The organism is Enterobacter sp. ku-bf2, from assembly GCF_001742765.1.
In the GTDB taxonomy this organism is placed as follows: domain Bacteria; phylum Pseudomonadota; class Gammaproteobacteria; order Enterobacterales; family Enterobacteriaceae; genus Enterobacter; species Enterobacter quasiroggenkampii.
Genome location: NZ_MDVW01000021.1, coordinates 57,672 through 115,342, shown reverse-complemented (window position 1 = coordinate 115,342; position 57,671 = coordinate 57,672). Strand labels below are relative to the sequence as shown.

The window sequence follows — 57,671 nt, the reverse complement described above, 5'->3', positions numbered from 1 at the left end:
CGCCCAGTTCCTCTACATTCTGGTGGCCGCCTGCCTGTTCTCAAACTACCCACGTGATACCCGTCTGGATTACGTGAAGCGTTTCTACGATGCGGTATCGACGTTCAAGATTTCTCTGCCGACGCCAATCATGTCTGGCGTGCGCACCCCTACCCGTCAGTTCAGCTCCTGCGTGCTGATCGAGTGTGGTGACAGCCTGGATTCCATCAACGCCACCTCCAGCGCCATTGTGAAATACGTTTCCCAGCGCGCCGGTATCGGCATCAACGCCGGCCGCATTCGTGCGCTGGGCAGCCCGATTCGCGGCGGTGAAGCGTTCCACACCGGCTGTATCCCGTTCTATAAGCACTTCCAGACGGCAGTAAAATCCTGCTCTCAGGGCGGCGTACGCGGCGGTGCTGCGACCCTGTTCTACCCAATGTGGCACCTGGAAGTGGAAAGCCTGCTGGTTCTGAAAAACAACCGTGGTGTCGAAGGCAACCGCGTGCGTCACATGGACTACGGCGTGCAGATCAACAAGCTGATGTACACCCGTCTGCTGAAGGGCGAAGACATTACCCTGTTCAGCCCGTCCGACGTCCCGGGCCTGTACGACGCGTTCTTCGCCGATCAGGACGAGTTCGAGCGTCTGTACACCAAATACGAAAAAGACGACAGCATCCGCAAGCAGCGCGTGAAGGCGGTCGATCTGTTCTCCCTGATGATGCAGGAACGTGCCTCTACCGGCCGTATCTACATCCAGAACGTTGACCACTGCAACACCCACAGCCCGTTTGATCCGGTCGTTGCGCCGGTGCGCCAGTCTAACCTGTGCCTGGAGATCGCCCTGCCGACCAAACCGCTGGAAGATGTGAACGACGAAAACGGTGAAATTGCGCTGTGTACGCTGTCCGCATTCAACCTGGGCGCAATTAAGAGCCTGGACGAGCTGGAAGAGCTGGCCGTGCTGGCAGTTCGTGCCCTCGACGCTCTGCTGGACTACCAGGATTACCCAATCCCGGCAGCGAAACGCGGTGCGATGGGCCGCCGTACCCTGGGTATCGGTGTGATCAACTTCGCCTACTGGCTGGCGAAAAACGGCAAGCGTTACTCCGACGGCAGCGCTAACAACCTGACGCACCAGACGTTCGAAGCCATTCAGTACTACCTGATGAAAGCGTCCAACGAGCTGGCGAAAGAGCAAGGCGCGTGCCCGTGGTTCAACGAAACCACCTACGCGAAAGGCATTCTGCCAATCGACACCTACAAGAAAGACCTGGATGCGATCGTCAGCGAGCCGCTGCATCTCGACTGGGAAGGCCTGCGCGAGTCCATTAAAACGCACGGCCTGCGTAACTCCACGCTCTCTGCCCTGATGCCGTCTGAGACCTCTTCGCAGATCTCTAACGCCACCAACGGCATTGAGCCACCGCGCGGCCACGTCAGCATCAAAGCCTCGAAAGACGGCGTGCTGCGTCAGGTGGTGCCGGATTACGAGACGCTGGGTGACAACTACGAGCTGCTGTGGGAAATGCCAAACAACGACGGTTACCTGCAGCTGGTGGGTATCATGCAGAAGTTTATCGACCAGTCGATCTCTGCCAATACCAACTATGACCCGACGCGCTTCCCGTCCGGCAAAGTTCCGATGCAGCAACTGCTGAAAGATCTGCTCACCGCCTACAAATTTGGCGTGAAAACGCTGTACTATCACAACACCCGTGATGGTGCGGAAGACGCGCAGGACGACCTGGTTCCGTCAATTCAGGACGATGGCTGCGAAAGCGGCGCATGTAAGATCTAAGCACTTCGCCGGGTGGCGCTACGCTTACCCGGCCTACGGTTTTGTAGGCCCGGCAAACGCAGTGCCGCCGGGCAATAAAATCTCAACAGGACTCACCGCAATGGCATATACCACCTTTTCACAGACGAAAAACGACCAGCTCAAAGAGCCGATGTTCTTCGGCCAGCCGGTCAACGTGGCACGCTACGATCAGCAAAAATATGACATCTTCGAAAAGCTGATTGAAAAGCAACTCTCCTTCTTCTGGCGTCCGGAAGAAGTGGACGTCTCCCGCGACCGTATTGACTACCAGTCTCTGCCGGATCACGAAAAACATATCTTCATCAGCAACCTGAAGTACCAGACGCTGCTGGACTCCATTCAGGGCCGTAGCCCGAACGTGGCGCTGCTGCCGCTGATCTCGATTCCAGAGCTGGAAACCTGGGTGGAAACCTGGGCGTTCTCCGAGACGATCCACTCCCGCTCTTATACCCACATTATCCGCAACATCGTGAACGATCCGGCGGTGGTGTTTGACGATATCGTCACCAACGAGCAGATCCAGAAGCGCGCGGAAGGCATTGCTCATTACTACGACGAGCTGATCGAGATGACCAGCTACTGGCATCTGCTGGGTGAAGGCACCCACCACGTGGATGGCAAAACCATCACCGTAAACCTGCGTGCGCTGAAAAAGCAGCTGTACCTGTGCCTGATGAGCGTCAACGCGCTGGAAGCGATCCGCTTCTACGTGAGCTTCGCCTGCTCCTTCGCCTTTGCCGAGCGCAAGCTGATGGAAGGCAACGCCAAGATCATCCGTCTGATTGCCCGTGATGAAGCCCTGCACCTGACCGGTACCCAGCACATGCTGAACCTGCTGCGCAGCGGCACGGACGATCCTGAGATGGCGGCCATCGCCGAAGAGTGCAAGCAGGAGTGCTACGACCTGTTCGTGCTGGCGGCCCAGCAGGAGAAAGAGTGGGCAGACTACCTGTTCCGTGACGGCTCCATGATTGGCCTGAACAAAGACATCCTGTGCCAGTACGTGGAGTACATCACCAACATCCGCATGCAGGCTGTCGGTCTCGACCTGCCGTTCCAGACGCGCTCTAACCCTATCCCGTGGATCAACACCTGGCTGGTGTCCGATAACGTGCAGGTCGCGCCGCAGGAAGTGGAAGTGAGTTCTTATCTGGTCGGTCAGATTGATTCTGAAGTCAACACCGACGACCTGAGCGATTTCCAGCTCTGATGACGCGCGTCACGCTGAGCCTTTCGGGTACAGAAGTGCTGTGCCAGGAAGAGCACCCTTCCCTGCTGGTGGCGCTTGAAGCGCATCAGGTGGAGGTCGAGTACCAGTGTCGTGAAGGCTATTGCGGCTCGTGCCGCTGCCGTCTGGTCGCCGGCCAGGTGGACTGGCTGACCGAACCGCTGGCCTTTATCAACGAAGGGGAAATTTTGCCCTGCTGCTGCCGGGCAAAAGGCGATATCGAGATCGAGATGTGAATGTGTCGGGTGGCGCTTTGCTTACCCGACCTACAAAACCGCAGTTCGTAGGCCGGGTAAGGCGCAGCCGCCACCCGGCAATTTCAGCGTTAATCCTTCAAAAAGCTCACCGCTTTATCCGGGAAATCCGTAAACAGTCCGTCCACGCCCGCCTGCTTATACAACACCTCATAAAGCTGATTCACATCCGTGGCATACGGCGGCAGCTGGTCTGCACGCACGGTGTACGGATGCACTTGCATCTTGCTGGCATGCGCCTCTTTCACCATCGCCGTCAGCTTCACGTGGCCCGGCGTTGAGCCTTCCGCCACGAGCATATGGTAATCAGGCCCAATGCCGTCGGCGTACTGCGCAATCTGCTTCATCGCGCCCGGCTTAAACATCCAGTCGTAGTTGTAGTTCACCCACGTCCCGTCCGGCTGCTTCTCCTGGGTTTCATTCCAGTCAGTGTAGGCAATCAGCTGCACCAGGTTGAGGTTCATGCCCATCTTCGGCTCCAGCTCGGTTTTGATGCGCTTCAGCTCTGCGGCATCAAAACACTGCAGGTAGACCTTGTCCTTCTTGCTGGTGTAGCCGTACTGTTTCAGCACCTCCAGCGTCTTCGCGGCAATGTCCTTCCCTTCCTGATGGTGGAACCACGGCGCTTTGATTTCCGGATAGATGCCGATGTTTTTACCGGTTGAGTGGTTCAGCCCCTGAACAAACTCAATCTCTTCCTGGAAGGTATGGATCCGGAAGTCAGATTTGCCCATCGGGAAACGTCCCGGATAGACCTGCACCTTCTTGCCGTTTTCAATCTCGAAGCCTTCGGTAAACTTCAGAGAGCGGATCTCCGCCAGCGTGAAGTCAATGGCGTAGAAGCGGCCATCTTTGCGGGCGCGGTCCGGGAAGCGCTCCGCCACGTCCGTCACGCGGTCAAGATAGTGATCGTGCAGGACGACCAGCTGGTCGTCCTTCGTCATCACCAGATCCTGCTCCAGATAATCCGCGCCCTGCGCATAGGCCATCGCTTTCGCCGGCAGCGTATGCTCCGGCAGATAGCCGCTCGCGCCGCGGTGGGCAATAACGATTTTATCCGCCGCCAGCGCGGAGCCGGTCATCAGGCCCGCCAGCAGCAGGCCTGTCGCTAACTGAGTTAATTTCATCGCAAAGCTCCTTATTGACGACGTGCCAGCACTTCAGCGTGGTGACGTTTTTCCCCGATCATCACAACAATCAGCAGGAGTACCGCCAGCACGCTACCGCCGATCATCACCATAAAGCCGCCGTCCCAGCCGAAGAAGTCAACGGTGTAGCCCACAATGGCGCTCGCCGCGACCGAACCGCCGAGGTAGCCGAACAGGCCGGTAAAGCCCGCCGCCGTGCCCGCCGCTTTTTTCGGCGCCAGCTCCAGGGCATGCAGACCGATCAGCATCACCGGGCCGTAAATCAGGAAGCCGATGACGATCATGCAGGCCATATCTACTGATGGGTTGCCCGGCGGGTTGAGCCAGTAAACGACCGTCGCGATGGTCACCAGCGTCATAAAGAACACGCCCGTCGCACCGCGGTTACCTTTAAACACTTTGTCCGACATCCAGCCGCAAAGCAGCGTGCCCGGGATCCCGGCGTATTCATACAGGAAGTACGCCCAGGAGGATTTATCCAGCGCGAAGTGCTTCACCTCTTTCAGGTAGGTTGGCGACCAGTCGAGGATGCCGTAGCGCAGCAGGTAAACGAACACGTTCGCGACCGCGATGTACCACAGCAGCTTGTTCGGCAGCACGTACTTCATGAAGATCTGTTTTGCGGTCAGCTCTTCTTCATGCTCCTTGCTGTAATCATCCGGATAGTCGTTTTTGTACTCTTCAATCGGCGGCAGGCCGCAGGACTGCGGCGTATCGCGCATCAGGGCGAAGGCAATAATCGCCACCAGAATGGCGCCAAAGGCAGGCATGTAGAGCGCCGCGTGCCAGTCGTTGAACCAGGCCATCCCCAGCAGGAACAGCAGAGGCGGAATACCGCCGCCCACGTTATGGGCGCAGTTCCACACCGACACGATGCCGCCGCGCTCTTTCTGCGACCACCAGTGCACCATGGTACGCCCGCACGGTGGCCACCCCATCCCCTGGAACCAGCCGCAGAGGAACAGCAGCACGAACATGATGGCAATGCTGGAGGTTGCCCACGGCACAAAGCCCATGAACAGCATGACCGCGGCCGCCAGGATCAGACCGGCAGGCAGGAACACGCGCGGATTCGAGCGATCCGATACGGAGCCCATGATGAATTTGGAAAAACCGTAGGCGATGGATATCCCCGACAGCGCGAACCCCAGATCGCCGCGGGAAAAGCCCTGCTCCACCAGATACGGCATGGCGAGCGCGAAGTTTTTACGTACAAGGTAGTACGCCGCGTACCCGAAGAAGATCCCCAGGAAGATTTGCCAACGCAGACGGCGATAGAGCGGATCTATTTCTGCCTCTGGCAGACGCGCCCTGTGGGGCGCAGGTTTGAAGATACTGAGCATAACAGCCTCCGTGGCCTTGAAATGAATGAGCAGGCGGCTCGCACCTGAATTCCAGAGGCGGGGATGTTAAGAAATCACGGTGATTGTTACTGTGAATCAACGCACAGATTGTTACAGAAATATGACAGAATGCGCAAAAAAGCGCATGAAATCACGTTTCACTTTCGAATTACGCGCGTTTATGTTCGAAATCAAACAAACCACAAAATTAATATGGCTAAATGATAAAAAACGAACATAGAGGGTAAACAATGACCAGTCACGATCCTCGTTATAGTGATGTGATAATCATTGGTGGTGGCGCAACCGGCGCCGGGATCGCGCGCGATTGCGCCCTTCGCGGCTTAAGCGTCACGCTTCTGGAACGCCATGATATCGCCACGGGAGCAACCGGGCGTAACCACGGCCTGCTGCACAGCGGCGCCCGGTATGCGGTCACCGACGCGGAATCCGCACGCGAATGTATTGCTGAAAACCAGATCCTCAAGCGTATCGCCCGACACTGCATTGAGCCGACCGACGGCCTCTTTATTACCCTTCCCGAAGATGACCTCGCCTTTCAGGACACCTTTATTACCGCCTGCGGCGCCGCGGGCATTCAGGCTGAAGCGATGGATCCGGCGCTGGCGCGGCGGCTGGAACCGTCGGTTAACCCGGCGCTTATCGGCGCGGTGAAAGTCCCTGACGGCACCGTCGATCCGTTCCGCCTGACCGCCGCCAACATGCTGGACGCCCGGGAGCATGGCGCACATATCCTCACCGGGCACGAAGTGACCGGCCTTATCCGCGAAGGCCATCGCATCTGCGGCGTGCGGCTTTTTAATACGCAATACAATGAGCACAGCGAGCTGTATGCCACCGTGGTGGTCAACGCGGCGGGGATCTGGGGGCAGCGGATTGCGGAATACGCTGACCTGTCGGTGCGCATGTTCCCGGCGAAAGGCTCGCTGCTGATCCTCGACCACCGCATTAATAACCATGTGATCAACCGCTGCCGCAAACCGTCTGACGCCGATATCCTCGTGCCGGGAGATACCATTTCGTTAATCGGGACGACCTCAACCCACGTGGACTACAGCGAAATTGACTACAACCGCGTCACCGCTGAAGAGGTGGATATCCTGCTGCGCGAAGGGGAAAAACTGGCGCCGGTGATGGCGCAGACGCGCATTCTGCGCGCCTACGCGGGCGTGCGTCCGCTGGTCGCCAGCGACAACGATCCGAGCGGACGTAACGTCAGCCGGGGCATCGTGCTGCTCGATCACGCCGCGCGCGACGGCATGGACGGGTTTATCACCATCACCGGCGGCAAGCTGATGACCTATCGCCTGATGGCCGAGTGGGCAACCGATGCCGTCTGCCGCAAGCTGGGGAATACCAGGCCGTGCGTGACGGCAGAGCAGCCGCTGCCGGGATCGCGCCAGTCCACCGAAAAAACGCTGCAAAAAATCATCTCTCTGCCCGCGCCGCTGCGCGGGTCCGCGGTATACCGCCACGGCGACAGAACGCCACCGTGGCTCGGTGAAGGACGAGTAAGCCGCAGTCTCGTGTGCGAGTGCGAAGCCGTCACCGCCGGTGAGGTGCAGTACGCGGTGGAGAACCTGACGGTCACCAGCCTGCTCGATCTTCGCCGCCGCACCCGCGTCGGAATGGGCACCTGCCAGGGCGAACTGTGCGCCTGTCGCGCCGCCGGGCTGTTGCAGCGTTTTCACACCACCACCGCTACCCAGTCGCTCGATCAGCTCAGCGCGTTTTTAAACGAGCGCTGGAAAGGTATTCAGCCTGTCGCCTGGGGCGATGCCCTGCGTGAAAGTGAATTTACCCGCTGGGTCTACCAGGGGCTTTGCGGTCTTGAGAAGGAGCAACGCGATGAAATTTGATACCGTGATTGTCGGCGGCGGGCTGGCGGGCCTGCTCTGCGGCATTAAGCTCACGAAGCAGGGGCTGCGCTGCGCGATTATCACCCGGGGGCAGAGCGCCCTGCACTTCTCGTCGGGCTCGCTGGATCTGGTGGACGAAGCGTACCGCGATAAGCTGCCACCCGAGCATCCGTATCACCTGATTGGCGCGCAGCATATTGACCGCTTTGCGCTGGAGACCGAAGCGCTGCTGGCAGACTGCGGCGCACGTCTGCAGGGCAGCGCCCGGCTCAATCACCAGCGCGTCACGCCGCTCGGCACCCTGCGTTCCGCGTGGCTCAGCCCGGAGGAGGTGCCCGTTGCCCCCATTCGCGCGGAACGCGTGCGGGTGGTAGGGATTAGCGGCTTTCTGGATTTCCAGCCCCATCTCGCGGCGGCGTCGCTCTGTCGCCAGGGCGTTAACGCCGAAACGGCAGAGATAGAGCTGCCTGAGCTTGATGTCCTGCGCGATAACCCGAGCGAGTTTCGCGCGGTGAATATCGCCCGTTTTCTGGATAACGAAGAGAAATGGCCGTTGCTGTATGACGCCCTCAGGCCGCTTAGCAACAACTGTGACGCCCTGCTGATGCCCGCCTGCTTCGGTTTACGCGACAACCGGCTCTGGCGCTGGCTCTCGGATCGTCTGCCCTGCTCGCTCGGCCTGCTGCCCACGCTGCCCCCGTCCGTGCCCGGTATCCGCCTGCACACCCAGCTCCAGCGCCAGTTTGTTGCCCAGGGCGGCGTGTGGATGGCGGGGGATGAGGTGAAGAAAATTACCCTGGTGGACGGCGCGGTAAGCGAAATCTGGACGCGAAACCACGAGGATATTCCGCTTCGCGCCCGCTATACGGTGCTGGCAAGCGGCAGTTTCTTCAGCAACGGGCTGCTGAGCAGCCGGGAAGGCATTCGGGAAGCCATTATGGGGCTGGATGTTCGCCAGCGAGCCTCCCGCGCGGACTGGTATCAGAGTGATTTCTTCTCGCCGCAGCCCTGGCAGCAGTTCGGCGTGATTGTCGATAACCACCTGCATCCGCAGCTTTCCGGTAAGCCCGTCAGAACTCTTTTTGCTATCGGTTCGCTGCTGGGCGGATACGATCCCATCGCCCAGGGATGCGGTGGCGGCGTCTGCGCCGTCACGGCGCTGTATGTGGCAGAGCAGATTAGCCAGCGCACGGAGGCTGAACAATGAACGACACCCGTTTTGAAAGCTGCATCAAATGCACGGTGTGTACCACCGTCTGCCCGGTCAGCGGCGTGAACCCACGCTATCCCGGGCCTAAACAGGCCGGACCGGACGGCGAGCGCCTGCGCCTGAAGGACGGCAAGCTGTACGATGAAGCCCTGAAATACTGCATCAACTGCAAACGCTGCGAAGTCGCCTGCCCGTCGGATGTGAAAATCGGCGATATTATCCAGCGCGCCCGGGCGCGCTACAGTACGCAAAAGCCGTCGCTGCGGGACGCGATTCTGAGCCACACCGATCTGATGGGCAGCGTCTCTACGCCGTTTGCCCCGCTGGTGAATGCCGCGACCGCTCTCAAACCGGTGCGCCAGCTGCTGGATGCCACGCTGAAAATAGACCATCACCGCAGCCTGCCGAAATATTCTCACGGCACCTTCCGCCGCTGGTATAAATCCGTGGCGGCGAAGCAGGCGCAGTACGCCGAGCAGGTGGCCTTTTTCCACGGCTGCTATGTGAATTACAACCATCCGCAGCTGGGTAAAGATCTGCTGAAGGTGCTGAACGCCATGGGAACCGGCGTACAGCTGCTTAGCAAGGAGAAGTGCTGCGGCGTACCGCTGATTGCTAATGGGTTTACCGATAAAGCGCGCAGGCAGGCTCAAAGCAATGTCACCTTCCTGCATGAAGCCATCGTCGACAAAGGCATACCGGTGCTGGCGACCTCGTCCACCTGTACCTTCACCCTGCGCGATGAGTATCCGCATCTGCTGGACGTGGACAACACCGGCCTGCGAGAGCACATCGAGCTGGCAACGCGCTTCCTGTGGCGTAAGCTGGACAGCGGGCAGACGTTGCCGCTGGGGAAATTGCCGCTGAAAGTGGTGTATCACACGCCGTGTCATATGGAGAAGATGGGCTGGTCGCTCTATACGCTGGAGCTGCTGCGGTTAATCCCGGGGCTGGAGCTGACGGTGCTGGACTCGCGCTGCTGCGGGATTGCGGGAACCTACGGCTTTAAGCGTGAAAACTACGAAACGTCGCAGGCGATCGGCGCTCCGCTGTTCCGTCAAATTGAGGAGAGCGGCGCGGATATCGTGGTGACGGACTGCGAAACCTGCAAGTGGCAGATTGAGATGTCCACCAGCAAGCGCTGCGAGCATCCGATTACGCTGCTGGCAAAGGCGCTCGGGTGAACATGGCCGGGGCGAAAGGCCCCGGCACAGGCGTTACTCCACGAACAGCGACTCAACCACGTTAATCCAGCCGTGCTCGCTGGTCACCTCTTTGCCATTCAGCCAGCGGCGCAGCATGTTCAGCGCCATCATGGCGCACACCTCCTGACGCACCGCCAGGCTGTGGCGGGTAATGCTCATTTTTACCCGCAGGGCGTGGGTGCCCTCGGGCGTCGCCAGCGCGAAGTTGAGATGTTCTTCATCCAGCCCGCCGACAAACAGCGCCAGACCGGCAAAATGCTTCACCCTTCTCTCGGACGCCCAGCGGGCGGTCTGCGCCAGGGTCTCCTGCTGGAACGGCACCACTTCGCTCGCCAGCAGCGGCGCGTTGACGCGCGACAGCTGAAGTGCCAGCAGGCCACCGGTGAACTGCTCGCTTAAGGTCACGCTCAGTTGACGCGCCTGCAGCTGCTTCGCAATCTGCGCGGGCAACCCTTCCGTACCTTCAAAGATCAGGCTTTCGCCCGCCACGCGCTGCACCTCGGGCCACAACGCCAGCATCGCCTCTTTCTGTTCGGCCGGGCCTGTCAGCTTAAGTTCAATGATCGGCATGGAGGAGCGATAGCCCATGGACACGCCCGGCGGCAGCGGAAGGTGATCGAGGCTCTGGGCCAGATCGCTTTCCGAGCGACCAAAGGTGGTCAGACGCAGGCACAGCGGCGGTTCCGGCAGGGTAAAACGATCGCGAAGGCGCGGCAGGATCTGCTGCTCGACCATCACTTTAAATTCTGAGGGCACGCCCGGCGTGAAGAACATCAGACAGCGGTTCAGCTGCATGGCAAACCCACACGCGGTACCGACCGGGTTATCGACCAGTTCAGCACTGGCGGGAATTTCAGCCTGTTTGCGGTTGCTGGGGGCCATGACGCGGCCACGTTCGGAGAAAAAACGCTCCATCTGCGAGAGCCACGCCTCATGCAGCACCAGTCCTTCGCCTTTTGCGGTCGCGGCGGCCAGGGCGCTGAGATCGTCACTGGTGGGACCGAGCCCGCCGTTCACAATCAGCACGTCGCACTGTTCACTGCGCTCGCGCAGAACAGCGACCAGTGACTCAAGATTGTCGCCCACCGTATTGCGGCGCGTTAACGGTAATCCTTGCTCAAAGAAAAGATCGGCCAGCCAGGCAGCATTGGTATCAATAATTTGTCCATGCAGCACTTCGTCGCCGGTGGATAACATCTCCACGTTAATCATTGTGTTCTCCCGCTTATTTGGTCAAAACACTATAGCGCAAACGCGGGGTGGAGCAGAGAGAAACTGGCGCGACAGCATGCCGCGCCGGAGAGATTAGAAGCCTGCGCTGACGCCCACGTACGGGCCGTCGGCCAGCGCGTTATCGCGGTTACCGTCTTTGCCGGCCAGGTTCAGATAGCGATAGCCTGCTTCGATGGTGATTGGACGCATGATGGTCCAGCGTGCGCCAGCGTTGGCCTCTTCATAGCTGTCGATACCGCTTGAGAGGGAATCTGGAGAGTAGTAGTACTCACCAAACAGCCCAAAGCTGTCGCCAATTTTCCACTGCAGACCGCCGCCCACTGCCGCCGCATACCCTTCATCACCGTCGTTTGGGTTGGTGTAGATACCTTTACCGCCGACGGTCGCCAGGAACGGGCCAAGAGGAACGTTGAGACCCAGGCCGAGGCTGGCAGCGTCGCCGTCGTCATCGTTATGCGTCCAGCCGCCGGTCATCGCCAGACCGGATGTCTCGGTACCCATGCCAAAGCCCAGGTGGGTATAATCCTGACCCGCCGAGCCGTTAATGCTAATGGCGTTCGCCGCCGCAGATACAACCATCAGGCCGAAGCCCAGTAATGCCACTTTTTTCATTGTCGTGATCCCGCACAATTTTTATAGAGAAGTCCCAAAACCGCGAGATTTTAACCTGGGTCTTCCGGGGATCAAGCACTCTGCGTGCGGCCGGTCAGTAGATTGTAACTATTTGAAACGGCTATTATCCCTTCAGCGTTGCGTTGACCCACTCCTGCAGCGCGCGGCGCGAAACTTTAATGCCGCCATTTTTGAGTTCGGTCGGCAGCAGCAGCCAGCGGACGGGTTGCTCAAAACGCGCCACCTTGTCCCTGACCCAGTCGGGTAAGCAGGCGATATTCGTTCCCGGCTCGCACTCCACGACCGCCACCGGACGTTGCCCGAATTCAGCGTCGTCCAGCGGAACGATAAACACCTGGTTAACCTGCGGGTGCGTGGCGATAACGCGCTCCAGCGATTCCGGCTGGATCCCTTCTCCACCGCTAAAAAAGAGGTTGTCCATGCGGCCAAGGATCGTCAGACGGCCGTCATGCCATTCGCCGCGATCGCGTGTGGCGAACCATCCCTGCGCGTTGGTCAGCGGAATCAGTTCGCCATCCCGCCAGTAGCCTGAGGCAATGCTTTGCGCCCTGATCCAGACTTCACCGTTAACGACCTGCACCTCTCTGCCCGGCAGCGCACAGCCCACGTCCGGCTCGCCGTCCGCCTCTTTCGCACAGACGGTAGAGGCAAACTCGGTCAGACCGTAGCCGCAGAAGGTGCGTATATCCTGCTCTCGCGCCTGTTCGGTCAATTCAACAGGGATGGCCGCCCCGCCAAGCAGCACCGCTTTCAGTGCGACAGGCTGGTGGGCATTCAGCAGACGCCAGAGCTGGGTTGGCACCAGCGAGGCGTGGGTGCAGCCGCACAGCGCCTGCTCCAGAGGCTGTTTCTCGCGTACGGTTAACCGCGCGCCGGCCTGCAGCCAGCGCCATAAGATCCCCTGGCCGGAAACGTGAAACAGCGGCAGCGAAAGCAGCCAGTCGTCGTCTTCACCGTAGGGCATCAACGCCAAAACGCCGCGCGCGCTGGCAAGGTGGGCCTCGCAGGTATGGACCGCCGCTTTCGGCAGCCCGGTGGAGCCGGAGGTCAGCGTCATGGAGGCCAGCCGCGCCGGTTGCCACGCAGCGCAATACGCATCGGCGGTCTCGTGCATGCGCAGGGCAGGAAGAGCGTCGTAGCTGCCGTCCAGCACCAGCGCAAAGCGCAGCGTCATCTGCGGGAGCAGCACGTCCAGCAGCGGGCGCGGCAGTTGCGGATTAACGGGAAGAATACGCGCCCCGCACTGGAGCAGCGCCAGCCACGCCAGCAGGGTTTGCGGATGATTATGGGCCTGCAGCAGCACGCCGCAGCCCTCTTCCACGCCCTGCCGGTGAAAGCCCGCCGCAAGGCTGTCGATGCGCGCGCACAGCTGTTGCCAGCTGAGCACCTCGTCGTTCAGCCTCAGGGCCGGTTTATCGGCAAACAGCGCGCACCAGTGTCGCCACGGCCAGTCGGTAAAACTCATCGCAACGGCTCCAGCGCCGCGACGTCGAGGCACGGCAGCGCGCTGTCCGGCCAAGGGCGGAGAAGCTGAGCCTGCATCAGGTTCAGCGTGTCGAGGCCAGGAACCGTATCCGGCGTTAGCCAGGCGGCCACGCGCGCCAGCTGGGTTAGCCCAAGGCTGGACTCAATCGACGAGCTGATCACCGCCGTCAGCCCTAAGGCATGCGCCGCCGCGACCTGCTCGCGCACTTTCGCCAGGCTGCCGGTCAGCGTCGGTTTAATCACCACCGCGCTGACGCCGGGCTCGGCAGCGAATTCAAAATCGGCCTCGCGCAGGCTTTCATCCCAGGCGATGGCAATCCCCGTTTCGCGGGCAAACGCGCGCGAATCATCGCGGGTTTTGCACGGCTCTTCCAGGAAGGCAATGCGGCTCCGGTAGGCCGGGTTGACGTACTTCGCAAACTGCTGCGCCTTGAGCGGCGTCCAGGCGCGGTTGGCGTCCAGACGCAGATGCAGATCGGGGATCGCCTCCAGCAGCAGGTTGGCGACCATGCCGTCACGCACCGCCTCGTAGAGCCCAACTTTGATTTTCGCGACTTTCTCGCCCGGCATGGCGGAGAGCAGTGCGAACAGCTCGTCCGGATCGCCCGTGCAGAGCGGCGCCGCGCGGTAATTCCCCGCTTCCGGCAGGCTGCCGTCCAGCTCCGCCAGCGCGCAGCTGATACCAAAAGCCGCGGAAGGCACCTCCGGCAGCGCCGGATCCGCACCCTCGCGCCACGCGTCCGCCCACGCCAGCAAGGCCGTCTGAGCGTCATCCAGCGACTCGAGACTAAAGCCCGGCAGAGGCGAAATCTCGCCCCAGCCTTCCCGCTCGCCCTGCTGCAGATGCACAAAGAAGCCGTCACGGGTTTTTAACCGCCGTTCACGCAGCACCACGCCCGCGTCCATCGGTATCTGCCAGCGGTAAACCTGCGCGCGACGCATTACGGATTCCGTTTGTATTTGCTGAAGTCTGGCTGGCGTTTTTCGTTAAACGCGTTGCGCCCTTCCTGACCCTCTTCGGTCATGTAGAACAGCATGGTGGCGTTACCCGCCAGCTCCTGCAGACCCGCCTGACCATCACAGTCGGCGTTGAGTGCCGCTTTCAGGCAACGCAGCGCCATCGGGCTGTTTTGCAGCATTTCACGGCACCAGCGCACGGTCTCTTTTTCGAGCTCGGCAAGCGGCACCACGGTGTTCACCAGGCCCATATCCAGCGCTTCCTGCGCGTTGTACTGACGGCACAGGAACCAGATTTCGCGGGCTTTTTTCTGACCGACGATGCGCGCCATGTAGGAGGCCCCCCAGCCGCCATCGAAAGATCCCACTTTCGGGCCCGTCTGGCCAAAGATGGCGTTCTCGGCGGCAATGGTCAGGTCGCACATCATGTGCAGCACGTGGCCACCGCCGATAGAGTAGCCCGCCACCATCGCCACCACCGGTTTTGGACAGGTGCGGATCTGACGCTGGAAATCGAGGACGTTCAGGTGATGCGTACCCGCGTCGTCCTGGTATCCGCCGTAGTCACCGCGCACTTTCTGATCGCCACCGGAGCAGAACGCTTTCTCGCCTTCGCCGGTCAGGACAATCACGCCGATGTTGTCGTCGTAGCGCGCATCCGCCAGGGCCTGAATCATCTCTTTCACGGTCAGCGGACGGAAGGCGTTACGCACCTGCGGGCGGTTGATGGTGATTTTGGCAATGCCGTCGGTGGATTTGTGGTAACGAATGTCGGTGTAGCCTTCGGAGCAGTCCTGCCATTCAACCGGAGCGTAAAGCATGTGTTCATCAGGGTAGATCATAGAGTGTCCTTTATTCGAAGACGCAGTATCTGAGCCAGACTTGCCGCAACCGCATCGGGGTTTTCCCGGTGGGCGTTGTGTCCGGCGTTGGGAATTGCATGGCAGACGGCGTTCAGCTCCGCGGCAAGGGCCGCAAACTTCTCATCACGTTCGCCATAGAGATAATCAAAAGAGAAATGGCGCGCGCTCAGGGCAGCACGCAGGTCGGGCTGCACGGCCAGCGATGTCGCCTCGAGCATCATCGCCAGCGTCGCGCCGTGGTTCTGGCTGCGCAGGGTAATCAGCGCGTCGCGCTGGGCGTCCGTCAGGGAGGCAAACACGGGCTGTTGGTACCAGTCAGCGAACACCTTATCCAGCGGTTCGCTGCGAAAACGTGCTGCCCAGCGGCGGTCGGATGCCAGCCGCGCCTGTCGCGCATCGGCATCCTGTAGGCCCGGATGTCCCCCTTCTACCGTCAGGCCCAACAGCCCCTTTGGCTGCTGGCAGGCATGGAACATCGCAATGCGGCCGCCGAGAGAGTACCCGACGAGCCAGAATTTCAGTATGTTGTAACTAATCAGAGTTCGGGTGAGCAACGCGCTCATCTCGTCGAAGCCCTCGACGCCCAAGTGCCGGGATCCACCGTGACCCGGCAGATCCAGATACAGCCGGGGGTAGTCACGAAGTCGCTCCCCAACACCCTGCCACTCGCGGCAATCGCCGGAAAAACCGTGCAAAAAGACCAGCCAGGGATAGCCTGGTTTTCCGGCCTGCTGCACGCCCGAGAGGATCACAGCTGGCTCACCTGCGCCAGCAGGCTTTGCAGGGTCTGCGCACCGTCAGCCTCGTTCACCACCAGCTCAATCAGCGTCGCGCCGGGCTGTTTCCAGGCTGTACCGAGCGCGGCACCCAGCTGTTCCCAGCTTTCCGGGCGATGATATTTCAGGCTGAACATTGCCGCGGCGTGTTCGAACTGCACGTTCTGCGGCATCAGATAGAAGCGCTCGCGCTCGCTCTGCGGCGTAGGCAGCAGGGAGAAAATCTGCCCGCCGTTGTTGTTGACCACAATCAGCACGAACGGGGCTGACACCTGACGCAGCAGCGCCAGCGCGTTGAGATCGTAGAGCGCGGAGAGATCCCCCACGATGGCCAGCGTCGATTTCGCGCTGGCGCGCTGCACGCCTGCTGCCGTGGAGATCAGCCCGTCGATGCCGCTGGCGCCACGGTTGCTGTACACCGGGTAACCTGCTGGCAGCTGTGAAAAGGCGTCTATCAGCCGCACGACCAGGCTGTTGCCGACAAACAGCTGCCCCTGCTCGGGCAGGTACTGGCGAATACGGTGCGCCAGCCCGGCCTCGCTGAACGCTTCACAGCGCGCATGGGTCAGTTCCCACGCCTGACGCGACAGGTCCGGGAGGGTAACCGCCCAGGGTTTGCGTTTTTCAGCCGGATGGAGCGCCAGCCAGGCGTCGATACGGCTGACCAGACGACGACCGCGATGGTGCGCCGGGTCAAGACGCCCTTCCAGCGCGTCCACCAGCCAGTATTCGTCCGGTGTGCAGGTGGCCTGCCACTGCAGTAACCGTTTGCCGGTTAAACTCGATCCAAGCTGGACCACAATCTGCGCCTGCGACAGCTCGGTGACCGCTTTGGCATTACCCAGCCAGAGATCCGCGCACGGCAGCGGCTGCCCGGTCTGGGAAAGCACATCGCCTATCAGCGGCCAGCCCAGGGTTTGCGCCCACTCGGCGACCAGCTTGCCTTCGGCGGCGCTCATGCGCCCGGCGATAACCACGCCGCGCTTCTGCCGCCAGAAGAACCAGTCGCGCTGTTTCGCGCTCTCAAGGTGCGTCTGCTCGCGCAGCCACGGTTTCTCACTCTGCCACCAGTCGCCGAGGGTCTGCTGCCAGTCAAGACCCGTATCGTCCAGCTCGCCGTACAGGGGCTCGGCAAACGGGCAGTTAATATGCAGCGCCCCGCTGCGCAGCGTCTCCATGGCATGATCGACAGTGGAGACCAGCCAGCTTGCCGGAATATCCTGGGTGGGACGGGGCAGCGAAATCGTCTGCGAAGGATGCGAAGAAAAGAGTCCCGGCTGACGGATGGCCTGATTGGCGCCGCAGTCGATAAGCTCAGGGGGACGATCGGCCGTCAGCAGAATCAGCTTTTCACCGGTTAACCCGGCTTCAATCAGAGCCGGATAGAGGTTCGCCACGGCAGTACCGGAAGTGACAATCACCGCCACAGGTTCTTTGCTGACCTTCGCCAGCCCCAGCGCGAGATGCCCGAGGCCACGCTCATCAAAGTGGGTGTGGTGAATCAACGCCCGGTTTTCGGCGGCCGCCAGCGTCAGCGGCGTTGAGCGAGAACCCGGTGCAATACACACGTGCCTGACGCCGTGGCGCGTCAGGGCTTCAAGGATCACCGCCGCCCAGCGTCGGTTAAAAGAACTTACTGACATGAGATTGTCCGGTATCAAGAATGCGACACAGTATAAATAATAGAAAAAATTGGAATTTTGATATGAATCGGGATTGCGCGAATCAGTATTAATCCCTAAGGAGCAGAGAGCGCAATCCGGCCGCTTTGTTTTCGATCTCCTGCCACTCCTGTTCCGGGTCAGACCCGCTGACAATGCCGGCCCCGGCGTAGAGCCGCAGGGAGTCATCCTGGACGCGGGCGGAGCGCAACGCCACGCAAAATTCACTCTGGTCAGGCGATAAATACCCGGCAGAACCGGCGTACCACTCGCGGTTAAAGGGCTCAACCTTCTGAATAAATTCGCGCGCAGGCTGTCGCGGCAAACCGGCAACGGCCGCCGTCGGTTGTAGCATATGCAGGCACTGCTCGTCGTCGGCCTGTTTGAGTTCGGTCCAGATACAGCGGCGCAAATGCTGCACTTTACGCAGGCGCACCACCTGGGGGGGCAGTACCTCAAGCGTCTGCGTGTAGTGCTGAAGACGCTGGCAAATATCTTCCACGACCAGCATATTTTCGCGCTGGTTTTTATCGTCGTTCAGCAGCCATTCGCCGAGACGCTGCGCCTGGCCATCATCGGCATGGCTGGCGACGGTGCCCGCCAGCGCTTCGGTGCGCAGCAGCGTGCCGCGCCGCCGCCAGAGACGCTCGGGGGTCGAGCCAAGAAACGCGTTGCTGGCGTCGAAAATCATGCAGAAATGGTAGCAATGTAAATTCAGGGCGCGGCTGGCCGCCATCAGCGCGACAGGGTTAACCCGCTGTGTAAACCGGATATCGGTTGCCCGGGCGAGAACCACCTTTTCAAAATCACCGCGCGCGATGGTCTCCGTCGCTCTGCGGATAAGCGTCAGCCATTCGGCCTGTTGCGGCTGATGGGTTTCGTGCTCAACCTTAACGGACAGCGGACGGATAGATCTCGCAGGACGGAGTTGCTCTAAAAAATCCCGCGCGGCGAGGGCATCTTCCTGAAGTGAATAATCACTCCACAGCTGCAGACGCAGCGTAGCGGTGCCGGCGGTGCGTCGCCAGAGCAGTCGCGGTAAAAAGAGGCTGCCCTGCTCCGGAGTAAAGGCGTTCAGGCCACAGATACGGGTATCACCTGCCGCGTTTTGCTCACGCAAAAACTGCGTGGCTAACGCCAGAGAGGAAAAGGGGATCACCGCCCCCAGCGCAGCCAGCTCTTCATCGCCGTTACGCTGCTGCCAGTAAAACTGCGGATAGCACTGCTGCGCCCCAAGCCAGGCGAGAGGGTCGAAAGCGTCGTTTAACGGGAAAGAGACGTCGAAATGACGTATGCCGGGTGTTGCGGGTAACGCTTGCGAAAGCTGGGTACGCAATTGCTCCAGCGCGAGGAAAATCGAATTCACGCGAACCTCTCCCTGTTAAAACCTCGTATTATACGGGGTACTGGCAATAAATAGCAGTACCCACGTATAGGGAGTGGTTAAGCGGCCTAACGACGGGCTAAGAGCAGCCCCAGTACCAGCCCAACGGCAGCACCGACTCCAATACCCTGCCACGGTTTTTCATGCACGTAATCATCGGCACGGTACACCGCTTTTTTGGCGCGGTAGTAGTAGGTATCAGACGCATGGCTGACGCGGTTTTTCACTTCATGCAGCGCCTGCTCGGCGCGGGCTTTTAGCTCAATATATTTCTGATCGGCAGGGTCGCCCGAGGAACGTAACACCTCTTCCAGCGTTTCGCTCAGTAAGGCCAGGTCGTCGTCGATACGGGTATCCCAGGATTGAAATGACATATTTTTCTCCATGTTAGTACACCAGTCCGCTAACTATAGCCAACGACTCGTCATTACGCCTGCTTCGCTTCCCGCGCCATGCCGATGTGGGGAATGCCGTCTTCATCGTACACCTCGGTGACCGGCACGAAACCAAAGTGGCCGTAGAAGGACTGCAGGTGCGCCTGCGCGCCCAGGTATAACGCCTTGTTCGGCCACTGTTTCTGGCATGCCTCCAGCGTTTTCTCCATCAGCTGATAGCCCAGTTTTTCACCGCGCGCTTTGCCGCTGATGATGACGCGGCCAATGACGACAGGCTCAAAATCGTCTTCGCTTTTCAGAATCCTCGCATACGCCACCAGCTCGTTATTCCGCCAGCCGAGGATATGGCGGTTCTCGCCGACGAGATCGTCGCCGTCGATGTCCTGATACGGGCAGGTCTGTTCAACCACGAACACTTCGCAGCGCAGTTTCAGCACGGCGTAAAGTGAATGAACGGTGAGGTCACTATGGTGTAAATCTTGCCACTGGATCATGTCAGTCTCCTTCCTGGGGTTCATCACGTTATACTAAACCCCTCCCCGTTCGGCAAAGGGCTGATTGCGTTATGGAACTGATTTTTCTGGGTACGTCCGCGGGCGTGCCAACCCGCTCACGAAATGTGACGGCGATACTGCTGGATCTTAAACACCCCACCCGCGGCGGGCTGTGGCTGTTTGACTGTGGTGAAGGGACGCAGCATCAGCTGTTACACACCGCTTATCACCCCGGCAAGCTGGATAAAATTTTTATCACCCATCTGCATGGCGACCATCTGTTTGGCCTTCCCGGCCTGCTGTGCAGCCGCTCGATGGCCGGTAACGCCAACCCGCTGACGATTTACGGGCCTGCGGGTATTCGTGAATTTGTTGAAACCACACTGCGCCTGAGCGGGTCGTGGACGGATTATCCGCTGGAGGTCGTTGAGATTAGCGAAGGCCTGATTTTCGATGACGGCGATTATAAGGTGAGCGCTCAGCCGCTCAATCACCCTGTCGAGTGCTATGGCTATCGCATTGACGCGCATGACAAACCCGGCGCGCTGGACGCCGCCGCGCTGAAGGCCGATGGCGTAAAACCCGGACCGCTGTTCCAGCGCCTGAAGCACGGTGAGACCGTCACGCTGGAGGACGGGCGCGTCATCAACGGTCAGGATTATCTCGCCGCACCGCAGCCCGGCAAGAAGCTGGCAATTTTTGGCGACACGGCCCCGTGCCGGGCGGCGCTCACACTGGCCCAGGGCGTAGACGTGATGGTACATGAAGCGACCCTTGAAACGGCGATGGAAGAGAAAGCCAACGGCCGGGGTCATAGCTCCACGCGACAGGCGGCGCAGCTTGCCCGTGACGCGGGCGTCGGGAGGCTCATCGTCACCCACGTCAGCTCGCGCTACGACGCGCGGGGCTGTGAAAAGCTGCTGGCAGAGTGTCGCGCGCTGTTCCCGGAATGTGAGCTGGCCGAAGATTTCGCTCAGGTCAGCGTTTAGTCCTTCATTTTTCCCTCAGGATGCCGATAACGATTAAAAGGTCAGCATTTCTCTCGAGGGTAGAATGGATAATTTCCAGAAAGATATTGATGACAGGGCGAATCTGACCCTGTCGAACCGTTTTGAACTGTTGCTGTTCCGTCTTGGCACCTCTCTTAACGAAAATAAATCTGAGCTGTTTGGCATTAACGTCTTTAAGCTGCGTGAAATTGTGCCGATGCCGGAGTTCACGAAACCCGCCGGGATGAAATCACCGCTGATGGGAATGGTGAATATTCGCGATCAGGTGATCCCGGTGATCGACCTGGCCGCCGTGGCGGGCTGTAAGCCTACCACCGGGCTGAATATCCTGCTGATCACCGAATACGCGCGCAGCGTGCAGGCGTTTGCCGTGGAGTCGGTTGAGAACATCATGCGCCTGGACTGGAAGCAGGTGCACGCGGCGGAAACTGCCGTCAGCGGTCGCTACATCACCAGCATTGCGTGTCTTGACGAGAAGAGCGATACCAACGATCTGGCGATGGTGCTGGACGTTGAGCAGATCCTGTACGACATCACCCCGGCCAACCACGATCTGCACGCCACCAATCTGAAAACCACCAAATTCCATATCAAGCCGGGTGCGGTCGCCATCGTCGCGGAAGACTCCAAAGTGGCGCGCTCAATGCTGGAGAAAGGTCTGCAGGCGATGGAGATCCCGGCGCAGCTGCATATCACCGGCAAAGAGGCGTGGGAGAAAATTGGGGTTCTGGCCGCACAGGCGCAGGCTGAGGGTGTTCCCATCACCGATAAGATCGCGCTGGTGCTGACCGACCTCGAAATGCCGGAGATGGACGGTTTTACGCTGACGCGCAAAATCAAAACCGATCCGGTATTGAAAGATATTCCGGTCGTGATCCACTCTTCCCTTTCCGGCAACGCCAACGAAGACCATATTCGTAAGGTGAAAGCGGATGGCTACGTCGCGAAGTTTGAGCTGAACGAGCTGTCGTCAGTGATTGAGGAAGTGCTGGACCGCTCGATGAAGAAGATTGACGGGCCGTTGATTAGCCGCAAACAGCTGGCTTAGTCGGGTGGCGCTTCGCTTACCCGACCTACAAAACCCGTAGGCCCTGCAAGCGTAGCGCCGCTGGGCAATAAAAAACCCGCCGAGGCGGGTTTTTTGTTTTTACATTAATGGCATCGCTCGCTGCACGATATCAATCAGCGGCTGCGGATAGATACCGAAGATCAGCACCAGCAGCGCGGAGATGAGAACCACAATACCGCCAGCGCTGTACTGCCAGTTGGTTGGGGCATCACGGTTGAGCTGCTGAGGCGCGCTCAGGTACAGGCTCACGGCCACGCGCAGGTAGTAGTAGAGACCAATCGCGGAGCCGATCACCACGCCCGCAGTCAGCCACCACAGGTGCGCCTGCACACCGACGGCCAGCACGTAGAACTTACCGATAAAGCCGAGCGTCATCGGGATACCCGCCAGAGAGAGCATCATCACCGTCATCACCGCAGACAGGATCGGACGGTGCCAGAACAGACCACGGTAGGAGAACAGTGAATCGGCATCCGGACCACGGTACGGGCTGGACATAAGGCTCACCACGCCGAAGGCGCCGAGGCTGCTGAACAGGTAACCGGCCAGATAGACGCCCACGGCTTCCATCGACATCTCACCGCTCTGCAGCGCAATCAGCGCCACCATCAGGTAGCCCAGATGAGAGATAGACGAGTAGCCCAGCAGACGTTTGATGTTGGTCTGGCTCAGCGCCATCAGGTTACCGAAGATGATGGAGACGAACGCGATAATGCCCAGCACCACGCGAACCGCTTCACTGTCACCCACCGGTGCGTACAGGAACAGACGCATAACCACCCCGAAGATGGCGATTTTGCTCGCCGTCGCCAGGAAGGTCGACACCGGCGCTGGCGCGCCCTGGTAAACGTCTGGCGTCCACAGGTGGAACGGCACCAGAGAGAGTTTGAAGCCGAGGCCAACAATCATCATGCCCAGACCCGCCAGCAGCAGCGGCTCATGCAGCATGCCGTCACCGAGGCTCTTGCCGAGCGCCATAAAGGAGAGGTTACCGGACTGTGCGTATACCAGCGCAATACCAAACAGCAGGAACGAGGACGCCGCCGCAGACAGGATGGTGTACTTGATGCTTGCTTCCAGGGAGCGCTTCTGGCGGAAGGCGTAACCAATCAGACCGAACAGCGGCAGAGAGATCAGCTCAATGCCGAGGAACAGCGCGGCCAGGTGGTTCGCATTCGCCAGCAGAATGCCGCCGAGCGCGGCAATCAGAACCAGCAGGTAAAACTCTTCTTTGTTGTCGTTGAAGCCTTCGAGCCACGGGTACGCAAAGGTACAGGTTGCCAGGCTCGCCAGCAGCACCAGACCGGTATACAGCATGGCGTAACCGTCAACGCGCATCAGCGGGGTGACGTCCATCGCCCCACCCTGGCCAACAAACCAGAGAGAGACTAACGCGGCGTTCAGGCCGATGACCGACAGCGTGGCATTCAGGAAGTGATTGCGTCGCCACGCAATGGAGAGCATCACAACCACCACCGTCAATCCGACGATCAGCAGCGGTAGCAGCGCGATCAGTTGTTGTGGAGTTATTGTCATGGCGAATTACGGCCTTGTAGTAGAAACAGAATTAACAAACCACTGCTGGATATTGCCCATCGCGCTGTGCGAGGTATCCAGAATCGGCTGCGGGAAGAAGCCCAGCAGCACCAGCAGTACGACCAGCAGCAGGATGATGAACAGCTCACGCAGCGACATCCCCGGCAGTTCTTGTGCAGCAATTTCGCTCTTCGCTTTACCGAAGTAAGCGCGGTGCAGCATCGCCAGCGAGTAGACGGAAGCGAACACCAGACCAAAGGTGGAGATCACGGTAATCAGCGGTACCACTTTGAAGCTGCCGAACAGAATCATAAATTCGCCGACGAAGTTACCGGTGCCCGGCATCCCCAGAGTCGCCACCGCGAAGAACATGGAGAGCGCTGGCAGCCACTTAATTTTGCTCCACAGGCCGCCCATCATACGCATGTCGCGGGTGTGCAGACGTTCGTACAGCTGACCGCACAGGATGAAGAGACCGGCTGCGGACAGACCGTGCGCAATCATCTGGATCACCGCACCCTGGTACGCCAGCTGGCTGCCGGTGTAGATAGCAATCAGCACGAAGCCCATGTGGGAAACGGAGGTGTAGGCAATCAGACGCTTGATGTCGTACTGGGTGAAGGCCATCCAGGCACCGTAGAAGATACCGATCACACCCAGCCACATGGCAATCGGTGCGAATTCTGCGGAGGCGTTCGGGAACAGCGGCAGAGCGAAACGCAGCAGACCGTAGGCCGCCGTTTTCAGCAAGATGCCCGCCAGGTCAACGGAACCCGCCGTTGGCGCCTGAGAGTGCGCGTCTGGCAGCCAGCCGTGCAGCGGAACCACCGGCATTTTCACCGCGAAGGCGATGAAGAAGCCCAGCATCAGCAGATATTCCACGCCGTGAGACATTGGGGTCTTCAGCAGGTCTTCGTAGTTGAAGGTCCAGGTGCCGGTCGCGTTGTGGTGAACAAACACCAGCGCCAGAATGGCAATCAACATCACGAGACCACTCGCCTGGGTATAGATGAAGAACTTGGTTGCCGCCGTGATACGCGTTTTACCGTCGGACGCCTTGTGGCCCCACAGCGCGATCAGGAAGTACATCGGCACCAGCATCATCTCCCAGAAGAAGAAGAACAGGAACATGTCGATGGCAAGGAACACGCCGATTACGCCGCCCAGGATCCACATCAGGTTCAGGTGGAAGAAGCCCTGGTATTTTTCGATTTCACGCCAGGAGCAGAGTACCGCCAGAACGCCGAGCAGACCGGTCAACACCACCATCAGCAGTGAGAGACCGTCAATCGCCAGGTGGATCGTAATGCCGAAACGTGGGATCCACGGCAGGATGAACTCAGACTGCCACTGCGGAATGCCCGCAGACTGGGTCAGTGAGTAACCGCCCTGCAACCACAGTTGCAGGCCAAGCGCGAGCGTCAATCCCATGGTGATCAGCGCGATCCAGCGCGGCATCTTCACGCCAAAGCGTTCAGTCTGCCAGCACAGGAAGCCGCCGATGAAGGGAATTAATATTAGCCAGGGTAGTAACATGGCGATTTACATTCCTTTTTAAGGCCCCCAGAAGGGGCCTGATTTTCAACGAATTCGAATAAAATTCACTTAACGATCAACGCAACACCATCAGCAGCGCCAGCACGACAACCGCACCGATGCTCATGGACGCCACATACCAGCGCAGGTAACCGTTCTCGCTGTACAGCAGGCCTTTGCCTGCAAAGCGGGAAAGGATCGCCGGGATATTCATCAGGCTGTTCAGCGGGTCGCGCTTCAGCAGCCACGCGATGCCCAGGAACGGCTTAACGAAGATCATGTCGTACAGCCAGTCGAAGCCCCACGCGTTGTACCACCAGGTGCCCAGCAGGCGGCCCGGCGCACTGTTGGCCACGGCAGTGACCAGCGTACGTTTGCCCAGCCACAGCCATGCGGCAATCAGGATGCCCGCGATAGCGACCACACCGGAGGTGATTTCAAGCGTCAGAACGCGACCGTGCTCAAGCTCGGTGGTGTCTGGCAGCACGCCCTGCAGCGGAGGCACAATCATCGCGCCAACGAAGGTGGACAGTACCAGCAGCACAATCAGCGGCAGGTGATGGGTAATCCCCTTCCCTGCGTGAGCGTGAATTTGTTCTTTACCGTGGAATACGATGAAAATCATACGGAAGGTATACAGGGAGGTCATGAACGCACCGACCAGACCCGCAACCATCAGATTGATATGACCATTCGCCATGGCACCCGCAAGGATTTCGTCCTTACTGAAGAAGCCCGCGGTGATCAGCGGCAGTGCCGCCAGCGCCGCGCCGCCCACCAGGAAGCAGACATAGACCAGCGGGATAGACTTACGCAGTCCGCCCATTTTGAAGATGTTCTGCTCGTGATGGCAGGCCAGAATCACCGAACCGGATGAGAGGAACAGCAGCGCTTTAAAGAACGCGTGCGTCATCAGGTGGAAAATGGCCGCGTCCCACGCCTGAACGCCCAGCGCGAGGAACATGTAACCAATCTGGCTCATGGTTGAGTACGCGAGAACGCGCTTGATGTCGGTCTGCACCAGCGCGGCAAAGCCTGCCAGCACCAGCGTGACCGCACCGACGATACCCACCAGATGCAGAATTTCCGGGGTCATCAGGAACAGGCCATGGGTACGCGCAATCAGGTAGACACCGGCGGTGACCATGGTCGCAGCGTGGATCAGCGCGGAGACAGGGGTTGGACCCGCCATCGCGTCTGCCAGCCATGTCTGCAACGGCAGCTGTGCGGATTTACCCACGGCACCACCCAGCAGCATCAGCGTTGCCCACCACAGCATGTTGTTGCCTGCGGCGAAGTGCGCTGGCGCCAGTTCCACCATTTCGCGGAAGTTCAGCGTGCCCAGTTCGTTGTAAAGAATGAACAGCGCGAAAGCGAGGAAGACATCACCCACGCGGGTCACGACGAACGCTTTCATGGCCGCTGCGCCATTCTTCGGATCGGTATAGTAGAAACCGATCAGCAGGTAAGAACACAGACCCACGCCTTCCCAGCCCAGATACATCAGCAGCAGGTTATCGGCCAGGACCAGAACCACCATGCTGGCGATAAACAGGTTGGTGTAGGCGAAGAAGCGGGAGTAACCCTCTTCACCGCGCATATACCAGGAGGCGAACATGTGGATCAGGAAGCCGACGCCGGTGACCACGGAGAGCATGGTCAGAGAGAGACCATCCAGCACCAGGTTGAAACCGATGTTGAAATCACCGACTGACATCCAGGTCCACAGCGGCACGCTGAAAGGCTGACGCCCGTTGTTAAAGAAGTCGATACCCGCATACGCTGTCACCAGCGCGGCCAGGCCAACAGAGCCCATGCCGACGGTTGCAGACAGATTCTCAGACCAGCGGCCGCGAGAAAACGCCAGCAGCACGAAGCCAATCAGCGGAAAAATAATGGTTAAGGCAAGCATGTTCATCCACGCAACTCACTTACTGAATCGATGTTCAGATTCTGGCGGCGACGATGGAGCTGCAGCAACAGCGCCAGGCCAATACTCGCTTCGGCAGCCGCGAGGCTGATGGCGAGAATGTACATCACCTGACCATCGGTCTGGCCCCAGTAGCTTCCGGCGACCACGAAGGCCAGCGCGGAGGCGTTAATCATGATTTCCAGCCCGATCAGCATAAACAGAAGATTGCGGCGGATAACCAGACCGGTCAGACCCAGAACGAATAAAATCGCAGCGAGGATCAGTCCATGTGTTAAGGGGATCATGCGCGCTCCTCCGTTTTTCTTTTCGCGCGGTCGTCAGTGCGGTTGCTCAGCACCTCGCCAGCACGCTCTTCGCGGCCAACGTGGAAAGCCACAACCAGACCTGCCAGCAGCAGCATTGAGGCCAGTTCCACTGCCAGAACGTATGGGCCAAAGAGCGTGATACCCACCTCTTTCGCGCCAATCGGCGTACCGTCGATGCCCTGATCGTTAACACCCAGAATGGCGTAAACGATCACCACCAGCATGATGGCCGACAAAATTGCCGGGCCGATCCACACCTGCGGTTTTAACCACTGACGTTCCTGCTCAATTTCAGAGCCGCCCAGGTTCAGCATCATCACCACGAACACGAACAGCACCATGATGGCCCCGGCGTAGACGATGATTTCCAGCGCACCGGCGAAGTGCGCGCCCAGTGCGAAGAACACCCCGGAAATGGCCAGCAGCGAGATGATTAAGTACAGCAGCGCATGCACCGGATTGGTGTGCGTGATCACTCGCAGCGTAGCCAGGATGGCGATAAGGCCACAGATATAAAAAGCGAATTCCATTGCCCTCTCCTTACGGTAACAGGCTCTTGACGTCGATAGGCTTAGCTTCGTTCTCTGCTTCGCCCTTATCTTTGCCGTCGATTGCCATACCCGCCATCCGGTAGAAGTTATATTCCGGGTATTTGCCCGGACCGGAAATCAGCAGATCCTCTTTCTCGTACACCAGGTCCTGACGCTTGTACTCACCCAGCTCGAAGTCTGGAGTCAGCTGAATCGCCGTGGTTGGGCACGCTTCTTCACACAGACCGCAGAAGATGCAGCGTGAGAAGTTGATGCGGAAAAACTCAGGGTACCAGCGGCCGTCTACCGTCTCGGCTTTCTGCAGAGAGATACAGCCGACCGGGCACGCTACCGCACACAGGTTACAGGCAACGCAGCGCTCGGAACCGTCCGGGTCGCGCGTCAGCACGATACGGCCACGGTAGCGCGGCGGCAGATATACCGGCTCTTCCGGGTACATCCGGGTTTCGCGTTTGGCAAACGCATGCAGGCCGATCATCCAGATACTGCGTACCTGGGTACCGAAGCCTACCAGTAATTCTTTTAAGGTCATGGTCTATTGCCCCTTATGGCTGCTGCCAGAGAATGACAGCGGCCGTTACCAACAAGTTGACGAGCGTCAGCGGCAGGCACACTTTCCAGCCGAAGGACATTACCTGGTCATAACGCGGACGCGGTAACGCTGCGCGAATCAAAATGAACATCATCATGAAGAACGCGGTTTTCAGCGCGAACCAGATGAACGGCGGTAAGAACGGGCCATGCCAGCCACCGAAGAACAGCGTTACCATCAACGCGGAAATGGTGACAATACCGATGTACTCGCCCACGAAGAACAGACCGAATTTCATACCGGAATATTCGATGTGGTAACCGTCGGCCAGTTCCTGTTCGGCTTCTGGCTGGTCAAACGGGTGACGGTGACACACGGCCACGCCCGCGATGGCAAAGGTAATAAACCCAAAGAACTGCGGAATAACGTTCCAGATGTCGGCCTGGTTGTTGACGATGTCGGTCATGTTGAATGAACCGGCCTGCGCCACCACGCCCATCAGGGAGAGACCCAGGAACACTTCGTAGCTCAGGGTCTGCGCGGAAGCACGCATCGCACCCAGCAGCGAGTATTTGTTGTTACTGGACCAGCCTGCGAACAGGACCGCGTAAACCGCGAGGCCTGCCATCATCAGGAAGAACAGAATGCCGATGTTCAGGTCAGCGACCACCCAGGTCGGGCTGACCGGCACGATAGCAAACGCCAGCAGCAGCGAGGTGAAGGCGATCATCGGTGCCAGAGTAAAGATCACGCGATCCGAGAAGCGCGGGATCCAGTCCTCTTTAAAGAACATCTTGATCATATCCGCGACCAGCTGGAGTGAACCACCCCAGCCCACGCGGTTCGGTCCGTAACGGTTCTGGAACAGACCGAGCAGACGACGTTCACCAAAGCTCATGAACGCGCCGCAGGTGACCACCACCAGCAGGATAACAATCGCTTTCAGAATGCTCAGCAGGATGTCGATAAGATCCGGCGTTAACCAACTCATGCTTTTGCCTCCTGCAGATTATCAAGACGCGCACCCGCCAGAACCGGCGCGATGCCAGGCATACCCATCGGCAGACCGACCTGCCCTGCTGTCAGACTTTCAGAAATAATCAGCGGCAGGCTGATGGTCTGACCGTCATAGCTAAAGGCGATGTTCGCACCCGCGTTAACGCCAAGCTTCGCGGCATCCGCCGGGTTAAGCTTGATGTACGGCTGCGGCATACGGGTCTGGAAGACCGGTGAACGCTGGGACAGCTCGTCGCTACCGAACAGGTGGTAGTACGGCGCAATACGCCAGCTACCGTCCTGCGCCTGGAAGCTCGCCGGTACGGTGGTGAAGAAGTCCAGACCGGTTTCGGAAGCTTCAATCAGACGCACGCCCGGATCGCCGTGGCGCAGGGAACCGCCCACTTCAGCCTGGAACTTGTTCCATGCCTGCGGGGAGTTCCAGCCCGGTGCCCATGCGAACGGGATTTGCGAACGCGGCGCAGACGGCTGGTTGTTCCCTTCCATGGAGAAGGCGAACATGGTGTCTTTATCCTGCGGCTGGCGCGGTTCGTGCACGCTGATATTGGCGCGCATTGCAGTACGGCCGCTGTAACGGTGCGGTTCACGCGCCAGTTTCTGGCCGCGAATGCGGAAGCTCGCTTCAGGCGCGGCATCTTTAATGCCTGCCAGCTGAGGCAGTTTTTCCACCACCGCGTCGATAACGTGGTCGAGCTGCGTCCAGTCCACTTCACGGCTCTGCACGGTGCTGTGCAGGGAGTGCAGCCAGCGCCAGCTTTCCAGCATCACGGTGTTGCTGTCGTAGTAAGACGGGTCATAAACCTGGAAGAAACGCTGCGCGCGGCCTTCGTTGTTGATAACGGTACCGTCGCTTTCTGCGAAGCTTGCCGCAGAGAGCACCAGGTGCGCTTTGTCCATAATCGCGGTGCGCTGATGGTCAATCACCATCACCAGCGGCGCTTTGGAGAGCGCGGCGTCAACGCGAGCGGCAGAAGCATGGCGATGCAGGTCGTTTTCCAGCACCACCACGGCGTCAGCGGCACCGGATTCCAGTTCGCTTAACGCAGCTTCCAGCGAGCCGCCGCCAATCATGCCCAGACCAATGCTGTTCACCGCACGGGCAATCATGGTCACACCGACGTCAGCACCGCGGCCTTTCAGGGCTTTGGCCACGTTGGCTGCGGCCTGAATGATCTCTGCGCTACCGGCGTTGGTACCGGAAATAATCAGCGGTTTCTTCGCACCGGCCAGGGCCTGAACAATCACGTCAACCTTGTTTTGCAGGTCGCGATCCAGCTCAACGGCCGGTGAGTTGTTGTCCAGCGCGTGGGCAATGGCAAAACCAAGACGCGCCTGATCTTCAACCGGTGCGCAGTAGGTCCACGCCGCGATATCGTCCAGACGGGTATTGTCGACGTTGGTCACAAACAGAGGATGCTTCGCGCGCTGACCGATGTTCAGGATCGCCGCAATCTGCCAGTCAGCCACTTTTTGCGCCGCTGCCATTTCACGTGCTTTACCCTTCACCGCCTGACGAACCGCCAGAGCTGCGCGGGCGCCTGTCTGGGTCAGGTCTTCACCCAGCACCAGGACCGCATCATAGGATTCGATTTCGCGCAGCGCAGGGGTATGGATACCGCCTTCACGCAGCACTTTCAGTACCAGCTGCAGACGTTCCTGCTCGCCCTGGGCGATGCCGGTATAGAAGTTTTCCGCCCCGACCAGCTCGCGCAGCGCGAAGTTGCTTTCGATGCTGGCACGCGGGGAACCGATACCGATCACTTTCTTCGACTGGCGCAGAATATCTGCCGCGCCCTGCATCGCCTGTTCTGCGTTCAGGGTAATGAAATCGTCGCCACGGCGCTGAACCGGCTGACGCGGACGGTCTTTCAGGTTCACATAGCCATAGCCGAAACGACCGCGGTCGCACAGGAAGTAGTGGTTAACGGTACCGTTGTAGCGGTTTTCGATACGACGCAGTTCGCCGTAGCGCTCACCCGGGCTGGTGTTACAGCCGAGGGAACACTGCTGGCAGATGCTTGGCGCAAACTGCATGTCCCATTTACGGTTGTAACGCTCGGAGTGAGTTTTATCCGTGAAGACGCCGGTCGGGCAGATTTCTACCAGGTTACCGGAGAATTCGCTCTCCAGCACGCCGTCTTCCGGACGACCGAAGTAGACGTTGTCATGCGCGCCATACACGCCCAGATCCTGACCGTCTGCATAGTCTTTGTAGTAACGCACGCAGCGATAGCAGGCGATGCAGCGGTTCATTTCGTGAGAGATGAACGGCCCCAGATCCTGGTTACGGTGGGTACGCTTGGTAAAGCGATAGCGACGGAAGCTGTGACCGGTCATCACGGTCATATCCTGAAGGTGGCAGTTACCGCCCTCTTCACAAACCGGACAGTCGTGCGGGTGGTTGGTCATTAACCACTCCACCACGCTTTCGCGGAACTGTTTGGCTTCTTCGTCATCAATCGAAATAAAGGTGCCTTCGGTGGCTGGCGTCATACAGGACATCACCAGGCGACCACGCGTGTCTTCCGCGTTTTGATATTGCTTCACCGCACACTGGCGGCAAGCACCGACGCTGCCCAGCGCCGGATGCCAGCAAAAGTACGGAATATCGAGGCCAAGAGACAGACAAGCTTCCAGCAGGTTGTCCGCCCCGTTGACTTCGTATTCTTTGCCGTCTACATGAATCGTAGCCATTAGCATGCTTCCAGTTGGCTCGGTCGAAACCGAGCGTTAATCAAAATTCTTGTCGTTACCAGCGCGCTTTAAGCAGGTTCGGCTGAATCCCATTGATCGCATGGGTATTGCTGAACGGCTGCTTGATGCCTGCTTCGAACTCGTCGCGGAAATATTTGATCGCGCTCTGCAGAGGTTCGACGGCACCCGGTGCGTGGGCACAGAAGGTTTTACCCGGGCCTAAGAATCGACACAGTTGCTCAAGCGTTTCGATATCGCCAGGCTGGCCTTCGCCACGTTCGATTGCACGCAGGATCTTCACGCTCCACGGCAGACCATCACGGCACGGTGTACACCAGCCGCAGGACTCACGGGCGAAGAACTCTTCCAGGTTACGCACCAGCGAGACCATGCCGATCTCGTGGTCGACGGCCATCGCCAGCGCCGTACCCAGACGGCTGCCTGCTTTACCAATGCTTTCGAATTCCATCGGCAGGTCAAGGTGGGCTTCGGTCAGGAAGTCTGTCCCTGCCCCACCCGGCTGCCAGGCTTTGAATTTCAGGCCATCGCGCATGCCGCCAGCGTAGTCTTCAAGAATTTCGCGCGCGGTAGTACCGAACGGCAGTTCCCAGACGCCAGGATTTTTCACGCGACCGGAGAAGCCCATCAGCTTGGTACCGGCATCTTTGCTTGAGGAGATACCCTGATACCACTCCACGCCGTTCGCGAGGATAGCCGGAACGTTACACAGGGTTTCGACGTTGTTTACGCAGGTCGGTTTCCCCCACACGCCGGAGCTGGCCGGGAACGGTGGCTTGGAACGCGGGTTCGCGCGGCGGCCTTCCAGGGAGTTAATCAGCGCGGTCTCTTCACCGCAGATGTAACGCCCGGCACCGGTGTGCACGAACAGTTCGAAGTCAAACCCGGTACCCAGGATGTTTTTGCCCAGCAGGCCCGCTTCGGTGGCTTCGGCAATCGCGCGACGCAGGTTTTCCGCTGCTTCGATGTACTCACCGCGCAGGAAGATGTAGCCACGGTACGCTTTCAGCGCAAACGCGGAGATCAGCATGCCTTCCACCAGCAGGTGCGGCAGCTGCTCCATCAGCAGGCGGTCTTTATAGGTGCCCGGCTCCATTTCATCGGCGTTACACAACAGGTAACGGATGTTCATGGATTCGTCTTTTGGCATCAGGCTCCACTTCAGACCGGTGGAGAAGCCCGCGCCGCCGCGGCCTTTCAGGCCAGACTCTTTTACCGCGTTAACGATGTCGTCCGGCGCCATGCCGCCAAGGGCTTTACGCGCACCGGCATAGCCGTTTTTGCTCTGATATTCGTCGAGCCATACCGGCTGTTTGTCATCACGCAGACGCCAGGTCAGCGGATGCGTCTCAGCAGTACGAATTACAGTTTTCATTTGTACTGCTCCAGCAGGTCAGGAATCGCTTCCGGCGTCAGATGACTGTGAGTGTCCTCATCAATCATCATGGTCGGCCCCTTGTCGCAGTTACCCAGGCAGCAGGTTGGCAGCAGAGTAAAGCGACCATCGAACGTGGTCTGGCCCGGCTTGATATTGAGCTTCTTCTCAATCGCAGCCTGAATGCCCTGATAACCGGTGATGTGGCAGACCACGCTGTCACAGTAGCGGATCACATGGCGGCCTACCGGCTGACGGAAGATCTGGCTGTAGAACGTGGCTACGCCTTCTACGTCACTTGCCGGAATACCCAGCACTTTCGCGATCGCATAGATCGCCCCATCCGGCACCCAACCACGCTGTTTCTGTACGATTTTCAGCGCTTCAATGGACGCCGCACGCGGGTCTTCGTAGTGGTGCATCTCGTGCTCAATGGCGGCACGTTCTGCTTCACTCAGCTCAAAAGCCTCGGTTTGTGGTTGTTGATTCTCGTGCATAATTAGCGGTCCACATCTGACATAACAAAATCGATACTACCCAGATACACAATCAGGTCGGAGACCAGACTGCCGCGGATGGCGGACGGGATCTGCTGCAGGTGCGCAAAGCTCGGCGTACGCACGCGGGTACGGTAGCTCATGGTGCTGCCGTCACTGGTCAGGTAGTAACTGTTAATACCCTTGGTCGCTTCAATCATCTGGAAGGATTCTTGCGCCGGCATGACCGGACCCCAGGAAACCTGCAGGAAGTGGGTGATCAGGGTTTCGATATGTTGCAGCGTGCGCTCTTTCGGTGGCGGCGTCGTCAGCGGGTGATCCGCCTTGAACGGGCCTTCCGGCATGTTGTTGAGGCACTGCTCAAGGATGCGCAGACTCTGGCGCAGCTCTTCCACTTTCAGCATCACGCGGGTGTAGCAGTCGGACACGCCGCCGCCCACCGGGACTTCAAAGTCGAAGTTCTCGTAGCCAGAGTAAGGACGGGCTTTACGCACGTCGAAATCAATACCGGTCGCACGCAGACCTGCCCCTGTCGTCCCCCACTCCAGCGCCTCTTTCGCGCCGTAGGCAGCAACGCCCTGGGAACGGCCTTTCAGGATGGTGTTGCGCAGCGCGGCTTTCTCGTAAGACGCCAGACGTTTCGGCATCCAGTCGAGGAATTCACGCAGCAGACGGTCCCAGCCGCGCGGCAGATCGTGTGCCACACCGCCGATACGGAACCAGGCCGGGTGCATACGGAAACCGGTAATGGCTTCTACCAGATCGTAGATTTTCTGACGGTCGGTAAAGGCGAAGAAGACCGGGGTCATCGCGCCGACGTCCTGAATGAACGTGGAGATGTACAGCAGGTGGCTGTTGATACGGAACAGTTCTGACAGCATGACGCGAATCACGTTAACGCGATCCGGCGTAACAATACCCGCCAGTTTCTCAACGGCCAGCACGTATGGCATTTCGTTGACGCAACCGCCGAGGTACTCGATACGGTCGGTATACGGAATGTAGCTGTGCCAGGACTGACGCTCGCCCATCTTCTCAGCACCACGGTGGTGGTAACCGATGTCAGGCACGCAGTCGACAATCTCTTCACCGTCGAGCTGAAGAATAATACGGAATGCACCGTGCGCAGACGGGTGGTTTGGACCGAGGTTGAGGAACATGAAGTCCTCGTTGTCGGTACCGCGCTTCATGCCCCAGTCTTCCGGTTTGAAGGTCAGCGCTTCCATCTCCAGATCCTGCTTGGCTTTGGTCAGCTCAAACGGATCGAATTCGGTAGCACGTGCCGGGTAGTCTTTACGCAGCGGGTGGCCGGTCCAGGTCTGCGGCATCATGATGCGCGTCAGGTGCGGGTGGCCGTCAAAGGTCATGCCGAACATTTCCCAGGTTTCACGCTCGTACCAGTTGGCGTTCGGGAAAAGTTTGGTGATCGTCGGCAGATGCATGTCGTTTTCAGACAATGCCACCTTGAGCATGATATCCGTATTACGGTCTATTGAGATCAGGTGGTAGAAAACGGAAAAATCCGCAGCAGGGAGACCCTGGCGGTGCGTTCTGAGACGTTCATCCATGCCGTGTAAGTCAAACAGCATGACGTACGGTTTTGGCAATTTCTTGAGGAAATCGACAACTTCCAGCAATTGTTCACGCTTCACCCAAACAACGGGTACCCCGGTGCGGGTAGCCTGAACAGTAAAGGCATCCGGCCCAAAACGGTTGCGCAGTTCGCCAATGACTGGGTCATCCAGATGATCCCGGGTCTGCCAGGCGGCTTCTTGCGCGGTTAAGTCGGTCATATTGTTCACCATTGCAAATGGTCCGTGGTGACTGTTGAGCCTGGCTTCGCGCTATTTGAGTAGTGATATGCGAAGGTGTTCTCCAGGCCTACAGGCGCAAATTAAATTTCGTCAGGCGTACGCAGATTGGTGACGGCAATACGTTCACCACGTTTACGCTCGCGCTCAGACTGCATGTTCGCGCGATACACACCCTGATCGCCAACGACCCACGACAGTGGGCGACGTTCTTTACCGATGGACTCCTGCAGCAGCATCAGCGCCTGCATGTAGGCTTCCGGACGAGGCGGACAACCCGGGATGTACACATCCACTGGGATAAATTTATCTACGCCCTGTACGACGGAATAGATGTCGTACATACCGCCAGAGTTTGCACATGCGCCCATGGAGATAACCCATTTTGGCTCCAGCATCTGGTCATAAAGACGCTGAATAACAGGTGCCATCTTGGTAAAGCAGGTACCGGCTACCACCATCAGGTCAGCCTGACGTGGGGAAGCACGCAGTACCTCTGCCCCAAAACGCGCAACGTCATGCACCGCAGTGAATGACGTCACCATTTCAACGTAGCAGCAAGAAAGGCCAAAGTTGTAAGGCCAGATGGAGTTCTTACGACCCCAGTTGACCATATCGTGCATGGCATGTTCGAGTTTGCCCATGTACACGCTTTTATTGACTTCTTGCTCCAGGGGGTCGGTTACGATCTCCTGTTTTTGCAGGGGGTAACGGTCATTCTCACCGTTAGGATCTATGCGGGTGAGCGTATAATCCATCTTATTGCCTCGCTGTTACTGCTGACGATTAGAGATACTGTTTTCCGGGTTGATGTGTTCACGACGTGAACGCGCAGGCGTCCAGTCAAGCGCGCCAATACGCACCAGATAAACCAGACCGGCCAGTAGCACTAAAATGAAAATTGCGGCCTCGACAAAGCCCACCCAACCACTTTCGCGAATGGAGGTCGACCATGCGAAAAGGTAAAGCGCTTCCACGTCGAAGATGACGAAGAACATGGCTACCAGATAAAACTTGGCAGACAGGCGTAAGCGAGCGGTACCTACTGAATCAATACCTGATTCGAAAGGTGTGTTTTTGTGCCTTGCACGGGCGCGACCGCCCAGGAACCAGCCGCCGACTAACATCAGGCAGCACAGGCCAATGGCTACAATAAGAAAGATTGCGAATGCCCAGTGATGAGCGATGACTTCTGTGGATGTTGACATACTCATTGCTTACTCATCAAAAGTGATACCAACGACACTGCTCTTGCTGGCAGATGGGCATCACATCGATTCATGGGGAGGAACAAATAACCTTACACTAACTGTCAGAAATGAGACGTAGACAGCAAAATGATGGGGTTTTTTACTCCTTTCTATAACCTATTGTCAACTTTAACAAAGGTTTCTTCACATTAAATTACATCGAGCGATTCTCATTAACATTTGGTGCCCTTTAACCCTGGTGGGTACATGACTTTCCGTCAAATGTATGTTGTTGAATCGTGTCCGTTTCGGAAGTAAAAAAAATAACCCTCCTATTTTGACAGGATTTGCCAACGATTCCTCCCCCCAAATAGGAGTATTTTCTTGATCTGCGACACGCTTTTGTTAATTCAACCTGGAAAACGGCAACATATTTCCTGTTTTTTTAACATAGGAGGGATGTGGATGAAGTTAGAACGGAAAACGGACAAGTTTTAGACAAAACCATTTAGTTCATTGATAAATATAGAATATCCTGAAAACCCACGCGTCATAAGCGGGTATTTTTGCTAAAAAAAAGCCACTGCATGTGAAAATCACACGAGTGGCTTTTTTTTACACTTACATTTTGTTACCAGAATTCTGAGCTGGCGATCACTCAAAATCCCCTTCAACGATCAGGGAGTCATCCCCCCCTTCGGAGGTAACGCGCTCGAACTGCCATGGGTTATGGTAGTTTTCCATCGCCTCGAACACCACCTTCGCCAGTTCGTTATGACTGGACGAATTGTGGCAGAGCAGATACTCCGTATCCGGCAGTGCAGGCAGGCCATCGGATTTGCCCAGAACGCGCAGATCGGGGCTCATCATTTCTACCGGACGGGCGGTGACGCCCAGACCGGCTTTCACGGCGGCACGCACCGCTGGCAGCGTGGACGCCACATACGCCAGACGCCACGGAATATTAGCCTCATTCAGCGCCGTCAGCACCATATCGCGGAACGGGCTCGGGTCATCCAGCAACACCAGCGGCACCGGCTCCCCTTTTTGCAGCACGTATTCGGCCGCGCAATACCAGTGCGTAGGCGATGTACGCAACGTCAGGCAGTCAAACTGCCCGGGACGATGCGTGGTGACCACCAGGTCGACTTTATTCTCATTTAACATCTCAACCATAAAAGCATTGCGCTTTACGCTCACGTCCAGCGCAAGCTTCGGATAAACCGAACTAATACGATTGAGAAGAAACGGCAATATAGTATCCGCCGACTCATCAGATGCACCTAACGTTAGCACGCCCTGAAGGTTGCTAAACATTAATGACATACATGCTTCATCATTAAAGCGAAGAATTTTCCTGGCATAACCCAGAAGCTGAATACCGTGTTCCGTTAAGAGCTTATTACGCCCGTGACGGGCAAAAAGCTCTTTACCAACCAGTTGCTCCAGCCGCTGCATTTGCTGGCTGACGGCGGACTGAGTTCGGCAAACGGCGGCAGCAGCTGCTGCAAAAGTGTTGAGATCGGCGACCGCAACAAACGTTCTCAGCAGATCGAGGTCGAGATTCATTATCGGACGATTTGCATTTATCATATCTATTCACTTTCAGGTTGCTCGTGCGGAGCTGCCCGGGTTGAAGCTGTGTGTGTACAGTTAAGCAATTCCCTCTGAAGATTTTCCCTCGCATCCCGGCCCGGCAGACTGCCTGACAGATAGTTATTGTGCTGCTTTATATCAACAGTCAGAAAGCACGTTTCATGACGATATTTTTATTCTCTTAAACGTTCAGGATATTTAGATGTTCGCAGGTTTATGTAAATTACATTAAAGGTATAACACCTTTTCTGCCATCTGTATCGCAGCGCTGTCAACGTAGCAGGAGATGTGCGACACATTCCAGCCAGAGATAACTCTAACAATAACAATCAATTAATTCGGAAAACCAGGGTCAGATATACAAAAAACGTGCATCTGCCCTCTGCTTTCCTGGAAGACATCTTAACCCAAATCCACTTTATTTATAAGTCTTATTGCAATATTAAGGATTAAAGAAGAATGTTAAGCTTCTAAACTAATTTTATTAAAATTAACTAAAGTTGCATTTTATAGGTTAATAATAAATAAATTTTAATTTAGATTAAGACCATTCATTAATGGCACTTAACATTAATTTCACATGGGTAACTTTTATCCACAGTATGCTATTACAGAAACAGGTATCAAGCATTCAGGTTTTACGAAAAGTCACTCAGGGTGACTGCCACCGCTGTCCAGCTCACCACTTATTTTTAACAGCACATTATACAGTATTTTGGTAAATGAATAGCACATTTAACCTATGCTCTCGCTATGCGCACAACTTTAAGACAGTGAAAAAGCGTACCCGCAGCGAAAAAGATTCATCAAAAATTTGCACCCCGCACAAAATCTTCTACTGCACACCCTTCAAAACGAAGCGAGGGGGGAGTACATTATTCCGTGCTGACTTCCACGGCAGGGAGCGGCAATAATAGCGAAAAGGTTAAAGGTTCATGTCCCCTATCGAAAAATCCAGCAAGCTAGATAACGTCTGTTATGACATCCGCGGCCCGGTTCTGAAAGAGGCAAAACGTCTTGAAGAAGAGGGCAACAAGGTTCTGAAACTCAACATTGGTAACCCTGCGCCATTTGGTTTTGAAGCGCCGGATGAAATTCTGGTTGATGTGATCCGCAACCTTCCCACTGCACAAGGCTATTGCGATTCAAAAGGACTTTACTCCGCACGTAAAGCCATCATGCAGCACTACCAGGCACGTGGTATGCGCGATGTTACCGTTGAAGATATCTATATCGGCAACGGCGTCTCCGAACTGATTGTGCAAGCCATGCAGGCCCTGCTGAACAGCGGGGACGAAATGCTGGTCCCTGCGCCGGACTATCCGCTGTGGACGGCTGCCGTGTCGCTGTCCAGCGGTAAAGCGGTGCACTATCTGTGCGACGAATCCTCTGACTGGTTCCCGGACCTGGACGATATTCGCGCAAAAATTACGCCCCGCACGCGCGGTATTGTCATTATTAACCCGAACAACCCGACGGGCGCGGTCTACTCAAAAGAGCTGCTGATGGAGATCGTCGAGCTGGCGCGTCAGCACAACCTGATCATCTTCGCCGACGAAATTTACGACAAGATCCTGTACGACGCGGCGCAGCACCACTCCATCGCCGCGCTGGCCCCGGACCTGCTGACCGTCACCTTTAACGGCCTGTCCAAAACCTACCGCGTGGCCGGTTTCCGTCAGGGCTGGATGGTGTTAAACGGTCCGAAAAAGCACGCCAAAGGCTATATTGAAGGGCTGGAGATGCTGGCTTCCATGCGTTTATGCGCCAACGTTCCGGCACAGCACGCGATCCAGACCGCACTCGGCGGCTATCAGAGCATTAGCGAGTTTATCGTGCCCGGTGGTCGCCTGTACGAACAGCGTAACCGCGCGTGGGAACTGATTAACGATATCCCGGGCGTCTCCTGCGTGAAGCCGAACGGGGCGCTCTATATGTTCCCGAAAATTGACGCGAAGCGCTTCAATATTCACGACGACCAGAAAATGGTGCTCGATTTCCTGCTGCAGGAAAAAGTGCTGCTGGTTCAGGGGACGGCGTTTAACTGGCCGTGGCCGGATCACGTGCGTATCGTGACGCTGCCGCGCGAAGATGACCTCGAAATGGCCATCAGCCGCTTCGGGCGCTTCCTCTCCGGATACCATCAGTAACATTGCCTTTCGGCCGGGTGGCGCTTCGCTTACCCGGCCTACAAAATCCGCAAATTTGCATCTTGCCTCCCCTCCCCGCACAATGAACGCCTGTCGCAGTGAAGACAAAAGGTAACCTATGAGTCAGAGTCATTTCTTTGCCCACCTCTCCCGCCTGAAACTCATCAACCGCTGGCCGCTGATGCGCAATGTCCGCACGGAAAATGTGTCAGAGCACAGCCTGCAGGTTGCGATGGTCGCTCACGCGCTGGCCGCCATTAAAAACCGCAAATTCAACGGTCAAGTCAATCCAGAGCGCATCGCCCTGCTGGCGATGTACCACGATGCGTCAGAAGTGCTGACTGGGGATCTGCCTACGCCGGTGAAATATTTCAACTCGCAAATTGCGCAGGAATATAAGGCCATCGAGAAAATTGCCCAGCAGAAGCTGATTGAGATGGTGCCCGAAGAACTGCGTGATATCTTCGAGCCGCTTATCAACGAGCATCAGTACACGGAAGATGAAAAGTCGCTGGTCAAACAGGCCGACGCGCTGTGTGCCTATCTGAAGTGTCTCGAAGAGTTGTCCGCAGGGAATAACGAATTCCTGCTGGCGAAAACGCGCCTGGAAAAAACGCTGGAATCCCGCCGCAGCGAAGAGATGGATTACTTTATGCAGGTGTTTGTACCGAGCTTCCATTTATCGCTGGATGAGATCAGCCAGGATTCGCCACTCTGATTTTCGCCCAGCGGCGCTGCGCTTGCAGGGCCTACGGGGTTGTAGGCCGGGTAAGGCGTAGCCGCCACCCGGCAAAATGCTCAGAACGGAAACAGGACCGGTATCAGTACCACGCACACCACCATCACCAGCACGGTAAACGGCACGCCCAGCTTCACGAAATCGCTGAATCGATAGTTCCCCGGTCCCAGTACCAGCGTGTTCACCGGTGAAGAGACTGGCGTCATAAATGCCGCGGAAGCGGCCATCGCCACCATCATCGCAAACGGATACGGCGACACGCCCATGGACTTCGCCATCGCCAGCGCGATAGGCGCCATCAGTACCGCCGTCGCGGTGTTCGAGATAAACAGGCCGATGGTGGCGCACATGATAAACAGGCAGACCATCATCATGTACGGCCCATACCCGCCGCCCACGTCCATTAAGCCTTTAACGATCAGATCCACCCCGCCGGTTTTTTGCAGCGCCAGGGCGAAGGGCATCATCCCAACAATGAGAATGATGCTCGGCCAGTGAATGGCTTTATAGGCGCTTTCGGCGTCAATGCAGCGGAATTTGCCCATCAACAGGCAGGCGATGATTGCGGCGACCGGATTGGGGATCTCATCGGTCAGCATCAGCGCCACCATCAGCACCAGACAAAAAATCGCGTGTGGCGCCTGGCTGTGCGCTGGCGATGCGTCGCTCTCCTCGACAGGCATGTTGAGCACCACAAAATCGCGCCCTTTTTGTCCGAGCTGGCTAATGAGCTTCCAGTTACCGACAACGAGAAAGATATCGCCCAGCAGGATCGGCTCATCCACCACCGCCCCTTCCATCGCTACGCCATCGCGCTTCAGCCCCACGACGTTCAGGCCATAGCGGGTACGGAACCCCATCTCCCGCACGGTTTTACCTAACAGTTCCGACTCCGGGATCAGCGACACCTCGGCCATGCCGACATCCAGCGCCTGATCGGAGAAATACTCCCCGCGCAGCACCATCGGCTCCAGCAGCTGTTCGCTGCAAAACTCGCGCAGGTCCACATCCGCGGTGGACATATCAATCAGCAGGACGTCACGCGCGCGGAATTCAGACACCCCGTTGACGTTGACGATCACCCGACGAAACCGCCGCCAGCGCTCTACGCCGATCACGTTCGCGCCATAGCGCTCACGCAGCTTCAGGTCATCCAGCCGCTGTCCCACCATCGGCGAGCCGGGGCGAATAGCCAGACGGCGCGCGCGCCCGGTAAGGCGGTACTCTTTAATCAAATCGCGGAAGGTGCGTCGCTTCCATCCTTCTTTGTTTTTGTCCTGTTTTTCACCCTTCAGGGCGAACCGGGTCAGCAGCATGTAGACCACGCCCATGACCAGAATGACCAGCCCAAGCGGGGTGACGCTGAAAAAGCTGAAGCCCTCAAATCCTTCCCGGATCAGTTCGCTGTTAACGACCAGGTTCGGCGGCGTTGCCACCAGCGTCATCATCCCGCTGATCAAACCGGCAAAACTCAGGGGCATCATCAGGCGCGACGGCGAGCTCTGCATCCGCATGGAAACGCTCAGCACCACCGGGATAAAGATGGCGACCACGCCCGTGGAGCTCATAAACGCCCCCAGTCCGGCGACAGTCACCATCAGGTAGATCAACATCTTGGTTTCGCTGCTGCCCGCCACCTTCACCAGCCACGACCCCATGATGGTCGCCACGCCGGTGCGCACCAGCCCATCCCCGATGATAAACAGGGCAGCAATCAGGATAACGTTGGGATCGCTAAATCCGGAGAAGGCTTCCGGCAGCGTCAGCGTTCCGCTCAGCACAAACGCGACGATGACAAACAGGGCGACGGCGTCCATGCGTACCTTGCCCGTGGCAAAAAGAATGATGGCGATTAAAAGCAGGCTCAGGACCCAAATCAGTTCACCGTTCACAACCTATCCTTGTCAGTGGAAGATGAGGAATTTTGCCATAATAAAGCCCCAGCAATGTGGGGCCATATCATGGGATTACACTTTTAGCGAGACGGTTACAACTCCGTCAGAGGCTTTTGAAACAGACAGTGCCGTCAGGGAATCCAGCACCAAATCTGCCTCCTCCAGGCGGGGAGAACCGGCCGGAACGTTAACGGCGATGACGTGGCTTCCTGCGTTCAACCCGGCCAGTACGCCAGCCGCCGCATCTTCCACCACCACGCACTCTGCAGGATCGAGGCCCAGCAGTTCAGCGCCCAGTAAAAATGCGTCAGGCTCCGGTTTACCCCGCTTCACGCGCTCCGCCGTGATAAACACGTCCGGCGTCGGCAACCCTGCCGCCTTGTGTCGGGCGTGTGCAACCGGCACGGAACCGGAGGTGACGATAGCCCACGGTATCTGCGCCTCGTTCAGATGTTCAAGCAGTTCGCGCGCGCCCGGTAACGCGGTGATGCCGTCCGTATCGGTGGCTTCAATGTGTTCCAGGTATTTGAACTCCGCCTGAATGTCGTCCTCAGAGCGTCCGGCCAGGAAGTGCCGTAGCGAGGTGATGGCCTGTTTGCCATGGATAAAATTCAGCACGTCCTGATGGTCGATGCCATGTCTGTCAGCCCAATGGCACCAGGAACGTTCCACAACCGGCAGCGAATCCACCAGCGTACCGTCCAGATCAAACAGAAAACCTCTACACTGCACACGCACCTCCGTCAGGCATTAATGATTTGTTGAATTTCGTTGCTGCTTAAATGGTACTGACGCGGGCAGGCATGCCACGCGCTCAGCATGCGCTGATATTTATCCCACATCGGGGTCTGCGCGTTGAAGCCGTGGGTACCCGCGTCAAAGTGGGTATAACGCCCTTCCGTATTCACCATAAAGCGAACATAGCTCAGATAACGCGCTTCCGTTGCGGCATCAAAGCCTAAGAAGGTGACGCGGCGCTCGTCAATGGACTGTTGATCTTTGAGATTCGTCCAGGAGACGTGCAGGGCGTGATACATCTCCATAATGTCGATCACGATGCGACAGGTTTCTTCTTTCAGCTCGCCAAACTCGCGGTCCAGTTCGCGCATTTGCAGACCAAAGCCGCGTTCGACGATGGTTTGCAGGCGGCTGTAGCGCGCAGCGTTATCGGGATCAAGCATAGTCATCATCTTGTACTGGTTGGACAAAATCAGACGTTGAGCATGGGTCATTTCCATCTTTCGACTCCTGTAGCGCATTGCACTTAAAAAAAAGACACGGTAACTGATTGTTACTGTGCCCTCTTTTCGTCGTCGTTTCGATGATCAATCACAAATCATCGAGGAATGTTTTATCCAGTTGCTTAAAAGCACGCTTTAACGTGTCCGCCAGCGCCTGGTAATCCGGCTTGCCTTCCACCGGGGCGAGCGCCTGACCGGCCTCTTCCAGCTTACCGCGCACTTCATAAAACCAGTGTAAAATAGAAGGAGGAAGTGGCGTGATGGACCGTTTACCTAACCACCACAGGCCCTGCATCGGCAGGCTTAATGCGAAGAGCGCCGTGGCAACGGCAGGTCCAAGCTGCCCACCCAGCGCAATCTGCCAGCACAGCGTAAAGATAGCGACAGGCGGCATAAAGCGAATCGCATAGCGCGTGGCGCGGATGGTGCGATTCTCAATAAACATCGGCGCAAGGCGCTTTTCCATTGGCCACGTCTTTGCGTAATGCTGTCCCCGACGAAACAGACTGAAGAAATTTACGGACGGGTTCTCTGGTGTCGACATGGCTGTACCTCAACTTCACATATAAAAATTAAAATTTTCGTGCAAAACCACAACAAGCTATGACAACGTTCAAAATATTTTGTCATCTCTACCCCGTATCGGGTATCCTGTGCCAGCCTGATAGGGCCATAGACGAGAATCATTAGCTCGTCAAATTATTGCATATTATGCCATTGGCTGAAAATTGTGCAAAATGGCATAAAATCATAGTTATTTCTTCCATCATGCCACAATGTTCGTTTGGCATGATGTTAATCATAAATGTCCGAGTCATCATGCGTTACGCTGTTAGACTCACTGACGTTTTTTTAGCCACGTATCAATAATAGGTACTTCCATGTCGAGTAAGTTAGTACTGGTTCTGAACTGCGGTAGCTCCTCACTGAAATTCGCCATCATCGATGCGCTCAACGGTGACGAATACCTCTCTGGTTTGGCCGAATGTTTCCATCTGCCTGAAGCACGTATCAAGTGGAAGATGGACGGCAGCAAACAAGAAGCGGCTTTAGGTGCAGGCGCCGCTCACAGTGAAGCGCTGAACTTTATCGTTAACACTATTCTGGCACAAAAACCAGAACTGTCTGCTCAGCTGACTGCGATTGGTCACCGTATCGTCCACGGCGGCGAAAAATACACCAGCTCCGTCGTGATCGACGACTCTGTGATCCAGGGCATCAAAGACTCTGCCTCTTTCGCACCGCTGCACAACCCGGCTCACCTGATCGGTATCGCTGAAGCGCTGAAATCCTTCCCGAATCTGAAAGACAAAAACGTGGCCGTATTCGACACCGCGTTCCATCAGACCATGCCGGAAGAGTCTTACCTCTATGCCCTGCCATACAGCCTGTACAAAGAGCACGGCGTACGTCGTTACGGCGCGCACGGCACCAGCCACTTCTATGTGACTCAGGAAGCGGCAAAAGTGCTGAACAAGCCGGTTGAAGAACTGAACATCATCACCTGCCACCTGGGCAACGGTGGTTCTGTTTCGGCTATCCGCAACGGTAAATGTGTTGATACGTCCATGGGTCTGACCCCGCTGGAAGGTCTGGTGATGGGTACCCGTTCCGGTGACATCGACCCGGCGATCATCTTCCACCTGCACGACACCCTGGGCATGAGCGTTGACCAGATCAACAAAATGCTGACCAAAGAGTCTGGCCTGCTGGGTCTGACCGAAGTCACCAGCGACTGCCGTTACGTTGAAGACAACTACGCAGAGAAAGAAGACGCTAAACGTGCAATGGACGTTTACTGCCATCGTCTGGCGAAATACATCGGCTCTTACACTGCGCTGATGGAAGGCCGTCTGGACGCGGTTATCTTCACCGGTGGTATCGGTGAGAACGCGGCAATGGTTCGTGAACTGTCCCTGGGCAAACTGGGCGTTCTGGGCTTCGAGGTTGATCACGAACGTAACCTGGCTGCCCGCTTCGGCAAGTCTGGCTTCATCAACAAAGAAGGCACCCGCCCTGCTCTCGTTATCCCAACTAACGAAGAGCTGGTCATCGCGCAAGACGCGCACCGCCTGACTGCCTGATTCCACACCGCCAGCAATGCTGGCGGTGCTGTTTTGTAACCCGCCCCATTTGGGTGGTAACGAAAGAGGATAAACCGTGTCCCGTACTATTATGCTGATCCCTACCGGAACCAGCGTCGGCCTGACCAGCGTCAGCCTTGGCGTGATCCGTGCTATGGAACGCAAAGGCGTTCGTCTGAGCGTCTTTAAGCCAATCGCCCAGCCACGTGCCGGTGGCGATGCGCCAGACCAGACCACCACCATCGTTCGCAAGAACTCCAATCTGCCGGCGGCCGAACCGCTGAAGATGAGCCACGTTGAATCTCTGCTGTCCAGCAACCAGAAAGACGTGCTGATGGAAGAGATCATCGCCAACTACCATGCTAACGCGCAAGACGCGGAAGTGGTGCTGGTTGAAGGTCTGGTGCCAACCCGCAAACACCAGTTTGCCCAGTCTCTGAACTTCGAAATCGCGAAAACCCTGAACGCAGAGATCGTTTTCGTGATGTCTCAGGGCACTGATACCCCAGAGCAGCTGAACGAGCGTATCGAACTGACGCGCAGCAGCTTCGGCGGCGCGAAAAATACCAACATCACCGGCGTGATCGTCAACAAGCTGAACGCGCCAGTGGATGAGCAGGGCCGTACTCGCCCTGACCTGTCCGAGATCTTCGACGACTCGTCCAAAGCGAAAGTCATCAAAGTTGACCCGGCTAAGCTGCAGGAATCCAGCCCGCTTCCGGTTCTGGGCGCGGTGCCATGGAGCTTCGATCTGATTGCCACCCGTGCAATCGACATGGCGCGTCACCTGAACGCGACCGTGATTAACGAAGGCGACATCAACACCCGTCGCGTGAAGTCCGTGACCTTCTGTGCGCGTAGCATTCCGCACATGCTGGAACACTTCCGCGCAGGTTCCCTGCTGGTGACTTCCGCAGACCGTCCTGACGTTCTGGTTGCAGCCTGTCTGGCCGCAATGAACGGCGTGGAAATCGGTGCGATCCTGCTGACCGGTGCCTACGAGATGGACCCACGCGTCAGTAAGCTGTGCGAACGCGCGTTCGCTACCGGCCTGCCGGTCTTCATGGTGAACACCAACACCTGGCAGACCTCCCTGAGCCTGCAGAGCTTCAACCTGGAAGTGCCGGTTGATGACCACGAGCGTATCGAGAAAGTTCAAGAATACGTTGCAGGCTACATCAACGCAGACTGGATCGAATCCCTGACCGCGACCTCCGAGCGCAGCCGCCGTCTGTCTCCTCCAGCATTCCGTTACCAGCTGACCGAGCTGGCGCGCAAAGCGGGCAAACGCGTTGTTCTGCCAGAAGGCGACGAACCACGTACCGTTAAAGCGGCTGCTATCTGTGCAGAGCGCGGCATCGCGACCTGTGTGCTGCTGGGTAACCCGGATGAGATCAACCGCGTAGCGGCCTCTCAGGGCGTTGAGCTGGGCGCAGGCATCGAAATCGTTGACCCTGAAGTGGTTCGCGAAAGCTACGTTGCCCGTCTGGTTGAGCTGCGTAAGAGCAAAGGCATGACCGAAGCCGTTGCGCGTGAGCAGCTGGAAGACAACGTGGTGCTGGGCACGCTGATGCTGGAGCAGGACGAAGTTGACGGTCTGGTTTCCGGTGCGGTTCACACCACGGCGAACACCATCCGTCCACCGCTGCAGCTGATCAAAACCGCGCCAGGCAGCTCTCTGGTGTCTTCCGTGTTCTTCATGCTGCTGCCTGAACAGGTTTACGTTTACGGCGACTGCGCGATCAACCCGGATCCAACTGCAGAACAGCTGGCTGAGATCGCTATCCAGTCCGCAGACTCCGCGACCGCTTTCGGTATCGAGCCGCGCGTGGCGATGCTCTCCTACTCCACCGGCACCTCAGGTGCAGGTAGCGACGTAGAGAAAGTGCGTGAAGCGACCCGTATTGCGCAGGAAAAACGTCCTGATCTGATGATCGACGGCCCACTGCAGTACGACGCCGCGGTCATGGCTGACGTTGCGAAATCCAAAGCGCCGAACTCACCGGTTGCTGGTCGCGCTACCGTGTTCATCTTCCCGGATCTGAACACCGGTAACACCACCTACAAAGCGGTACAGCGTTCTGCCGACCTGATCTCCATCGGGCCAATGCTGCAGGGCATGCGCAAACCTGTGAACGACCTGTCTCGTGGCGCATTGGTAGACGATATCGTCTACACCATCGCGCTGACGGCGATCCAGTCTTCGCAGCAGCAGTAATTGTAAGGTCTTGCCGGATGGCGCTTCGCTTATCCGGCCTACAGGACCGTAGGCCCGGTAAGCGCAAGCGCCACCGGGCAACAAAAAGGCGACCACTTAACCGGTCGCCTTTTTTATTTACAGCAGCTCGCGCGCCGCCGATACAATGTCATGAGCCGTCAGGCCATACTCTTTCTGCAGGAAATCCTGCGTTCCCACCTGGCCGTAACGCTCCTTGACGCCCACCCGCCGCATCGGCACCGGGCAGGTTTCCACCAGCACTTCCGCCACCGCCGACCCCAGCCCGTTGTGAATGCTGTGGTTTTCACAGGTCACGATGCGCCCGGTTTTCTCGGCGTAGTTTTTCACCAGCATCCGGTCGATGGGTTTCAGGGTAAACATGTCGATGACCGCCGCGCTGACACCCTCCTGCTCAAGCTGGCGCGCGGCTTCCAGCGCTTCCGACACCATGATGCCGTTGGCAATCAGAGTGATATCACTCCCCTCGCGCAGCACGTTGCCTTTTCCGATGGTGAAGGTGGAGCCCGGGGCATACACGCTCGGCGCCTGCTTACGGATGGTCCGCACCCAGTAGAAGCCGTCAAGATCGATAAGCTGGCGCAGCACGTCCTCAAACATCACCGCATCAGTGACTTCCAGCACCACCGAGTGCGCCAGACCGCGTACGATGCCCATATCCTCAAACGACATATGCGTTCCGCCGTTGTGGCAGGCCGTCACACCCGCATCCGACGCTATCACTTTCACGTTGTTGCGCTGATAGTCCAGGGACATAAACAGCTGGTCAAAACAGCGGCGGCTGGCAAAGGCGGTGAAGGTGTGAACGAACGGCTTGCGTCCGGTAAGCGACAGCCCGGCTGCCGTGCCGATGACGTTAGCTTCCATAATGCCGCAGTTAATCACGTGCTGCGGATAATCGCGCGCCACGCCGTCCATTGCCATCGAGCTCATCAGGTCTGCTTCGAGCGCAATGATGTCACTTCCGGCCTCAATCTGTTTTGCCACGAAGCCAGCGTAAACTTTACGCATCTCAACGGCGTCTTTCTGTCCTGCCGGTGCAACCTTAATCATGTGAAGCCTCCAGTTGGCGAATCGTCTCGTTGAGGGCGGCTTTGCTCTCCGCGGTCAATCGCAGATGGTGTGAGTTGCTGAGCTGCTCCAGATACGGCACCCCCTGGCCTTTGATGCTGTCGAGGATGACGACTAACGGACGCGCATCGGCTGTCGGGATGCGCGATGTCACTGCCAGCAGACCCGGAATGTCGTCCCCCTTCACCGTCACCACGTCAAAGCCAAAGGCGCGGAATTTGCCCTCCAGGTCAAACGCGCTGATGATCTCGTCCAGCTCGCCGTCGAGCTGCTGTTTGTTCCAGTCGACAAATACCGTCAGGTTGTTCAGGCGATGGTGGGCAATAAACTGGAACGCCTCCCAGCACTGCCCTTCGTTCAGCTCGCCGTCGCCGACGATGCAGAAGACCCGATTCGGTCGCCCGGCCAGCCTGTGCGACAGCGCCATGCCGCCCGCGATGGAAATCCCCTGCCCCAGCGAACCGGTAGTGGCGTCCACGCCGCGCGTTTTTAGGCGGTCCGGGTGGCTGGGCAGGCGCGTGCCGTTCTGGTTGAGGGTACTCAGCTCTTCTGTCGGGAAGTAGCCCTTGATCGCCAGGGTACTGTAGAGCGCCGGGCCCGCATGGCCTTTCGACAGGACAAAGTAGTCTCGCTCCGGCCAGTCCGGATCCGCCGGGTCGATTTTCATCACCGCGCCGTACAGCACGGCCAGGGTTTCTACCACCGACATGCTGCCCCCGTAGTGGCCAAAGCCCAGCTGCGTCAGGGATTTCAGCGTCTCAAGACGAATCTGACGCGCGAGTTCGGTTATCTCTTTCTCATTCATGATTTGGCTCCGGTGTTTTCCTGCGCGTTACCGCCCGCAGGTTTGTTTTTCGCGAAGACGTTGTACGCCACCAGCAGCGCGAACAGCGCCACGACCAGCCCGGTGATGGCCAGCGGCGACAGGAAGCGCGCCAGGTTGCCGAGGACAATCCCGACCGCGCCGAAGTCGGCGTCAGAGAAGGTGGTGTTGGCAAAGCCAATGGCGCCCAGTACCGGCAGCAGCAGGACTGGCAGGAAGGTAATCAGCAGGCCGTTGGCAAAGGCGCCAATCATTGCACCACGACGTCCGCCGGTGGCGTTACCGAACACGCCCGCCGTTGCGCCGGTGAAGAAGTGCGGCACCACGCCCGGGAGGATCAGCACCCAGCTAAACTGACCGCAGATGAACAACCCCACAATCCCGCCGAGGAAGCTGAACAGGAAGCCAATCAGCACCGCGTTAGGCGCATAGGGGTACACCACCGGGCAGTCCAGCGCAGGACGCGCGTTCGGCACCAGTTTTTCCGAGAAGCCGGTAAAGGCTGGAACGATTTCCGCCAGAATCAGGCGTACGCCCTGCAGAATGATGAACACCCCCGCCGCGAAGGTGATCGCCATGATGATGGCGTAGACGAGGTAGTTCTGCCCGGCGCTGAAGGTGGCTTCGACGTACTCGCGCCCGGCGCTCACCGCCATGATCAGGTAGATAATCATCATGGTCAGGGAGATGGAGATCGAGCTGTCGCGCAGGAAGCTCAGGTTCTTCGGCAGGTTCATCTCTTCCGTTGAGCGGGATCCTTTGCCGACCTTGCTGCCAATCCAGCCGGACAGCACGTAGCCCAGCGTGCCAAAGTGGCCGAAGGCAATCTCATCGTTGCCGGTAATGCGCTTCATGTAGCGCTGAGCAATCGCCGGGAAGAAAGCCATGATCAGGCCAAGGATCAGCGACCCGGTAAAGACCAGCCCCACGCCCTCAAAGCCCGCCACCGTCAGGATCACGCCAATCATGCACGCCATATAAAACGTGTGGTGTCCGGTCAGGAAGATATACTTCAGGCGGGTAAAGCGGGCGACGATAATATTCGCCACCATCCCGAAGGCCATAATCAGCGCGGTCGCTGCACCGTATTTTTCCAGTGCAATGGACACGATCGCTTCATTGTTTGGAATAATCCCCTGGATAGTAAAGGCGTGTTCAAACATACCGCCTAAGGGATTTAATGACCCGACCAGCACCGTGGCGCCGCCGCCCAGTACAATAAAGCCCAGGATGGTTTTAATGGTCCCTTTCACCACGTCTGAAAACGCTTTTTTCTGCGCAACCAGACCGATTAACGCAATTAAACCCACCAGCACCGAAGGGACTTTTAAAATATCAACAACGAAATTCAGCGTTTCAAGGATAAACATATCCACCTCGCCTTATCAGGGTTATTGTCTTTCGAACCAGCCGCGCAGCTGCGCTTCAAGTTCGTTGATGTCGATGATGTTGTTGATCACCACCAGCTGGCTTTCCGGCACGCTGGCGCTGGCGGCAATGTCTTTTGCCATCACGAACAGATCGGCCGCGCCCGGCGTGGCTGAGGAGAGATCGGAGTGTTCAACCTCAGCTTCAATCTCCAGCTTTTTGAGCACCTTTTTAATATTCATTTCGACCATAAAACTACTGCCCAGGCCAGAACCGCAAATAGCCATGATTTTCATTGTTGTCCCCTTATTTTGAGTAGAGTACGCCCCATCACGCTGACGCGTAATGTTGTGAAAAACCGGATTAAAGAATTAAATCAGAAGCGGTTAATAATCGTTTTAATTTCCTCCAGGGTATTCACCTGATGCAGTTCGGCCATATCGGTATCGCTGGAAAATAACTCTGCCAGCGACGAGATCATCTCGATATGGCTATTTTTGTCGGGTGCCGCGAGCATAATAATGACGTCGACAGGGTCAAACTCACCGGCACCAAACGAGACGCCCTGTTTTAGTTTTAATAACGACAACCCCAGTCCTTTGGCGCCTTCCTCCGGCCGCGCATGCGGCATCGCCAGCCCTGGTGCCAGCACATAATAAGGTCCTAACGTGTGGTGCTGCTGGATGATGGCCGTGACGTATTCAGGCTCAATCACCTGCAAATCCAGCAGCGGCTTCGCACACAGCTCCAGCGCCTGCGGCCAGTTTTCCACGCTCTCCTGCAGCGTGATGGTTGTATCATATATCCATTTTTTGAGCACTTTTCACTCCCGCGACACGCTTAAGATGAGCAAACTTTATTCAACGCATCACTGATTGACTGCGATCGCGATCACAAAGATAGCGCTACCAATGGTTATCATGCAGAAATGTGATAGCGCTATCAAATTGCAATCACGTTGCTAAATCACAGCAAAAAAAGGGATTTAAGGCGTATACTGCCTGTCACGTGAAACGAAGGAAAATAAGAACGCGTCTGGTCAGCAGGAAGGTGTATGTCTCTAACCCGAAAACGGCGCAGTACTGGTAAAGTGACACTCGCCGATGTCGCACAGCTTGCCGGTGTGGGCACGATGACCGTGTCCCGTGCGCTTCGCACGCCCGAACAGGTTTCCGATAAACTACGAGAAAAAATTGAAGCTGCCGTGCAGGAACTGGGTTATATGCCTAATCTTGCCGCCAGTGCCCTGGCCTCGGCGTCGTCATGGACGATAGCCATGGTGGTGCCCAACCTCTCCGAAGCAGGCTGCTCTGAGATGTTCGCCGGGCTACAGCAGGTGCTGCAACCTGCCGGGTATCAGATCATGCTGGCTGAGTCCCAGCATCGTCTTGAGCAGGAGGAGAAACTGCTGGAGACGCTGCTGGCGTCGAACATTGCCGCCGCTATCCTGCTCAGCGTTGAACATACCGACACCGTTCGCCACTGGCTGAAAAACGCCTCAATTCCGGTGATGGAGATGGGCGCCATGCGCGCCGATCCGATTGATATGAATATCGGGATTGATAACGTGGCGGCCATGTATGAGCTCACGGAGATGGTCATTAAGCGCGGCTATCAAAATATTGGCCTACTGTGTGCCAATCAGGAGCAGTGGATTTTCCAGCAGCATCTGCAGGGCTGGTACAAAGCCATGCTTCGCCACCATATGTCGCCGAACCGGGTCATTAACGCGGCGATGCCGCCGAGCTTCTCGACCGGCGCGGCGCAACTGCCCGAGTTCCTGCTGGCCTGGCCGGAGCTGGATGCGCTGGTGTGCGTCTCTGACGAGCTGGCCTGTGGCGCGCTGTACGAGTGCCAGCGCAGGCGAATCAAAGTGCCGGACGATCTGGCGGTGGTAGGTTTTGGCGATAGCGACGTGAGCCGCGTCTGTCAGCCGCCGCTGACGACCATGGCGGTGCCGCATCGTAAGATTGGAATTGAAGCCGGGAAAGCGTTACTGGAGCGCCTGAATGGCGGAGACTGGCGCGATCAAAAGCCCATCGCGTCCAGTCTGTGTCTGAGAGAGAGTTGCTGAAGCTTACTCAGCCTCTTCCTCTTTCTCTGATTTGGTCGATTCGTTATTGGCGTTGCGGCTCATCCAGAGCGCCAGCGCTTTTAACGAATCCGGCGTGAACTCGTCGCAGCGCGCGGTAATCTCCTCCGGCGTCATCCAGTTCACTTCGCTGACTTCTTCTTCCTGCAGGGCGAACGGGCCGTGAGAGACGCAGCTAAACAGCCCGCCCCAGACGCGACAGTGTTCATCCTCGAAGTAGAACTGCCCGTGCTCGGCAAACGGCACACCGGCAATGCCTAACTCTTCTTCCGCTTCACGACGCGCGGAATCCAGCAGCACTTCATCCGCCTGGACGACGCCACCTGCAGTCGCATCCAGCATACCCGGGAGAAAATCTTTCGTGTCCGTGCGGCGCTGAACCAGAATTTTACCCATACCGTCATGCACAACGATATATGTCGCACGGTGACGCAGGCGCTCCGCACGCATTTGCTCGCGGCTGGCCTGCGCGATCACTTCATTCTCTTCGTTGACAATGTCAACCCACTCTGTACTTGCCAAATGACTCTGCTCCACCATCGGGAAACCTTCTCTTCTAAGCGCTCTTTCGGCGCGTTTGCAGTTGAGGTGTAACTTACGGATTAATCGCTACCTGCGCAATAACTTGCTGATCATTAAGTGCGATAACGCTCAGGGTATTTCCTTCCAGCATGCCGTAGCTCGCAGGATACCCGCCTTTTGGGATGCTGACCGAGCCCGGATTAAAGTGATAAATCTCACCGCGTTTTTCCGCAACCGGAATATGAGTATGACCGTAAACCAGGACATCGCCAGCCGCGAGGGCCGGAAGATTATCCGGGCTGAAAAGATGTCCGTGGGTCAGGAACAGGCGGTGTTGTTCAAGCAGCACCTGTTGCCACGGTGCGGTAAGAGGGAAATGCAGCAGCATCTGGTCCACTTCGCTGTCGCAGTTGCCGCGAACGGCAATGATGCGCGAGGCGGACTGGTTGAGTTTTTCCGCGACCTGCGCAGGGGCATAGCCCTCCGGCAGCGCGTTGCGCGGGCCGTGATTCAACACGTCGCCCAAAATAATCAGCCACTGCGCACCGCTTTGTGCAAACAGGGAAAGGACACGCTCGGTAGCGGGCAGCGATCCATGGATATCCGACGCAAACATCAGTTTCATCAGTCACTCCTCGGGAAAACAGACTGCCCCCATGATACCTGAAGCGGCAGGGCTTATCAGCCCACGCGCTTAGCCGAGAGTGCCACATAGCGCTGCACGGAGGCACGCTGCCACTGGAACGCGGCATAATCCACCAGCAGCTGCGGCACCTCATCACCGTTGAGGATCAGGCGGTTTAACATCAACGCCAGATCGGCATCGGCAATGCACCACTCGCCAAACAGGTTTGGGTTGCCATGGGCGAGCAGCGAGGTGGCGGTTTCAATCAGCTTCTGCGCGCTTTCTGCACCTTCTGCGCTGAGGGCTGGCTTTTTCACCCCGGCAAACACAACGTCCGTGGAGCGTTCGACGCGAATCGGCACCAGATCGCTTCGCAGCCACGCCTGGATCTGCCGCGCCCGGGCGCGCTTTTGCAGATCGTGAGGATAGATACGTTCCCACTCCGGGGGGGCGAACCGATCTTCCAGATACTCATCGATCGCCGACGATTCGCTCAGGGCAAATCCATCAATCTCCAGCACCGGCACGCGTCGGGTCAGATCGTAGCCCTGCCAGTGCGGTTTAAGATGCTCACCACCGTCAAGATCAACGGTCTTCAGCGTAAAGGTGAGCCCTTTTTCGGCCAGCGCAACGTATACGCTCATAACATAGGGGGAAAAGAAGTTCGCATCGGACCACAACGTGATGACGGGCTGGTTCATAACATCCTCATAGGCTGATCGGTTTTTATTCAACATATAATCTCTTTGCCTCGCTGTCACTTGATGAAAACTCACGATTTACAACAACCACCTATACTCTTTTGTCATGGCACCACTCTTCGCATGGACAGGAGTTGAGAATGATCGACCTTTATTACGCCCCTACCCCAAACGGCCATAAGATCACCCTCTTTCTTGAAGAAGCCGAGCTGGATTACAGGATCATTCGCGTGGATATCAGCAAAGGCGAACAGTTCAGCCCTCTTTTTCTGGCTATCTCGCCGAATAATAAAATCCCGGCCATTATTGATAACCAGCCAGCGGACGGGGGCAGACCGTTGAGCCTGTTTGAATCCGGTGAAATTTTGCTCTATCTGGCAGAGAAAACCGGCAAGCTGCTGAGCGGCGAGCTGCGTGAGCGTCACCATACCCTGCAGTGGCTTTTCTGGCAGGCGAGCGGGCTGGGCCCCATGCTGGGTCAAAATCATCACTTTACCGCTTACGCCCCGCAACCCATTCCTTACGCGATAGAACGCTATCAGGTCGAGACGCAGCGGCTCTATGACGTTCTGAACCGTCGGCTGATGAAAACGCCGTGGCTCGGGGGCGATCATTACAGTATTGCCGATATCGCCTGCTGGCCATGGGTGAATACGCATGAAAAACACCGAATTGACCTGGCCTCTTACCCGGCGGTAAACAACTGGTTCGAGCGCATCCGGACCCGCCCGGCGACCGAGCGGGCGATGCAAAAAATCCAGCAAATTTAACCCGGTATGAGGCTGGGTGCCTGTGAGGCACTCATGTATTATGAGCAGGAAATACTGACACGGAGAAGACCTGCAATGTCACAGCCAGACGCCATTATTCGTATAAAAAATTTACGCCTGCGTACCTTTATCGGTATCAAAGAGGAAGAGATCGCCAACCGTCAGGATATTGTCATTAACGTGGTGATTCACTATCCCGCAGACAAAGCGCGCGCCAGCGAAGATATCAATGACGCGCTGAACTACCGCACAATCACCAAGAACATTATCCAGTTTGTGGAGAATAACCGCTTCTCTCTGCTGGAAAAATTAACTCAGGATGTGCTCGATATCGCACGCGAACATCACTGGGTCACTTATGCTGAAGTTGAGATCGATAAACTTCACGCCCTGCGCTACGCCGATTCCGTCTCCATGACGTTAAGCTGGCGGCGCCAGGCGTAAACCTGGAGGTTGTATGAAGATTTTGCTGACCGGCGGTACAGGCCTGATTGGTCGTCACCTCATTGCGCGTCTGCAGGCCTTGCATCACGACATTACCGTGGTCACGCGCAGCCCGGAGAAAGCGCGTCAGGTGCTGGGGGCGGGTGTCGATATCTGGAAAAATCTGGCCGATCAGCAAAATCTGGACGGCTTCGACGCCGTCATTAACCTCGCGGGTGAACCCATCGCCGATAAGCGCTGGACGGAAGAGCAAAAACAGCTGTTATGCAGCAGCCGGTGGAACATCA

General features: G+C 57.4%; 54 protein-coding genes (2 of these 54 cut by a window edge). 16 read left to right on the top strand and 38 right to left on the bottom strand.

The annotated features are described in order from the left end of the window. From nrdA to yfaE, 3 genes are all read left to right on the top strand, one after another. Window positions 1–1,783 carry the 3' portion of a class 1a ribonucleoside-diphosphate reductase subunit alpha gene (nrdA, locus tag BFG58_RS20260; protein WP_045908710.1) on the top strand. 503 nt of this gene lie to the left of the window's left edge, so 1,783 of the gene's 2,286 nt are visible here — the last part of the coding sequence; the start codon falls outside the window, past its left edge; the stop codon is at window positions 1,781–1,783. A gap of 100 nt (window positions 1,784–1,883) precedes the next feature. Beyond that, window positions 1,884–3,014 (top strand): class Ia ribonucleoside-diphosphate reductase subunit beta, encoded by a 1,131-nt coding sequence (gene nrdB / locus BFG58_RS20255; RefSeq protein WP_045908711.1) that lies wholly within the window; start codon window positions 1,884–1,886, stop codon window positions 3,012–3,014. Next, complete coding sequence (yfaE, locus tag BFG58_RS20250; protein ID WP_025757202.1) at window positions 3,014–3,268, top strand: class I ribonucleotide reductase maintenance protein YfaE; 255 nt, start codon at window positions 3,014–3,016, stop codon at window positions 3,266–3,268. Before nrdB ends, yfaE begins: the two co-directional genes overlap by 1 nt. A gap of 89 nt (window positions 3,269–3,357) precedes the next feature. On the opposite strand, the gene glpQ is transcribed toward yfaE, so the two are convergent. Together glpQ and glpT are read right to left on the bottom strand one after the other, a co-directional pair. After that, complete coding sequence (gene glpQ, locus BFG58_RS20245) at window positions 3,358–4,413, bottom strand: glycerophosphodiester phosphodiesterase (RefSeq protein WP_048029690.1); 1,056 nt, start codon at window positions 4,411–4,413, stop codon at window positions 3,358–3,360. Window positions 4,414–4,424: 11 nt separating this feature from the next. Continuing rightward, window positions 4,425–5,777 (bottom strand): glycerol-3-phosphate transporter, encoded by a 1,353-nt coding sequence (gene glpT, locus BFG58_RS20240; RefSeq protein ID WP_045354273.1) that lies wholly within the window; start codon window positions 5,775–5,777, stop codon window positions 4,425–4,427. A 251-nt stretch (window positions 5,778–6,028) separates the two neighbouring features. Here glpT and glpA point away from each other — a divergent pair, with 251 nt between their 5' ends. From glpA to glpC, 3 genes are read left to right on the top strand one after another with little or no spacing between them, the layout of a single operon-like run. Next, a complete protein-coding gene (gene glpA, locus BFG58_RS20235; RefSeq protein ID WP_069720454.1) occupies window positions 6,029–7,657 on the top strand; it encodes an anaerobic glycerol-3-phosphate dehydrogenase subunit A in 1,629 nt (542 codons plus the stop codon). Then, window positions 7,647–8,864, top strand: a complete 1,218-nt coding sequence (glpB, locus tag BFG58_RS20230) for a glycerol-3-phosphate dehydrogenase subunit GlpB (protein ID WP_069720453.1) — start codon at window positions 7,647–7,649, stop codon at window positions 8,862–8,864. The genes glpA and glpB overlap by 11 nt, the downstream gene beginning before the upstream one ends. Further along, a complete protein-coding gene (gene glpC / locus BFG58_RS20225; RefSeq protein ID WP_069720452.1) occupies window positions 8,861–10,051 on the top strand; it encodes an anaerobic glycerol-3-phosphate dehydrogenase subunit GlpC in 1,191 nt (396 codons plus the stop codon). Before glpB ends, glpC begins: the two co-directional genes overlap by 4 nt. Window positions 10,052–10,084: 33 nt before the next feature. Here glpC and BFG58_RS20220 read toward each other — a convergent pair whose 3' ends face one another. From BFG58_RS20220 to BFG58_RS20175, 10 genes are all read right to left on the bottom strand, one after another. Then, window positions 10,085–11,284, bottom strand: coding sequence for a nicotinamide mononucleotide deamidase-related protein YfaY (locus BFG58_RS20220; protein WP_069720451.1), 1,200 nt, complete (start codon window positions 11,282–11,284; stop codon window positions 10,085–10,087). A gap of 93 nt (window positions 11,285–11,377) precedes the next feature. Then, complete coding sequence (locus BFG58_RS20215; RefSeq protein WP_023616384.1) at window positions 11,378–11,917, bottom strand: YfaZ family outer membrane protein; 540 nt, start codon at window positions 11,915–11,917, stop codon at window positions 11,378–11,380. 124 nt (window positions 11,918–12,041) lie between these two features. Next, window positions 12,042–13,403 (bottom strand): o-succinylbenzoate--CoA ligase, encoded by a 1,362-nt coding sequence (gene menE / locus BFG58_RS20210; RefSeq protein WP_069720450.1) that lies wholly within the window; start codon window positions 13,401–13,403, stop codon window positions 12,042–12,044. Then, complete coding sequence (gene menC, locus BFG58_RS20205; RefSeq protein WP_069720449.1) at window positions 13,400–14,365, bottom strand: o-succinylbenzoate synthase; 966 nt, start codon at window positions 14,363–14,365, stop codon at window positions 13,400–13,402. Before menC ends, menE begins: the two co-directional genes overlap by 4 nt. After that, window positions 14,365–15,222: a 1,4-dihydroxy-2-naphthoyl-CoA synthase gene (gene menB / locus BFG58_RS20200; RefSeq protein WP_039023994.1), complete on the bottom strand. Its 858-nt coding sequence runs from the start codon at window positions 15,220–15,222 to the stop codon at window positions 14,365–14,367. The genes menC and menB overlap by 1 nt, the downstream gene beginning before the upstream one ends. Continuing rightward, entirely contained in the window at window positions 15,219–15,995 is a 777-nt protein-coding gene (gene menH / locus BFG58_RS20195) for a 2-succinyl-6-hydroxy-2,4-cyclohexadiene-1-carboxylate synthase (protein WP_069720448.1), read from the bottom strand. The genes menB and menH overlap by 4 nt, the downstream gene beginning before the upstream one ends. Beyond that, on the bottom strand, window positions 15,992–17,662 hold the full coding sequence (gene menD, locus BFG58_RS20190) for a 2-succinyl-5-enolpyruvyl-6-hydroxy-3-cyclohexene-1-carboxylic-acid synthase (RefSeq protein WP_048029683.1): 1,671 nt from the start codon (window positions 17,660–17,662) through the stop codon (window positions 15,992–15,994). The genes menH and menD overlap by 4 nt, the downstream gene beginning before the upstream one ends. A gap of 88 nt (window positions 17,663–17,750) precedes the next feature. Further along, complete coding sequence (gene menF, locus BFG58_RS20185; protein ID WP_069720447.1) at window positions 17,751–19,046, bottom strand: isochorismate synthase MenF; 1,296 nt, start codon at window positions 19,044–19,046, stop codon at window positions 17,751–17,753. 86 nt (window positions 19,047–19,132) lie between these two features. After that, a complete protein-coding gene (elaB, locus tag BFG58_RS20180; RefSeq protein WP_008500219.1) occupies window positions 19,133–19,438 on the bottom strand; it encodes a stress response protein ElaB in 306 nt (101 codons plus the stop codon). Between the two features lie 53 nt (window positions 19,439–19,491). Continuing rightward, on the bottom strand, window positions 19,492–19,953 hold the full coding sequence (locus BFG58_RS20175) for a GNAT family N-acetyltransferase (RefSeq protein ID WP_023344582.1): 462 nt from the start codon (window positions 19,951–19,953) through the stop codon (window positions 19,492–19,494). A 71-nt stretch (window positions 19,954–20,024) separates the two neighbouring features. Between BFG58_RS20175 and rbn the strand changes: the two genes are divergently transcribed. Together rbn and BFG58_RS20165 are read left to right on the top strand one after the other, a co-directional pair. Further along, window positions 20,025–20,942 carry a ribonuclease BN gene (gene rbn, locus BFG58_RS20170; RefSeq protein WP_069720446.1) on the top strand — a complete coding sequence of 306 codons (918 nt, stop codon included), beginning with the start codon at window positions 20,025–20,027 and terminating at the stop codon, window positions 20,940–20,942. 64 nt (window positions 20,943–21,006) lie between these two features. Then, the gene (locus BFG58_RS20165) at window positions 21,007–22,011 is read left to right on the top strand and encodes a chemotaxis protein (RefSeq protein ID WP_032652809.1); all 1,005 of its coding nucleotides are present in this window, start codon (window positions 21,007–21,009) and stop codon (window positions 22,009–22,011) included. A 99-nt stretch (window positions 22,012–22,110) separates the two neighbouring features. Here the strand turns inward: BFG58_RS20165 and nuoN are convergent, their stop codons facing one another. From nuoN to lrhA, 14 genes are all read right to left on the bottom strand, one after another. Next, the gene (gene nuoN / locus BFG58_RS20160; RefSeq protein WP_069720445.1) at window positions 22,111–23,568 is read right to left on the bottom strand and encodes an NADH-quinone oxidoreductase subunit NuoN; all 1,458 of its coding nucleotides are present in this window, start codon (window positions 23,566–23,568) and stop codon (window positions 22,111–22,113) included. A gap of 6 nt (window positions 23,569–23,574) precedes the next feature. Beyond that, window positions 23,575–25,104 (bottom strand): NADH-quinone oxidoreductase subunit M, encoded by a 1,530-nt coding sequence (nuoM, locus tag BFG58_RS20155; protein WP_069720444.1) that lies wholly within the window; start codon window positions 25,102–25,104, stop codon window positions 23,575–23,577. Between the two features lie 76 nt (window positions 25,105–25,180). Then, on the bottom strand, window positions 25,181–27,022 hold the full coding sequence (gene nuoL, locus BFG58_RS20150; protein WP_023325763.1) for an NADH-quinone oxidoreductase subunit L: 1,842 nt from the start codon (window positions 27,020–27,022) through the stop codon (window positions 25,181–25,183). Then, a complete protein-coding gene (gene nuoK, locus BFG58_RS20145; protein ID WP_003861496.1) occupies window positions 27,019–27,321 on the bottom strand; it encodes an NADH-quinone oxidoreductase subunit NuoK in 303 nt (100 codons plus the stop codon). The genes nuoL and nuoK overlap by 4 nt, the downstream gene beginning before the upstream one ends. Next, complete coding sequence (gene nuoJ / locus BFG58_RS20140; RefSeq protein WP_008500212.1) at window positions 27,318–27,872, bottom strand: NADH-quinone oxidoreductase subunit J; 555 nt, start codon at window positions 27,870–27,872, stop codon at window positions 27,318–27,320. Before nuoJ ends, nuoK begins: the two co-directional genes overlap by 4 nt. A gap of 10 nt (window positions 27,873–27,882) precedes the next feature. After that, window positions 27,883–28,425, bottom strand: coding sequence for an NADH-quinone oxidoreductase subunit NuoI (nuoI, locus tag BFG58_RS20135; protein WP_003861491.1), 543 nt, complete (start codon window positions 28,423–28,425; stop codon window positions 27,883–27,885). A gap of 13 nt (window positions 28,426–28,438) precedes the next feature. Continuing rightward, complete coding sequence (gene nuoH, locus BFG58_RS20130) at window positions 28,439–29,416, bottom strand: NADH-quinone oxidoreductase subunit NuoH (protein WP_008500211.1); 978 nt, start codon at window positions 29,414–29,416, stop codon at window positions 28,439–28,441. Then, window positions 29,413–32,136, bottom strand: a complete 2,724-nt coding sequence (gene nuoG / locus BFG58_RS20125; protein WP_021241554.1) for an NADH-quinone oxidoreductase subunit NuoG — start codon at window positions 32,134–32,136, stop codon at window positions 29,413–29,415. The genes nuoH and nuoG overlap by 4 nt, the downstream gene beginning before the upstream one ends. Before the next feature lie 55 nt (window positions 32,137–32,191). Then, window positions 32,192–33,529, bottom strand: a complete 1,338-nt coding sequence (nuoF, locus tag BFG58_RS20120) for an NADH-quinone oxidoreductase subunit NuoF (RefSeq protein WP_008500209.1) — start codon at window positions 33,527–33,529, stop codon at window positions 32,192–32,194. After that, window positions 33,526–34,026, bottom strand: coding sequence for an NADH-quinone oxidoreductase subunit NuoE (gene nuoE, locus BFG58_RS20115; RefSeq protein WP_008500208.1), 501 nt, complete (start codon window positions 34,024–34,026; stop codon window positions 33,526–33,528). Before nuoE ends, nuoF begins: the two co-directional genes overlap by 4 nt. 2 nt (window positions 34,027–34,028) lie before the next feature. After that, entirely contained in the window at window positions 34,029–35,831 is a 1,803-nt protein-coding gene (gene nuoC, locus BFG58_RS20110; protein WP_023312537.1) for an NADH-quinone oxidoreductase subunit C/D, read from the bottom strand. A gap of 89 nt (window positions 35,832–35,920) precedes the next feature. Further along, window positions 35,921–36,595 carry an NADH-quinone oxidoreductase subunit NuoB gene (nuoB, locus tag BFG58_RS20105; protein WP_003861482.1) on the bottom strand — a complete coding sequence of 225 codons (675 nt, stop codon included), beginning with the start codon at window positions 36,593–36,595 and terminating at the stop codon, window positions 35,921–35,923. Window positions 36,596–36,610: 15 nt separating this feature from the next. Further along, the gene (gene nuoA / locus BFG58_RS20100) at window positions 36,611–37,051 is read right to left on the bottom strand and encodes an NADH-quinone oxidoreductase subunit NuoA (protein ID WP_006176516.1); all 441 of its coding nucleotides are present in this window, start codon (window positions 37,049–37,051) and stop codon (window positions 36,611–36,613) included. Window positions 37,052–37,681: 630 nt separating this feature from the next. Further along, a complete protein-coding gene (lrhA, locus tag BFG58_RS20095) occupies window positions 37,682–38,620 on the bottom strand; it encodes a transcriptional regulator LrhA (protein ID WP_021241557.1) in 939 nt (312 codons plus the stop codon). 938 nt (window positions 38,621–39,558) lie between these two features. On the opposite strand from lrhA, the gene alaA reads away from it, so the two are divergent. Both alaA and yfbR read left to right on the top strand, forming a co-directional pair. After that, complete coding sequence (alaA, locus tag BFG58_RS20090; protein ID WP_008500204.1) at window positions 39,559–40,773, top strand: alanine transaminase AlaA; 1,215 nt, start codon at window positions 39,559–39,561, stop codon at window positions 40,771–40,773. Window positions 40,774–40,891: 118 nt separating this feature from the next. Next, entirely contained in the window at window positions 40,892–41,491 is a 600-nt protein-coding gene (yfbR, locus tag BFG58_RS20085; protein WP_008503531.1) for a 5'-deoxynucleotidase, read from the top strand. Window positions 41,492–41,571: 80 nt separating this feature from the next. Here yfbR and BFG58_RS20080 read toward each other — a convergent pair whose 3' ends face one another. The 4 genes from BFG58_RS20080 to yfbV form a co-directional block, all read right to left on the bottom strand. Continuing rightward, a complete protein-coding gene (locus BFG58_RS20080) occupies window positions 41,572–43,404 on the bottom strand; it encodes an SLC13 family permease (RefSeq protein WP_023344589.1) in 1,833 nt (610 codons plus the stop codon). Window positions 43,405–43,479: 75 nt separating this feature from the next. Beyond that, entirely contained in the window at window positions 43,480–44,139 is a 660-nt protein-coding gene (locus tag BFG58_RS20075) for a sugar phosphatase (protein ID WP_045908726.1), read from the bottom strand. A gap of 11 nt (window positions 44,140–44,150) precedes the next feature. After that, window positions 44,151–44,645, bottom strand: coding sequence for a YfbU family protein (locus tag BFG58_RS20070; protein WP_008502874.1), 495 nt, complete (start codon window positions 44,643–44,645; stop codon window positions 44,151–44,153). 91 nt (window positions 44,646–44,736) lie between these two features. Next, complete coding sequence (gene yfbV / locus BFG58_RS20065; RefSeq protein WP_008502875.1) at window positions 44,737–45,192, bottom strand: terminus macrodomain insulation protein YfbV; 456 nt, start codon at window positions 45,190–45,192, stop codon at window positions 44,737–44,739. A gap of 337 nt (window positions 45,193–45,529) precedes the next feature. Here yfbV and ackA point away from each other — a divergent pair, with 337 nt between their 5' ends. Both ackA and pta read left to right on the top strand, forming a co-directional pair. Beyond that, a complete protein-coding gene (gene ackA, locus BFG58_RS20060; protein WP_045334289.1) occupies window positions 45,530–46,732 on the top strand; it encodes an acetate kinase in 1,203 nt (400 codons plus the stop codon). A 76-nt stretch (window positions 46,733–46,808) separates the two neighbouring features. Next, window positions 46,809–48,950, top strand: a complete 2,142-nt coding sequence (gene pta / locus BFG58_RS20055; RefSeq protein ID WP_008502877.1) for a phosphate acetyltransferase — start codon at window positions 46,809–46,811, stop codon at window positions 48,948–48,950. 117 nt (window positions 48,951–49,067) lie between these two features. Here pta and BFG58_RS20050 read toward each other — a convergent pair whose 3' ends face one another. The 5 genes from BFG58_RS20050 to BFG58_RS20030 form a co-directional block, all read right to left on the bottom strand. Further along, complete coding sequence (locus BFG58_RS20050) at window positions 49,068–50,021, bottom strand: transketolase family protein (RefSeq protein WP_045908729.1); 954 nt, start codon at window positions 50,019–50,021, stop codon at window positions 49,068–49,070. After that, entirely contained in the window at window positions 50,014–50,844 is an 831-nt protein-coding gene (locus BFG58_RS20045; RefSeq protein WP_069720443.1) for a transketolase, read from the bottom strand. The genes BFG58_RS20050 and BFG58_RS20045 overlap by 8 nt, the downstream gene beginning before the upstream one ends. Then, the gene (locus BFG58_RS20040) at window positions 50,841–52,232 is read right to left on the bottom strand and encodes a PTS ascorbate transporter subunit IIC (protein ID WP_023617386.1); all 1,392 of its coding nucleotides are present in this window, start codon (window positions 52,230–52,232) and stop codon (window positions 50,841–50,843) included. The genes BFG58_RS20045 and BFG58_RS20040 overlap by 4 nt, the downstream gene beginning before the upstream one ends. 21 nt (window positions 52,233–52,253) lie before the next feature. Continuing rightward, on the bottom strand, window positions 52,254–52,526 hold the full coding sequence (locus BFG58_RS20035; protein ID WP_024908960.1) for a PTS sugar transporter subunit IIB: 273 nt from the start codon (window positions 52,524–52,526) through the stop codon (window positions 52,254–52,256). Between the two features lie 80 nt (window positions 52,527–52,606). Further along, window positions 52,607–53,050, bottom strand: a complete 444-nt coding sequence (locus BFG58_RS20030) for a PTS sugar transporter subunit IIA (RefSeq protein WP_069720442.1) — start codon at window positions 53,048–53,050, stop codon at window positions 52,607–52,609. Window positions 53,051–53,284: 234 nt separating this feature from the next. Between BFG58_RS20030 and BFG58_RS20025 the strand changes: the two genes are divergently transcribed. Further along, complete coding sequence (locus BFG58_RS20025) at window positions 53,285–54,304, top strand: LacI family DNA-binding transcriptional regulator (protein ID WP_024908958.1); 1,020 nt, start codon at window positions 53,285–53,287, stop codon at window positions 54,302–54,304. Between the two features lie 3 nt (window positions 54,305–54,307). Here BFG58_RS20025 and yfcD read toward each other — a convergent pair whose 3' ends face one another. The 3 genes from yfcD to yfcF are packed head-to-tail and all read right to left on the bottom strand — an operon-like array spanning window position 54,308 to window position 56,170. Then, entirely contained in the window at window positions 54,308–54,862 is a 555-nt protein-coding gene (gene yfcD, locus BFG58_RS20020) for an NUDIX hydrolase YfcD (RefSeq protein ID WP_025757169.1), read from the bottom strand. Window positions 54,863–54,917: 55 nt separating this feature from the next. Further along, window positions 54,918–55,469: a phosphodiesterase gene (gene yfcE, locus BFG58_RS20015; RefSeq protein ID WP_048029677.1), complete on the bottom strand. Its 552-nt coding sequence runs from the start codon at window positions 55,467–55,469 to the stop codon at window positions 54,918–54,920. 56 nt (window positions 55,470–55,525) lie between these two features. Further along, window positions 55,526–56,170 (bottom strand): glutathione transferase, encoded by a 645-nt coding sequence (gene yfcF, locus BFG58_RS20010; protein ID WP_069720441.1) that lies wholly within the window; start codon window positions 56,168–56,170, stop codon window positions 55,526–55,528. 140 nt (window positions 56,171–56,310) lie between these two features. Between yfcF and yfcG the strand changes: the two genes are divergently transcribed. The 3 genes from yfcG to BFG58_RS19995 all read left to right on the top strand — a co-directional run. After that, complete coding sequence (gene yfcG, locus BFG58_RS20005) at window positions 56,311–56,940, top strand: GSH-dependent disulfide bond oxidoreductase (protein ID WP_048029675.1); 630 nt, start codon at window positions 56,311–56,313, stop codon at window positions 56,938–56,940. Between the two features lie 75 nt (window positions 56,941–57,015). Then, window positions 57,016–57,384, top strand: a complete 369-nt coding sequence (gene folX / locus BFG58_RS20000; protein ID WP_023616057.1) for a dihydroneopterin triphosphate 2'-epimerase — start codon at window positions 57,016–57,018, stop codon at window positions 57,382–57,384. 13 nt (window positions 57,385–57,397) lie between these two features. Then, window positions 57,398–57,671: the start of a TIGR01777 family oxidoreductase gene (locus tag BFG58_RS19995; RefSeq protein ID WP_045908733.1), read on the top strand. Its footprint extends 620 nt past the window's final position; 274 of the gene's 894 nt are visible here — the first part of the coding sequence; its start codon is at window positions 57,398–57,400; its stop codon lies beyond the right edge, outside the window.

Coding starts and splice junctions, on each gene's coding strand:
- BFG58_RS20175 (WP_023344582.1), bottom strand. CDS start 19,953: ATGATCCAGTGGCAAGATTTACACCATAGTGACCTCACCGTTCATTCA.
- BFG58_RS20045 (WP_069720443.1), bottom strand. CDS start 50,844: ATGAATGAGAAAGAGATAACCGAACTCGCGCGTCAGATTCGTCTTGAG.
- menD (WP_048029683.1), bottom strand. CDS start 17,662: ATGTCAGTAAGTTCTTTTAACCGACGCTGGGCGGCGGTGATCCTTGAA.
- nuoG (WP_021241554.1), bottom strand. CDS start 32,136: ATGGCTACGATTCATGTAGACGGCAAAGAATACGAAGTCAACGGGGCG.
- yfcG (WP_048029675.1), top strand. CDS start 56,311: ATGATCGACCTTTATTACGCCCCTACCCCAAACGGCCATAAGATCACC.
- glpC (WP_069720452.1), top strand. CDS start 8,861: ATGAACGACACCCGTTTTGAAAGCTGCATCAAATGCACGGTGTGTACC.
- nuoK (WP_003861496.1), bottom strand. CDS start 27,321: ATGATCCCCTTAACACATGGACTGATCCTCGCTGCGATTTTATTCGTT.
- nuoN (WP_069720445.1), bottom strand. CDS start 23,568: ATGACAATAACTCCACAACAACTGATCGCGCTGCTACCGCTGCTGATC.
- glpT (WP_045354273.1), bottom strand. CDS start 5,777: ATGCTCAGTATCTTCAAACCTGCGCCCCACAGGGCGCGTCTGCCAGAG.
- glpB (WP_069720453.1), top strand. CDS start 7,647: ATGAAATTTGATACCGTGATTGTCGGCGGCGGGCTGGCGGGCCTGCTC.
- yfcE (WP_048029677.1), bottom strand. CDS start 55,469: ATGAAACTGATGTTTGCGTCGGATATCCATGGATCGCTGCCCGCTACC.
- lrhA (WP_021241557.1), bottom strand. CDS start 38,620: ATGATAAATGCAAATCGTCCGATAATGAATCTCGACCTCGATCTGCTG.
- yfcF (WP_069720441.1), bottom strand. CDS start 56,170: ATGAACCAGCCCGTCATCACGTTGTGGTCCGATGCGAACTTCTTTTCC.
- nuoF (WP_008500209.1), bottom strand. CDS start 33,529: ATGAAAACTGTAATTCGTACTGCTGAGACGCATCCGCTGACCTGGCGT.
- yfbR (WP_008503531.1), top strand. CDS start 40,892: ATGAGTCAGAGTCATTTCTTTGCCCACCTCTCCCGCCTGAAACTCATC.
- BFG58_RS20035 (WP_024908960.1), bottom strand. CDS start 52,526: ATGAAAATCATGGCTATTTGCGGTTCTGGCCTGGGCAGTAGTTTTATG.
- nuoJ (WP_008500212.1), bottom strand. CDS start 27,872: ATGGAATTCGCTTTTTATATCTGTGGCCTTATCGCCATCCTGGCTACG.
- alaA (WP_008500204.1), top strand. CDS start 39,559: ATGTCCCCTATCGAAAAATCCAGCAAGCTAGATAACGTCTGTTATGAC.
- BFG58_RS20215 (WP_023616384.1), bottom strand. CDS start 11,917: ATGAAAAAAGTGGCATTACTGGGCTTCGGCCTGATGGTTGTATCTGCG.
- BFG58_RS20220 (WP_069720451.1), bottom strand. CDS start 11,284: ATGATTAACGTGGAGATGTTATCCACCGGCGACGAAGTGCTGCATGGA.
- BFG58_RS20070 (WP_008502874.1), bottom strand. CDS start 44,645: ATGGAAATGACCCATGCTCAACGTCTGATTTTGTCCAACCAGTACAAG.
- BFG58_RS20165 (WP_032652809.1), top strand. CDS start 21,007: ATGGATAATTTCCAGAAAGATATTGATGACAGGGCGAATCTGACCCTG.
- nuoI (WP_003861491.1), bottom strand. CDS start 28,425: ATGACCTTAAAAGAATTACTGGTAGGCTTCGGTACCCAGGTACGCAGT.
- ackA (WP_045334289.1), top strand. CDS start 45,530: ATGTCGAGTAAGTTAGTACTGGTTCTGAACTGCGGTAGCTCCTCACTG.
- nuoM (WP_069720444.1), bottom strand. CDS start 25,104: ATGTTACTACCCTGGCTAATATTAATTCCCTTCATCGGCGGCTTCCTG.
- yfbV (WP_008502875.1), bottom strand. CDS start 45,192: ATGTCGACACCAGAGAACCCGTCCGTAAATTTCTTCAGTCTGTTTCGT.
- nuoB (WP_003861482.1), bottom strand. CDS start 36,595: ATGGATTATACGCTCACCCGCATAGATCCTAACGGTGAGAATGACCGT.
- yfaE (WP_025757202.1), top strand. CDS start 3,014: ATGACGCGCGTCACGCTGAGCCTTTCGGGTACAGAAGTGCTGTGCCAG.
- menC (WP_069720449.1), bottom strand. CDS start 14,365: ATGCGTCGCGCGCAGGTTTACCGCTGGCAGATACCGATGGACGCGGGC.
- nuoH (WP_008500211.1), bottom strand. CDS start 29,416: ATGAGTTGGTTAACGCCGGATCTTATCGACATCCTGCTGAGCATTCTG.
- nrdB (WP_045908711.1), top strand. CDS start 1,884: ATGGCATATACCACCTTTTCACAGACGAAAAACGACCAGCTCAAAGAG.
- yfcD (WP_025757169.1), bottom strand. CDS start 54,862: ATGGTGGAGCAGAGTCATTTGGCAAGTACAGAGTGGGTTGACATTGTC.
- BFG58_RS20050 (WP_045908729.1), bottom strand. CDS start 50,021: ATGATTAAGGTTGCACCGGCAGGACAGAAAGACGCCGTTGAGATGCGT.
- BFG58_RS20025 (WP_024908958.1), top strand. CDS start 53,285: ATGTCTCTAACCCGAAAACGGCGCAGTACTGGTAAAGTGACACTCGCC.
- nuoA (WP_006176516.1), bottom strand. CDS start 37,051: ATGAGTATGTCAACATCCACAGAAGTCATCGCTCATCACTGGGCATTC.
- elaB (WP_008500219.1), bottom strand. CDS start 19,438: ATGTCATTTCAATCCTGGGATACCCGTATCGACGACGACCTGGCCTTA.
- BFG58_RS20040 (WP_023617386.1), bottom strand. CDS start 52,232: ATGTTTATCCTTGAAACGCTGAATTTCGTTGTTGATATTTTAAAAGTC.
- menE (WP_069720450.1), bottom strand. CDS start 13,403: ATGAGTTTTACCGACTGGCCGTGGCGACACTGGTGCGCGCTGTTTGCC.
- glpQ (WP_048029690.1), bottom strand. CDS start 4,413: ATGAAATTAACTCAGTTAGCGACAGGCCTGCTGCTGGCGGGCCTGATG.
- nuoE (WP_008500208.1), bottom strand. CDS start 34,026: ATGCACGAGAATCAACAACCACAAACCGAGGCTTTTGAGCTGAGTGAA.
- glpA (WP_069720454.1), top strand. CDS start 6,029: ATGACCAGTCACGATCCTCGTTATAGTGATGTGATAATCATTGGTGGT.
- rbn (WP_069720446.1), top strand. CDS start 20,025: ATGGAACTGATTTTTCTGGGTACGTCCGCGGGCGTGCCAACCCGCTCA.
- nuoL (WP_023325763.1), bottom strand. CDS start 27,022: ATGAACATGCTTGCCTTAACCATTATTTTTCCGCTGATTGGCTTCGTG.
- menB (WP_039023994.1), bottom strand. CDS start 15,222: ATGATCTACCCTGATGAACACATGCTTTACGCTCCGGTTGAATGGCAG.
- nuoC (WP_023312537.1), bottom strand. CDS start 35,831: ATGGTGAACAATATGACCGACTTAACCGCGCAAGAAGCCGCCTGGCAG.
- folX (WP_023616057.1), top strand. CDS start 57,016: ATGTCACAGCCAGACGCCATTATTCGTATAAAAAATTTACGCCTGCGT.